The sequence below is a fragment of the Parabacteroides sp. AM17-47 genome, assembly GCF_003434625.1.
Classification (GTDB): domain Bacteria; phylum Bacteroidota; class Bacteroidia; order Bacteroidales; family Tannerellaceae; genus Parabacteroides; species Parabacteroides distasonis.
Genome location: NZ_QTLI01000023.1, coordinates 57672 through 98477, shown reverse-complemented (window position 1 = coordinate 98477; position 40806 = coordinate 57672). Strand labels below are relative to the sequence as shown.

The 40806-nt window shown below is 40.6% G+C and carries 39 protein-coding genes (1 of these 39 cut by a window edge); 23 read left to right on the top strand and 16 right to left on the bottom strand.

The window, feature by feature from the left end; translation table 11 throughout:
- The 4 genes from DW205_RS22610 to DW205_RS17850 all read left to right on the top strand — a co-directional run.
- Positions 1–220 (top strand): hypothetical protein (locus DW205_RS22610; RefSeq protein ID WP_233523157.1); only part of this gene is annotated, 220 nt, incomplete at its 5' end.
- 72 nt (positions 221–292) lie between these two features.
- Complete coding sequence (locus tag DW205_RS17860; RefSeq protein WP_005863742.1) at positions 293–2713, top strand: TonB-dependent receptor; 2421 nt, start codon at positions 293–295, stop codon at positions 2711–2713.
- A 21-nt stretch (positions 2714–2734) separates the two neighbouring features.
- Positions 2735–4177, top strand: a complete 1443-nt coding sequence (locus tag DW205_RS17855) for an MBOAT family protein (protein WP_005863744.1) — start codon at positions 2735–2737, stop codon at positions 4175–4177.
- 35 nt (positions 4178–4212) lie between these two features.
- Complete coding sequence (locus DW205_RS17850; protein ID WP_005863746.1) at positions 4213–5172, top strand: hypothetical protein; 960 nt, start codon at positions 4213–4215, stop codon at positions 5170–5172.
- Here the strand turns inward: DW205_RS17850 and DW205_RS17845 are convergent.
- The 7 genes from DW205_RS17845 to DW205_RS17815 all read right to left on the bottom strand — a co-directional run bounded on the left by DW205_RS17845 (position 5135) and on the right by DW205_RS17815 (position 14164).
- Positions 5135–6208 (bottom strand): acyltransferase, encoded by a 1074-nt coding sequence (locus DW205_RS17845; RefSeq protein ID WP_005863748.1) that lies wholly within the window; start codon positions 6206–6208, stop codon positions 5135–5137. The two genes, DW205_RS17850 and DW205_RS17845, sit on opposite strands and share 38 nt — an antisense overlap.
- Positions 6209–6212: 4 nt before the next feature.
- A complete protein-coding gene (locus DW205_RS17840; RefSeq protein ID WP_005863751.1) occupies positions 6213–8543 on the bottom strand; it encodes a T9SS type A sorting domain-containing protein in 2331 nt (776 codons plus the stop codon).
- Between the two features lies 1 nt (position 8544).
- Positions 8545–9126, bottom strand: coding sequence for a non-canonical purine NTP diphosphatase (locus DW205_RS17835; protein WP_005863752.1), 582 nt, complete (start codon positions 9124–9126; stop codon positions 8545–8547).
- Positions 9127–9213: 87 nt separating this feature from the next.
- On the bottom strand, positions 9214–10092 hold the full coding sequence (locus DW205_RS17830; protein ID WP_005863754.1) for a YitT family protein: 879 nt from the start codon (positions 10090–10092) through the stop codon (positions 9214–9216).
- The gene (leuS, locus tag DW205_RS17825) at positions 10089–12929 is read right to left on the bottom strand and encodes a leucine--tRNA ligase (protein WP_005863756.1); all 2841 of its coding nucleotides are present in this window, start codon (positions 12927–12929) and stop codon (positions 10089–10091) included. Before leuS ends, DW205_RS17830 begins: the two co-directional genes overlap by 4 nt.
- An 89-nt stretch (positions 12930–13018) precedes the next feature.
- Complete coding sequence (locus DW205_RS17820; protein WP_005863758.1) at positions 13019–13576, bottom strand: ORF6N domain-containing protein; 558 nt, start codon at positions 13574–13576, stop codon at positions 13019–13021.
- A 24-nt stretch (positions 13577–13600) separates the two neighbouring features.
- Positions 13601–14164 carry an ORF6N domain-containing protein gene (locus DW205_RS17815; protein ID WP_005863760.1) on the bottom strand — a complete coding sequence of 188 codons (564 nt, stop codon included), beginning with the start codon at positions 14162–14164 and terminating at the stop codon, positions 13601–13603.
- A 406-nt stretch (positions 14165–14570) separates the two neighbouring features.
- Here DW205_RS17815 and DW205_RS17810 point away from each other — a divergent pair, with 406 nt between their 5' ends.
- From DW205_RS17810 to mutS, 8 genes are all read left to right on the top strand, one after another.
- On the top strand, positions 14571–16280 hold the full coding sequence (locus tag DW205_RS17810) for a lipopolysaccharide assembly protein LapB (RefSeq protein ID WP_005860394.1): 1710 nt from the start codon (positions 14571–14573) through the stop codon (positions 16278–16280).
- A gap of 182 nt (positions 16281–16462) precedes the next feature.
- Positions 16463–16825 (top strand): DUF3244 domain-containing protein, encoded by a 363-nt coding sequence (locus DW205_RS17805; RefSeq protein WP_005860396.1) that lies wholly within the window; start codon positions 16463–16465, stop codon positions 16823–16825.
- Between the two features lie 20 nt (positions 16826–16845).
- Positions 16846–17919, top strand: a complete 1074-nt coding sequence (locus DW205_RS17800; RefSeq protein ID WP_005863763.1) for a DUF4848 domain-containing protein — start codon at positions 16846–16848, stop codon at positions 17917–17919.
- 6 nt (positions 17920–17925) lie between these two features.
- Positions 17926–18552, top strand: coding sequence for a hypothetical protein (locus DW205_RS17795; RefSeq protein WP_005860400.1), 627 nt, complete (start codon positions 17926–17928; stop codon positions 18550–18552).
- A 358-nt stretch (positions 18553–18910) separates the two neighbouring features.
- Positions 18911–19999 (top strand): hypothetical protein, encoded by a 1089-nt coding sequence (locus DW205_RS17790; protein WP_005863764.1) that lies wholly within the window; start codon positions 18911–18913, stop codon positions 19997–19999.
- A gap of 79 nt (positions 20000–20078) precedes the next feature.
- Entirely contained in the window at positions 20079–21356 is a 1278-nt protein-coding gene (locus DW205_RS17785; protein WP_005863765.1) for a DNA cytosine methyltransferase, read from the top strand.
- A 195-nt stretch (positions 21357–21551) separates the two neighbouring features.
- A complete protein-coding gene (gene fsa / locus DW205_RS17780) occupies positions 21552–22208 on the top strand; it encodes a fructose-6-phosphate aldolase (RefSeq protein ID WP_005863766.1) in 657 nt (218 codons plus the stop codon).
- Positions 22209–22293: 85 nt separating this feature from the next.
- Positions 22294–24879, top strand: a complete 2586-nt coding sequence (mutS, locus tag DW205_RS17775; protein ID WP_229036878.1) for a DNA mismatch repair protein MutS — start codon at positions 22294–22296, stop codon at positions 24877–24879.
- Between the two features lie 35 nt (positions 24880–24914).
- Here the strand turns inward: mutS and DW205_RS17770 are convergent, their stop codons facing one another.
- The 7 genes from DW205_RS17770 to DW205_RS17735 all read right to left on the bottom strand — a co-directional run bounded on the left by DW205_RS17770 (position 24915) and on the right by DW205_RS17735 (position 30536).
- A complete protein-coding gene (locus DW205_RS17770; protein ID WP_005863768.1) occupies positions 24915–26081 on the bottom strand; it encodes a 6-bladed beta-propeller in 1167 nt (388 codons plus the stop codon).
- 75 nt (positions 26082–26156) lie between these two features.
- Positions 26157–26633 (bottom strand): DUF4252 domain-containing protein, encoded by a 477-nt coding sequence (locus tag DW205_RS17765; protein WP_008773209.1) that lies wholly within the window; start codon positions 26631–26633, stop codon positions 26157–26159.
- On the bottom strand, positions 26626–27018 hold the full coding sequence (locus tag DW205_RS17760; RefSeq protein ID WP_005863770.1) for a hypothetical protein: 393 nt from the start codon (positions 27016–27018) through the stop codon (positions 26626–26628). Before DW205_RS17760 ends, DW205_RS17765 begins: the two co-directional genes overlap by 8 nt.
- Positions 27011–27523, bottom strand: a complete 513-nt coding sequence (locus DW205_RS17755) for an RNA polymerase sigma factor (protein WP_005863772.1) — start codon at positions 27521–27523, stop codon at positions 27011–27013. Before DW205_RS17755 ends, DW205_RS17760 begins: the two co-directional genes overlap by 8 nt.
- Before the next feature lie 11 nt (positions 27524–27534).
- Positions 27535–27990, bottom strand: coding sequence for a DUF4252 domain-containing protein (locus DW205_RS17750; protein WP_005863774.1), 456 nt, complete (start codon positions 27988–27990; stop codon positions 27535–27537).
- A gap of 127 nt (positions 27991–28117) precedes the next feature.
- Positions 28118–29065, bottom strand: coding sequence for a fimbrillin family protein (locus DW205_RS17745; protein ID WP_005863776.1), 948 nt, complete (start codon positions 29063–29065; stop codon positions 28118–28120).
- A 502-nt stretch (positions 29066–29567) separates the two neighbouring features.
- Positions 29568–30536: a fimbrillin family protein gene (locus DW205_RS17735; RefSeq protein WP_005863778.1), complete on the bottom strand. Its 969-nt coding sequence runs from the start codon at positions 30534–30536 to the stop codon at positions 29568–29570.
- A gap of 205 nt (positions 30537–30741) precedes the next feature.
- On the opposite strand from DW205_RS17735, the gene DW205_RS17730 reads away from it, so the two are divergent.
- A complete protein-coding gene (locus DW205_RS17730; RefSeq protein WP_005863780.1) occupies positions 30742–31887 on the top strand; it encodes a helix-turn-helix domain-containing protein in 1146 nt (381 codons plus the stop codon).
- Here the strand turns inward: DW205_RS17730 and DW205_RS17725 are convergent.
- Positions 31879–32793 (bottom strand): TolB family protein, encoded by a 915-nt coding sequence (locus tag DW205_RS17725; protein ID WP_121963135.1) that lies wholly within the window; start codon positions 32791–32793, stop codon positions 31879–31881. The genes DW205_RS17730 and DW205_RS17725 overlap by 9 nt on opposite strands.
- Positions 32794–32888: 95 nt before the next feature.
- Entirely contained in the window at positions 32889–33992 is a 1104-nt protein-coding gene (gene ychF / locus DW205_RS17720; RefSeq protein ID WP_005863784.1) for a redox-regulated ATPase YchF, read from the bottom strand.
- A 265-nt stretch (positions 33993–34257) separates the two neighbouring features.
- Between ychF and DW205_RS17715 the strand changes: the two genes are divergently transcribed.
- The 10 genes from DW205_RS17715 to DW205_RS17675 all read left to right on the top strand — a co-directional run.
- On the top strand, positions 34258–35421 hold the full coding sequence (locus DW205_RS17715) for a hypothetical protein (protein ID WP_147326768.1): 1164 nt from the start codon (positions 34258–34260) through the stop codon (positions 35419–35421).
- 159 nt (positions 35422–35580) lie between these two features.
- A complete protein-coding gene (locus tag DW205_RS17710; RefSeq protein ID WP_121963132.1) occupies positions 35581–35880 on the top strand; it encodes an AlpA family transcriptional regulator in 300 nt (99 codons plus the stop codon).
- A complete protein-coding gene (locus DW205_RS17705; RefSeq protein WP_121963131.1) occupies positions 35877–36893 on the top strand; it encodes a hypothetical protein in 1017 nt (338 codons plus the stop codon). The genes DW205_RS17710 and DW205_RS17705 overlap by 4 nt, the downstream gene beginning before the upstream one ends.
- 260 nt (positions 36894–37153) lie before the next feature.
- The gene (locus tag DW205_RS17700; protein ID WP_005865085.1) at positions 37154–37450 is read left to right on the top strand and encodes a nucleotidyltransferase family protein; all 297 of its coding nucleotides are present in this window, start codon (positions 37154–37156) and stop codon (positions 37448–37450) included.
- The gene (locus DW205_RS17695; protein WP_044548218.1) at positions 37434–37775 is read left to right on the top strand and encodes a DUF86 domain-containing protein; all 342 of its coding nucleotides are present in this window, start codon (positions 37434–37436) and stop codon (positions 37773–37775) included. The genes DW205_RS17700 and DW205_RS17695 overlap by 17 nt, the downstream gene beginning before the upstream one ends.
- Before the next feature lie 608 nt (positions 37776–38383).
- Positions 38384–38776 (top strand): hypothetical protein, encoded by a 393-nt coding sequence (locus tag DW205_RS17690; RefSeq protein WP_121963130.1) that lies wholly within the window; start codon positions 38384–38386, stop codon positions 38774–38776.
- 323 nt (positions 38777–39099) lie between these two features.
- Positions 39100–39552, top strand: a complete 453-nt coding sequence (locus tag DW205_RS17685; protein ID WP_147326767.1) for a hypothetical protein — start codon at positions 39100–39102, stop codon at positions 39550–39552.
- Positions 39546–39941, top strand: coding sequence for a hypothetical protein (locus DW205_RS17680; protein ID WP_121963128.1), 396 nt, complete (start codon positions 39546–39548; stop codon positions 39939–39941). The genes DW205_RS17685 and DW205_RS17680 overlap by 7 nt, the downstream gene beginning before the upstream one ends.
- Positions 39942–40196: 255 nt before the next feature.
- On the top strand, positions 40197–40340 hold the full coding sequence (locus DW205_RS22355; RefSeq protein ID WP_199565865.1) for a hypothetical protein: 144 nt from the start codon (positions 40197–40199) through the stop codon (positions 40338–40340).
- Positions 40341–40360: 20 nt separating this feature from the next.
- On the top strand, positions 40361–40806 hold the beginning of the coding sequence (locus DW205_RS17675) for a hypothetical protein (RefSeq protein WP_121963127.1). It continues 679 nt past the right edge of the window; only the first 446 of its 1125 coding nucleotides appear in the window; the start codon lies at positions 40361–40363; its stop codon lies beyond the right edge, outside the window.

Below are 40806 nucleotides of genomic sequence, written 5' to 3'. Positions count from 1 at the left end.
TAAACAAAAAAAGTGTCTAGATAAATCAGGAAAAGACATTTTATGGTATAAAACAAAAGTTTTACACATAGGAAACATTTGTTTTCATAGAAGAAAACTAAAGTTTTATACTGAAGAAACTTCTGTTTTCCCATATAGAAACTTTTGTTTCCCTAGGAAGAAACCATTTGCTTCGCTACTCGAACTCGGACGATCCCGGGAAAGAATATATCAAGAATGATCGCTATTAATTACCGTAACATTCTGAATTTAGTTACTTTTGCGTAGAAATCTAATTGTAATTCTCAATATCATGAAAAAGATAGGACTAATGTTGGCCTTATTATGGGTGATTTGTGCGCTCTCGTGGGCTTCTTCTCCGAATGCCCGTATTAAGGGGCAGTTAATAGATGCCTCTACGAATCAAGTGATTAATTATGCGGATATCTTTCTGTTTGCGATGGGAAGTGAAAAACCTTTGCAACAGACTTTTCCGGACGATCAAGGACGTTTCTCGTTTACTAAGGTGGCTCCGGGTAATTATGTGGTCATGGTCCGTCTGATGGGATATGATGTGTTTACAAAGAATGATATCATCTTGGATGCCTCGTCTCCGGTGGATTTAGGTAAGTTGATGATGAGTCCCTTGGAGGTAGGTATCGCCGAAGTGGAGGTAGTGGCCGAGAAACGCCAATTGGTTTATAAGTTGGATAAGAAAGTGGTCGAGGCCTCTTCCAATATGATGGGAGGAGGCGGTTCCGCGGTGGATATATTAGAGAATACGCCTTCCATACGGGTAGACGCGGAAGGCGATGTTACTTTTCGTGGAAGCAGCGGCTTTTTGGTTTACATAGATGGTAAGCCGAGTGTCTTCTCGGGTACACAGGCTTTGGAGCAAGTCCCGGCCGGGCATATAGAGAATATAGAGATTATCACGACACCTTCCGCCAAGCATGATACGGAAGGCGACGTAGGTATCATTAATATTATCACGAAGAAGCATTCCCAGCGGGGATTGAGTGGGATGGTGAATCTCTCGGGAAGTACGTGGCTTTCCCGCCATGTCGATTTCTTGTTGGCACAGCAACATCAGCGTTCCCGTTGGTACATCGGTGGACAGTGGACAGACCGGTTGCGCAAGAGTGATTTCGACCAAGAGAAGATGACGGTGGTGGGCGATCAGACCACTACCTCGCATTCCGTCGGGCCTCGTACGGGAAACAGCTATCATTATACGATGAAAGGCGGTTGGAGCCTGAATCTTCCCAAGACAACCATCGCGTTGGATCTGGAGGGCGGCTATGGCGGAAATAAGCGTAAGGGAGAGATGAACTATAAGGAAACCCGTTCGGTAGCGGGCGGCTCTCCGGTGACGGAAGATTATCGAAGCATAGATGATTATGATAATGATGAGAATATAGGTTTGGGAAGTCTGGCGGTACAGCATAAGTTCAACGATAAGGGACACGAGCTTTCCGGTAGTGCCTATTACAAATATGGCGGTCATGCGTTGGAATATTTCTTTAATGACTTGATGTCTTTGGAAGGGCAACGCCAACAAGGGCACCGTGCTTATGAGGCCGAGCACCGGGAAACGATGCGTATCAATCTGGATTACGCCTTGCCTTTCGGGAAAGGAGGTAAGCTAGAGGCGGGTTACCAATATTATTCTTATTTGGAAGACGGCGATTACAATATGGAATGGTGGGACCCCAAGGGACAAACGTTCTTTTGGCGTGACGATATCTACAACACGTTTTATTTTCAAGAAGGGGTGAATTCAATTTATACGATTCTTTCCCATACGTGGAAGAATTTAGAGGCGCAAGCCGGCGTTCGGGGAGAGCATACGCATACGGTCTTGCGAAGTTCCGTGGAGGGAGCGGATCGTACGAAGAATCGTTTTGAGTTTTTCCCATCGGTGCATTTGGGCTATACGTTCCCGAATGAGCATCGCTTGTTGGCTTCCTATTCCCGTCGTACCACACGTCCGCAGCTTTTTTATATGGAGCCTTATATTACGTATCGTGACTTTTATACGGCCGAGATCGGTAATCCGGATATACGTCCGGAGTACATCAACTCCTTTGAATTGAACTACCGGAAGAGTTTCGGGGAAAATACGGTATCCGCTACCGCCTTTCATCGGTATCGAAAAGATAAGATCGAGCGGTTGCGCGTACCTTATTCAGCCGGTGTAACCTTAGACTCGATGTCAAACGTAGGACATGATTATTCAACAGGTATCGAGCTAAGTGTCAGCCTGCATCCGGTACGTTGGTGGAATACCACGGTCAACGGAAACGTTTATCATTATAAGGTGAAGAACGAACAGGCCGCCGGTGGAAATACGACCTCAAGCACCAATTACGATATCCTATGGAATAACCTGTTTAATCTGGGGAAATACACCCGTATCCAATTGGATGGTAGTTTTGTAGGCCCTTCCGTAACGACGCAGGGCCGTACGGACGCTTATTGGTACGCGAACGTAGCCGTCCGCCAGCAACTATGTAACCGAAAACTAACCGCCACCTTAGCTTTCCGGGATATTTTCCGTTCCGCCAAATATATCAGCGATATCCAAACGGCAGATTTACGTTCCCTGACACGTATCAAACCCAAATATCCACAAATCACGTTGACGTTGAGTTGGACATTTAATAGTTTCAAGGCCAAATCCACCCAAGCGAAAGAAGATCGCTCGGAGATGTTCGAGGGTATAAAGCATTAGTATTATATCTTCGCGGTTATTATGCTATTTAATTCGATTGAATATTTGATTTATTTGCCAATCGTATTTTTATTGTATTGGCTTGTCTTCGGAAAGCGACTACGACTACAGAATTTATTTGTAGTCGTAGTTAGTTATCTTTTTTACGGGTGGTGGGATTACCGGTTCTTGGCATTGATAGCCCTTACCTCTTTCTGTAGTTGGCTGAGTGGGATAGGAATAGAGGAAGTACGTGCGAGGGCCGGGAAGATACCTCGCTGGTTCGATAAAGGTATCGTGGTTGCGAATGTCATATTTAACTTACTGATACTCTCTTTCTTCAAGTATTACGACTTTTTTGTGGATAGTTTGGTAGATGCTTTCTCTTATATAGGGATTTCATTGCACATCTCTACGCTTTCTCTCTTATTACCGGTCGGGATTAGTTTTTATACATTCCAAGCCTTAAGTTATACGATTGACGTGTATAGAGGTAAATTGCCGGTGACAAGAGATATCGTTTCCTTTTTCGCGTTTGTTAGTTTTTTCCCACAGTTGGTGGCTGGCCCTATCGAACGGGCTACTAACCTGTTGATACAATTTGAGAGACCTCGCAGCTTCGAGTATAACGACGCTGTAGATGGGATACGACAAATGATGTGGGGGTTTTTCAAAAAAATCCTGATAGCCGATAATTGTGCCTTGGTCGTAGATGACATATTCGGGAACTATGGAAATTACCCGGCTAGTACTTTGCTATTGGGAGCCGTTTTGTTCTCATTCCAGATTTATGGAGATTTTTCCGGATATTCAGATATAGCTATAGGTACAGCCAAGTTGTTTGGGATACAGTTGAGGCAAAATTTCCGGTATCCCTATTTTTCTTTAGATATAGCCGAGTTTTGGAGACGTTGGCATATCTCGTTGAATACTTGGTTTGTAGATTATGTATATATTCCCTTAGGAGGTAGCCATAATGGTTTCTTTAGACATATTCGGAATATCTTGATCATATTTTTCTTGAGCGGTCTTTGGCATGGAGCGAACTGGACATTTGTGGCTTGGGGTGTTTACCATGGTTTGCTATGTATAGCATTGTTGATACTAAAGAAATATGTAAAGATAAGGTTGATACCATCAAACGTTGTGTCTATGTTGGTTACATTTGGCTTCGTGGTGATCGGATGGATTCTATTTAGGGCTGAGAATATATCAATGGCACTCGATTATATATATGATCTGTTCTCCTCTTCTTTATTCCGTGTGCCTAAGGTAAGTGGGGCCAATAATGTTTCTGCTTTATTATCGCTTATTTTCATTACTTGTATGTTAGTGATCGAGTGGATGAATCGGAAACAGCCGTTTGGATTTGATATTAGGAAAATACGAAGTATATATATACGATATACTTTATATGCGATCCTTTTATTTTGTATATATTTCTTCGGAAATAACGCTTCTAGCTTTATTTATTTTCAATTCTAGCAAGTATGAAACCAACGCATAAACAAATAAAGAGTATGATAAGATTCCTGTTGTTTCTGGGGATCTTGTTGTTTTTGTTCAATCAGATCACTCCCTATCTCTATCGATTATTGCCTAACGACTACGTACGAACACGACTTATATGGAGTACATTAAATAATCCGGAAGAGCGTCCGGATCTTGTTATTTTAGGTAATAGCCGCGGTATGAGTGGTGTGAACGGATACAAGTTAGAAGCAGAGTTGCGAGGAAATCCCTGTGTATATAATCTTACCTCTACTGGTCAGAGATTGAGTGAGAGTGCCTTGTATTATTCCTATTTACCATCTTCTGTGCAAGTAGTTGTACAGTGTGTGGATTTAGATCAATTACGTGGCCCGATCGAATTGGATGATCCCAACCGGGTAGCTCTACATATGTATGGATATAAAATGGATGGTTTTACCTGTGAATTACTTCCTGCTTTAGAAAAAACTTTAAGTGAACCGAATTTATACTATAATTATGTGGCTCGAAATTGTTTATTCTCCGGCTTGACTACTTATCTGCGTAATAAGTTGGATGATGATGTTATCCCCGGAATTATAACCTCTGATTTACGTTATCCAAACTCTACGATGTCTGATAGAAATGAATCTGTCTATAAACGGAAAGTAGAAGAACAGAATGAAGAAAATAAATTCGAGGCATATCAGATTACTCCTGAATGGAAAAGGTTGATAGAGCGTTCTTCCGTTTATTTTAGGGATAGGGGTATTATTTATTGTCTGGTTGTCATGCCGTATAACCCGGATATAACAGCTTTTACAGTAGCGGAGAAACAACGAGCTTTGCGAATGTTTACTCAAATGTTTGATTCTATCCTTATCGTCGACTGTATGGAGCTATTGGATACGTCGGATTTTTATGATGCTATCCATCCGAACCGGAAAGGAGCGGAGAAGATAACAGATCAGATCATCCGATCATTGCGTTCATCTGGTTTTTCTTTTTAGGATGATATAAACAAGGTTTCTCTATGTATTTCCAGGATAACATACCCAATCCGGTGCTAAGGATAGTGGTAAGAGCCAATGTCAATATAAAGCTATACCGATCAAGTCCGTAATGAATGAATATTTGGATGATCGGGAAATGAATCAAGAAAATACCATACGAGAAATTTCCCATCCGATTGAATACATGTAACCACTTGAATCCATAAGCTACCGTGATAATGATAGAGGCTAGAGCGATAGGCTCGAAAATACTCAGCAGCAGATACTCTCTACCCAATAAAAGAAATAGGCTGACAGGGAACAAATATCTCATATATTTTCGAAAAACAGGGAAATAGGCAAGTATGATAATACCGGAACAAAAGTACATCATTTGTCCGGGGAATTGTCTTTTCATGAATTCATAAATAGGGTTGTGTGTCATATCATCTAAATAATTACACGTTGTCGAGTAGATGAAAGATAAGATATAAATAAGAAGTAGGCATACCAATTTATTGTATCTTTTCAGTAACCAATAGATAATGGGTATAATGATATATAGCATGAATTCAACCTTGATAGTCCATAAAGACCCATTCATCGCTTGTAAAGGATTGGTATCGAATACGCCGGGTAAATCCGGTGATAAAAAGTTAAATGTAAGTAAATTACAGATAAGATAGGTGTATAAGCTAGAAGAGGTGAGGTATTCCCTGCAGGATAAAGAGGTAAGGAATAATCCGATTAAGGCACATAATAAAATAGTCAAGCTGTAGGCGGGCATAATACGTTGAATACGTTTACGGAAAAAAATCCGGGTATTAGGCGTACGTAAGAAGCTAAACATAACAAGAAATCCACTAATAATAAAGAAACCTTTCACTCGAAATCCTCCGCTAACAAACCAAAAAGGATCTGTCTCTGTCAGTGTGCTGAAATGGTTGAACATGACAGAATACGCAAGAAAGAAGCGAATAAAATCAAAATTATTCGCTTCTTTTACTTGATTTATTAATCTGGAGTTGAGTAAAACTTTCTCTGATTGATTCATTGTTCTATTTGACTACAATGATTTTTGTTACGACGCTCTCTGAGGCTTCCTCCGTGGAAGCTAGTACAAGATATACGCCTGTCGCTACACGTGATCCGTTTGCGTTCCGGCAATTCCAGATAGCTTGCCCCCCCAAGGATTTAGTTTGATAAATAATATTTCCGTTTAAATCCGTGATTTTTACATTCGAATTATCCATTAATCCTACAATCGTTACTTTATCCATATGTTCGGGACGTACCGGATTAGGATATGCGTAGATCTCCGAGTAATCAGATTTACCTTCCGAAGCTTCTCCTTGATAGGAATTTAGTCCTTTATCGGTACCGATAAAAACTTCACCGGTCTTATCGTTTATCTCTATATCGTATATGTTATCGGAAAGGAGCGGGCTATTGGTCGTATTAAATTGATAAACGATTGTCTCATTATCATTATCTAGAACATAGACGCCATTTCCTTTGGTTCCAATCCATTTTCGATTACCTGCGTCTACTTTTAGGGTCGTGACGACAACGTTATCTAAGAAATAAGCGAGATTGCCAGTTTCCTCATTGGTATATTTTACCCTTGTACAACGTGTAGCGGCTTTATCCTCAGCGGAAGAGATCCTAGGTTTAGTGAAATATACGGCTCCCCGATTCGTACCAACCCAGATATATCCATCCTTATCCTCGGCTACGCATGTATAATTACTAGGAGTCAATTCTTTTCCGTCGGTATCAATAAGTGTAGTAAACTCATACGAGGAAACTTCGTCTAAAGACTCGCTATTCGGTATCATTACAAGTTTAGGGGTGTTACGAGGCACATAAATCCATTTGTCGTTAGTGGAGGTTATAAGTATATCGTTTATTGTATAAACTCCTCTAAGTTGTTCGATATCCAAACGATGCCATGCTCCTGCTTTGTCAAGAACAAGTACCGCATGGTTAACCTCTGAGCTTGTCATCCACAAATTTCCATTTTTATCAAAGGCCAGTCCATCTATATAACAATAACCGGACCCATAGCCTCCTGCGGTTTCTTTAAAGGCATTCTTTTCATTGTATGACTGGACGGGAGTTCCATTCTTATATTGGATAACGCCATCACCCATGGAAGAGGCGTATACGATTTCATCATTAGAATCATCGGTCGTTACGGCTATACTTGTATAGTCTCGTGGATTTCTTGGTAAATTGAGTTTCTTTTGGGCTTCTTTAGGATCGATAAAAGACCATTTATCATAATCGTATGTAAGAATATAACCTCCTTTGTCGAAGCGCTTACCATTTAGGAGGTCTTTACCTCCTATGATCATATATACTTTATCATTTTTACAAACAATATCGAATGCGCTATTGCTGTAAGGTCCGTCTAAAATGATAGGTTCATTAAGAGCCTCAAAACTATTTGAGCCTTTCCGTTGGATAGAACGTAGCCCTTTGCTTCCTTCCGCTATCCAATATTTGTCTGCTTGATAGGTACTGATATCATTGATACTTAAGTTTATTTGGTCAAACTTTTGCGTATCGGATACGATGAAAACCCTTGAGTTATCTATACATGCTAATTTTTCGCCTATTACTTTCATGTATTTTAGGGTTGAGCTATTTATTATTCGGGAAAGCTCTCCATTGTTTTCATAGAAGATACCTTGCTGACTGACCAAGTAGAACAAGGTATTCTTGAATGAAGCGATAGCTGAGATCGTATGACTATCGGAAAGGTTTGATAATCCATAGGGCTTCCAGTTTGCCTTATCCAGTAGGTTCTCTTTTAATGAGGCGTATATAATCCCCGAAGATACTTCTGCCTTATTGGTTGTAGAGGCATATATATTGCCATTCTGTATGGCACACGATGTTATATTTAAGGAAAGCTTGTAGGTATCCTTTATTTCCTTTTTGGCCATATTGATCACGACGATACCGAATGCTGTCGATAAATAGGCATATTCATCATGTACCAATACTGAATTGATTTGTTTGTCTCTTATGGACGTACTGGTCGACAGATAAGGTAGATTTGTCGCCACTCCTCCCTCAAGTATATCTATATTTGAATTATCATAGATAATAAGGAGTGATTTTGTTTGTTTATTATAGCGGATCAAAGAAATCGTATTATCATTTAATCCGTTTCCTTTATAATATTGCTTAATACTATTATCTTCTTTTCCATACGTATAAAGAGATCCTTCCGCTACCACAAATACTTGGTCGTTCGATTCCTCTACGCTGTTTGTGTTATTGTAAGAAAGATACGTTTTCCATCCGGTTGTATTAAAATTCGCGGCTAATACAGTGAATGAAAAGAATGAAAATAGAATGATAGTAAGTATATGTCTCATATTAACAATTGTAATCAGATAAAAATAATGTTAATTTCATGACGGCTTTCGCACGATGGCTGATCTGGTTTTTTGTATCGTTACCCATCTCGGCGAAAGTTTGTGTATAGGTATCAGGCATGAATATAGGATCGTATCCAAATCCGCTATCTCCGCGTTTTTCGGTAGTGATAGAGCCATTTACGATACCGTCGAAGGTATATTCTTTTCCGTCAAGGATTAGAGCTATGACCGTGCGGAAACGTGCTTTTCTGTTTTCTTTATGATTCATTTCGGACAACAGCTTGTTCATATTAGCTTCCGAGTCGTGCTCTGTTCCTGCGTAACGAGCCGAATAGACTCCCGGAGCATTATTTAATACCTCGACTTCTAATCCCGTGTCGTCAGCGAAACAATCATATCCGAATTTCTCTTTGATATAGCGGGCTTTTAGCAAAGCATTTCCCTCTAAGGTATCTGCCGTCTCGGGGATATCGTCATGGCAATCGATATCGGATAAACTTATGATTTCCGCGTATCCGGCGGTTATCTTGCGGACCTCGTCCAGTTTGTGTTGATTATTTGTCGCGAATACAAGTTTCATATTTCGTAATCTATTAAATAAGAAAGCATTTCTATACGGTAGATATATAACGTATGGAAATGCTTTAAATTGTTTGTATATTCTTTTTTAAGTCTTTATCTGATCGAACCCCTCACCATATACCCCTCGGACAATGCTTTGGGAGATGAACGCTTGGTGGTCTATCCGTTTCACGATCCGGAAGATGGAGACGGATTCGGATTTCTTGGCGAGTAGTACGACTACCTTGACGGGTTTGCGGGAATAACCGCCCTCGCCGTCCAGTATCGTGCAGCCACGGCCTAAGTCATGGATGATGCGATCCGCTATCTCGTCGTACTTCTGGGAGAAGATGAGGAATTGTACGGATTGGCGGTTACCGTTCAATACCATGTCGAGAACGTAATTGCTTATGACCATCTCCACGAAACCGAAAACGATCTTGTCCACGTTATGGAACAGGAAGAAAGAGGAACTGATGATGAAGAAATCGCAAAACAGAAGGATACGTCCGATCGATATATTCTTATATTTATTGATTACCGCACCGATAATATCCGTACCTCCGGTACTACCGTTGGCCGAGAATACCAGTCCTAGTCCGGCACCACACATAAACGCTCCGATTATGATAGCCATAAACGACTGGTCGTGCAGTATAGGTTGTCCTTTCAGCAGCCACTCGAAGAGAGAGAGAGAAGCCGAGAGTGAGAAAACTCCGAAAATAGTTTTTATCAAGAATTTTAGACCAAGGATCTTTAAGGCTACCACCAACAAGGCTACGTTGATGACAAAATAAGATACGGATACCGGGATCAATCCATTGGAGGCAAAGAAGATCAACGCACAGATACCACTTACCCCACCTGTCACGATTTCGTTGGAAAGGATAAAGGCGTTGAATCCGAATCCGTATAATAGAGTTCCGAACAGGATCATTAGATAATCCTGTACGGAAAAATAGATTTTTGTGAGTTTTAAGTTCATCCCACTACGATATTAACGATTTTGCCGGGAACGACAATTACCTTCTTAACGGTCTTGCCTTCCATCCACTTCGCTGAGTTCTCATGGCTCAAGGCCGCCTTCTCAGCGTCTTCACGGGAGATATCTGCCGGAAGTTCGAGGTTGAAACGGGCTTTACCATTGAATGAGATGACGTAGGTAACTGATTTTTCTACCAGATACTCTTCGTTATGTTCCGGCCACTGGGCATCGCAGATGGTCGTATCATGTCCTAATTGATGCCATAGTTCTTCCGTGATGTGGGGAGCGAACGGAGCCAATAAGGTGATCAGCGGCTCCAAGATGGCGCGCTTGCTGCATTTTAAGCTCGTTAACTCGTTCACGCAAATCATGAAGGCGCTAATGGACGTGTTGTATGAGAAATGCTCGATGTCGAACGTTACTTTCTTGATCAGCTTATGCAAGGATTTCAATTCGTCGGCCGTAGGCTCGGCATCGGTAACTTGCAGGGTATCCGTATTGCCGAAGAACAAGCCCCAAAGCTTCTTTAAGAAACGGTGTACGCCGTCGATACCGTTCGTATCCCAAGGCTTGGATTGCTCCAGCGGGCCTAGGAACATCTCGTACAAACGTAGGGTATCGGCACCATATTTCTCAACGATCATATCCGGGTTCACTACGTTGAACATGGATTTGGACATCTTCTCGACCGCCCATCCGCAGATATATTTACCATCTTCCAATACGAACTCTGCGTCGTTGTATTCCGGACGCCAGTTCTTGAAAGCCTCTATATCCAACAGATCGTTAGATACGATATTTACGTCTACGTGGATAGGGGTGACCTCGTATTGGTCTTTCAAGTTCAAGGAAACGAATTTATTGGTTCCGTTGATGCGGTACACGAAGTTCGACCGTCCTTGGATCATACCTTGGTTGATCAATTTCTTGAACGGCTCTTCCTCGCAAACGATACCCAAGTCGAATAAGAACTTATTCCAGAAACGGCTGTAAATCAAGTGGCCAGTAGCGTGTTCCGTACCACCGATATATAAATCCACGTTTCTCCAATATTCATCCACGTCTTTAGCTACCAAGGCTTTATCATTACGCGGATCCATATAGCGCAAATAATAAGCGGAAGAACCGGCGAAGCCCGGCATCGTACAAAGCTCCAGCGGGAAGATCGTCTGGTTATCGATCTTCGATACCTCGGTGACTTTTTGGTTTACCGTGTCCCAAGCCCATTTAACGGCGTGTCCTAATGGAGGCTCGCCCGTCTCGGTAGGCAAGAATTTATCTACTTCCGGCAGCAACAAGGGCAGACATTCTTCCGGCAACATCTGAGGCATGCCATCGGCGTCGTAATATACCGGGAACGGTTCGCCCCAATAACGCTGGCGGCTGAAAATAGCGTCGCGCAAGCGGTAGTTTATCTTCACACGTCCCAGATCGTGATCTTTTACGTATTTCTTGGTAGCGGCTATCGCTTCCTTGATCGTCAGTCCGTTCAAGGAAAGATCGCAATAAGGAGTAACGCCGGCTCTCGGAGAATTGCATACGATACCTTCCTTGGCATCGAAACTTTCCTCGCTTACGTCGCAACCTTCCACCAAGGGGCGGATTTCCAGTCCGAAATGCTTCGCGAAAGCGTAGTCGCGGCTATCGTGCGCCGGAACCGCCATGATCGCTCCCGTACCGTAGCCGGCCAATACATAGTCGCTGATCCAGATGGGAACCGCCTCGCCCGTAAACGGGTTAATAGCGTAGGAACCACTGAATACACCGGTTACCTGACGGTCGGCGATGCGCTCGCGCTCGGTACGTTTCTTGGTGCGATCTAGGTAAGCGTCTACTTCCGCTTTTTGGTCTGCCGTAGTTAATTGTTGAACCAATTCGCTTTCCGGAGCTAATACCATGAAGGTAACACCAAACATCGTATCGGCACGGGTCGTAAAGATCGTGAATTCCCTGTCGCTGTCTTTTACCTTGAAGCGAACCTCGGCACCTTCGCTGCGTCCGATCCAGTTCTTTTGGGTCTCTTTCAAGGAATCCGTCCAGTCGATCGTATCCAATCCGTCCAACAGGCGTTGTGCGTAAGCGGATACACGTAAGCACCATTGGCGCATGATCTTTTGTTCCACCGGATAGCCTCCACGCTCGGAAACACCGTTCACGACCTCATCGTTCGCTAATACGGTACCCAAGGCGGCGCACCAGTTTACCATGGTCTCGCCACGATAAGCGATCCGGTAGTTGAGTAATATCTCTTGTTTTTCTTTATCGCTCTTGGCTTTCCATTCATCGGCGGTGAAACTAAGTTCCTCTCCGCAAGCTACGTTCAGACCTTCCGTACCACTGGTCTCGAAAGCCTGTATCAACTCGCTGATCGGGCGGGCTTGCTTCTCGTCGTTGCAGTAGTAGCTGTTGAACATCCGGATGAAGGCCCATTGCGTCCATTTGTAATATTCGGGATCGCAGGTACGGATCTCACGGCTCCAATCGTAGCAGAAACCGATCTTTTCCAATTGCTCCCGATAACGGGCTATATTATTCTTTGTCGTGATCTCCGGATGTTGTCCGGTTTGGATGGCGTATTGCTCGGCGGGTAGTCCGTAAGCGTCGTAACCCATCGGGTGCAATACGTTAAAACCTTGCAAACGTTTGAAACGCGAATAAATATCAGAAGCTATATAACCGAGCGGGTGGCCAACGTGCAATCCCGCACCGGAAGGATAGGGGAACATGTCCAATACATAGTATTTAGGCTTATTCGTGTCCTTTTCGACTTTATAAACCTTTTCGGCAATCCAGTAGTCGTGCCACTTCTTCTCAATCTCTCTGAAATTGTACTCCATGATCGTTTATCGTTTTTGTATCGTTTTCTATTTAAGGCCACAAAGTTAGTGAATTTATTTATTTTATATGAGTTATTTACATGAACTGTTTATTTCACGTAACCAATCCGGGGGCGAGATTGATTCTCGGTTCTTTTCGCTTGTAACTCAGCGAGTGACAGATTGATTAGCTCAAGTTGCGTACGGGTATCTTCGTTGATGTCGTTGTAATCGGCAAATGCTTCTTCGATATACGCTTTGAGTTCCTTTACTTCTTGTTGGAGTTCAAGCAAAGGGGAGGAAGAACTTATTATTTGTCGTATGCCGACGAAAGCACGCATGATAGAGATATTGACTTTAATGGCTGTATCGGATCTGAGTACAGAAGAAAGCATTGCTATACCTTGCTCCGTGAAAGCGAATGGAGCATATTGGTTACCTCCTTTCTTTGAGATGCCAATTTGGCATACCATATTGTTTTTCAAGTTGTTAAATTCTTGAATTGTTAATGTGAACATAAAATCATTAGGAAAGCGTTCTATGTTTCGTCTGACCGCACGTTTCAATTGGGCGGTTTCCGTTCCATACATTTCCGCCAGATCAAAATCCAGCATGACTTTTTGCCCTCTGATCTCATAAATATTGTTTTGTATCGCTTGTAATTCCATAGTATAAGAACTTATTAGTTTACTTTATTTGATATAACCAATTTTAGGTCTTTTAGCATTGTTCTTTTTCTTTGTAGCCAGTTCGGAAAGAGCTATGTAAATATCATCCAAAGACTTTTGGGTATCTTCACTGAGATCATTGATAGCGCAAAGCGTTTCTTCATTAGCCATTTCAAGAGATTTGATACGTTCTTGTAGCTCTTTAATTTCGATGGAACTAGTGGTAGCTTGTAAGGTATAATTCCGAATAGCGACAAAGACTCTCATAATGTTTCTGTTGATTTCTATGGCAGTTTTAGAATTTAGCACACTACTAAGCATAGCCACCCCTAATTCCGTGAAAGCAAAAGGCTTATATTTGAAATTACTACCTCTTCCTTTGTTCAAGATACCAAATTGGCATCTTGAAAGTTCCTCCTTGGTTAACTCAAACATGAAATCATCTCCTTCAAAGCGTTCTATATTACGTCTGACCGCACGTTTCAGTTGGGCGGTTTCCGTTCCATACATTTCCGCCAGATCAAAATCCAGCATGACTTTTTGCCCTCTGATCTCATAAATCTTGTTTTGTATCGTTTGTAATTCCATAGTAAAGATTTTAGTTTAATATTATGGTCGCAAAGGTTTGTAAAATAATTGAGATAAGCAATAAGCTAGTTGGATATTAATGATTGGTTGCATTTGTAAGTTGTACAATGAGTTATTGCTGATCCGGCTTATTGTCTATTTTTTATGTGTTCTTATTTTCCTTATAAGATTTCCGGGAAAAACACGTACGTGATTTATGAAAAACACGTACGACTTTTCGGAAAAACATGTACGTGTTTTCCGGAAAACATGATGATGTTTTTATATCACTGATATTCATGTATATATAACTTGATACCTTTGCATGGACTTATTGTGTGTTTTTTCTTCTTGTATTTGTTATTTTGTTGTTCTATCGTTTGTTTATGAATTAAAAATATTTAATTTTGCTTATCTATAATAAAGGATGAAGTCATTTATATATATACTATTAACTTCCTTGACTTTCCTTGTGGTAGGATGCCAAAATGAATCTGAGGAAATCCGTTTGATCAATCAGGCGGAACGCCTGTTTGATGCCTATCCGGATAGCGTAATCACTACATTGGATTCCATTCCGCTCCCGGAAGAGATGAGTCCCCGTCTGATAGCCCGTTGGTGTATGTTGTACGCACGTGCCGCCGATAAAATAGAGGACGAAATGCCTTATACGAACCAGCTTGAGATCGCCTTGAAATACTATCAAAAGAAAAAGATGCGGGAAGAGGAGGCTGAGATCGGCCTTTATCTGGGGCGTTCGTATGTGGAGGATAAGGAGTACGAGAAGGCAATGAGGGCTTACTCCGATGCGCTGGAGGTAGCGTTGGCGATTAAGAACTATAATCGTGCCGGGTATATTTGTAGTTATATGGGGGATTTGTATGAACTGGATGATCGTTATGTGTTAGCTGCAAAAAAATATAAGGAGAGCGGACGGTATTTTCGATTGGCCGGTAATATGAAAAGCTATGTGCGTTCGTTTGTGAATGAGGGAAGGAGTTATATGGATGTTGATTCTAATTATTTAGCTTTAACTATATTGAAGCGAGCAGAAGTGATAATAGATTCCTTGAGAGTAGATGAGGTTAGAAATTATGTATACAATGGTCTAGGTAATATATTTAATGTTTTGGAAAAATATGATTTAGCTGAAAAATATTTATTGAAGAGCATAAAAGAGGATTCGAGTGATACTGCTTCGGATTATTTGACCTTATCAGATCTTGAGCAAAAGCGTGGAAATTTAGAACAAGCGGAAAATTATCTTCAAAAGGCTAATAGTGTATCCATAGATAATGATTTTGTACCGGCTACTATTGCTTATCATTATTATAAAATAAATAAAGAAAGAGATGATTATAAAAGAGCTTTGTCTTTTTATGAAGAATATGTAGCAGCAGAGGATTCCCTTATGAATATAAGTAAATCTGTCGATATATATGATACAGAACAAAAATATGAACATTTGAAATTGCATAATGAAAATATAAGATTACTATTAAAGGGGCAAAGGAATTATACTTTTATATTGATATTGTTATTTTTATGTGCTTTACTCATTATTGTCTATTTAGCTACGATAAGAAGAAAGAATCGTTCACTTTTAAAACAACAAGAAAAAATTAATACTTTGAATCAAAGCATATATCAATTATATGCAGAACTTCGGAGAAAGAGTGATGAACTAATCCAATTGCAAAATACTCAGTATTCTTCGGTGAAAATGCAAGTGGAATATGAAAATGTACAGAAAGAGGTAGATAGCTTGAGATCTCGATTATTCGAATTAAGAGAATCTAAAATTCTCAATAGTAATTTAGCTAAAAAAATAAAGAAAATATCTCAAACTGTGCAGCCTAATCATTCTGAAGCACCCGTTTCCGAAAAAATGTGGATTGATATTGAAGTTTTGATGATGGAAGTTTACCCTAGTGTTATAAAGGTACTGAAGGATGCAGGCTTGTCACCATCGGAGATGCATCTTTGTTTCCTTACATTATTTAAACTTGATTCAACAGCTATATCTATCCTTTTAAATATTATTCCTACTTCCGTCGATCGTACACGTTTGCGAGTACGAAAGAAATTAAATTGGGAAGGTAAACAAGGATTGTATGAATCTCTTGTTAATATTTAGTATGTAATAAACCTTCATTTAAGGGGCTCTACGATTGTTTGTCTATGTATTTGTTTTTATAGTATTTGATTGTCAAGTGTTTACGTTTTTTTCTTTGTCTATGTGGATTACATAATTTAACCCCTTTAGATCATATATAATCTCTAGATTTGCAACCGAAACATAACAAAAAAAGAGAGATTATGAAAAATGTAAAATGGCTACTAACAGTGTTGTTTATTTTTTCAATTTGTATTCCATCTTTTGCAGGTCATGTGCCTTTACATGGTCATCTTAAGAAAAAACAGCGATCTGTAAATTTGGATGTACCTATAAAAGCAGACATAGATGAAACTTCAAAAGTTTTGTCTTTGGAGTTTTTAGAATATATAGGAGAGGTACGAGTATCTGTTGTGGATGCGAATGGAAATATCGTTTATGAGGAGATAGTGGATACACAAGATGTTTCTTCTAGTATTATCTCATTAGATGAATGTACTTCTGGATCTTATGGACTTTATATATCAGATTCAGAAAACTACGCAGAAGGTTTTTTTAATTTATAAATAATTCAAATTTTAGAAGTATGGACAAAAAGACAGTGCTTTTAGCATCTGCATGTACTTTATTGATGATATCATGTAGTAATGATGCGGAATTGATTAATGTTGCTGAAACGACAGGATTACAAACAAAGGCTTTTGTTGGTGAAGCAGATTTCCAAATTGTAGATTATGCGGGAGATAAATGTATTCAGTTCAAGAATGATTCCGTCTTTAATGCGATGCTTTGGGAGATGAATGATATGTCAGAAGAAGAGAGAAATAATATTTTCTCGGGGGCAGGTTTCGTAAGTCAATGGCAACTTATGCAAGAAGCAGATCAAGAACAGGAGCTTATTGTAGACAATTATGAGAAAGATCTTAGCCAACCTTGGCCTGCTCATCAAATCAAAGAATTCAAACAAAAATATGATGATGTTTTCATGTTTGAACCTTATGATTCTACAGATTTTATTGCGCATTATAAATTAAAAGGTTCTACATATAGTTCTTTTGTGAATAGAAGGGGGGTGTTTTTGATAGGAGATAGTGTAGCACATGCTCCTGTATATAAGGCTTTAGAGGAATATTTCGGATCAGGGATATCATTGTATGGTAATAATGAAGCTACAAATGAAAAGAATGATATAAACCTAGCTGAAAGTAAATATCAAATACCAGGTGGTGATTATGTAAAGGTTCGAGCTATTCCAAGATTTATAGAGTTACAAACTATTGAAAATAAAAATTATTTGTCATTGGGCTTTGATTATCTTAGTCAAAAAAAGAAAGTTTTATGGAAAAAACACCGTACAATGATTATACTACGTCTTACAGCTTCAGGGTCAGGAAGTGGTTTTGAAGTATATAATGTTTCAATTAAAAATTATCAGAATAAAAATGGGGTAACAATTCTTTTACATACAGATGTATATAATAAACTTTTAGCTAAGGATCAAGGAGGTATGTTAGGGCATGTTGGTGAAAATCCAAGAAACTCAGTTACAATCGTAACTCCTCCTCGATTTGAGTTTTCTGGACGAATGGAAATTTGGTCAGATGAAATGCCTGAAAGTAATAAAGGGACTGCAAAAATAAGTTTAAAAGAAGACTGGTGATAATTTATGAAAAAAATTTTATTTTTACTGTTATTGGTTTCTACTTCTACTTTCGCCCAAATTGAGCATGGCTTATTAGTAGGTGCCGGTGTTGGATTTCCTTTACAAGATAGTTGGAAACGAACTACTTGGGGTGATGAATCAAATTGGTCTTATCGGCACGATTATAAGTTAAATAGTATGATCGGTTATCGCTTTCGATTCCTTCCGGAACAGAAATTCTTTTATGATTTGGATATTACGATGGGATTTCAGAAGATGGAAACGACGAAGTATTTTCCTTATTATGAAAGTATAGAGGATGGTATATATGTTTCTAAGAAAGCTGATGTTTTCGATGAGTTTGTGATGCCTATCTCCGTAGCCGCTAGTTGGAATTGGCGTTTTACCAAGAAATTCCATTTAGGTGTCGGTATCGCTCCTACGCTTTATGTACAGCCACAAGCCGTGTTTGACCTGTCCGTGATGGCGAAGGTGGGATATCGTTTAAGCAAGCATTGTGAGTTCGGCCTTTCTTATCAGTATGGCTGTTTCAATACCTTGAAGCATTTCAATAACGGACCGGCTAATGGCCGTCGTGGACATCTTTCGGATTTGATGCTCTCTGTATATGTTCCTTTTGTTTTGAAATGATAGAATAATAAAGTATAGAAACACATAATGTTTTATTTGGAACCAAAACAAAGATGAATAACTGCCTATAAGAAAAGAGTACGTGAAAAAGAGCCATGTGTAGAGAGATAATTCTATGCATGGCTTTTGCTTGTATATGATGTATAAATTTTGAATAATTATTGAGGCCTTTTTGCATTTTTTGTTTGCGATATTGTCTCTTTCGTGATTAAGAACTATCTTTGACAAACTATTCAATATAAGGCTAATGCCAAAAAAAATGAAAGCTTTAGGTATTGACTCTGGAATAATTTGGTAAGTCACGGGCCTTGAACCGGGGGAATAGGATTGAAAGTAGAATATTATAATAGTTAGGGATATGCGTATTGTTGCCTTTTTTAGTGCTATTGCCGTAATTATTCTGCTATTGGCAGGATGTGGACATGAGAAATCAAATAATTCTCAAGTTGTTAATTTAGTTCAACTTGGTGGAGTGGAGTATCCGGAAATACCGAAGTCGAATATCATTCAGCTAGAGAAATCTGATTTCCCGAAAGGGGAGATCCGTTCTATTGAGCGGATACCGATTGACTTGGAGATCGAGCTTCGGGAAGTGAATATATTGGCTAAAGGCAACTACCTCATCGTTAAACACCTTGAGTGGCGGGAGGGAGCCTATCTTTTGCATGTACTCTCTTTGCCCGATTATAAAACGGTTGCTCAATTAGCCCCTTTTGGCGAGGGACCGGATGAGTTCAATGATATACGCATGATACCCACGGAAGAGACCGATAAGCTTTGCTACGTCTGGAACATACGTAATAATCGGATCTTTAGCTTGTCCACTACCCTTAAACTAGAGGAGTATGATCAATTGGCTGAAATCCCTGAAAATAAGATAGTCCCTGATAAGCCTTTATATATGGGAGATGGCAAGATGCAGGTTAGTCTAGGTTCAAATGATGGAATGGGAATAGGATTGGTAAGCTTGAATGATACTATAGTGAAGGGAACCGTACCTTTCCTGTTCGCTGAAGGAGCAGGTTGGTTTTTCTATATCGGAAATTTGGCGCATAGCTTTTCAAGAAAACGAGAAGCATTTGCGTTTACCTTTCATGACCGGATCGTTTTCTTTGACTTTGATGGTAACCATGTGAAGATGTGCCGATTTGGAGATAAAACCTTACAAACTACCTCTTCGCCGGATAATCCTCTCTATTATTACAGTTGTTTCGCGAGTGACAAGTATGTCTATGCCGTTTACCGGGAATCAAAGAAAGATACGGATGAAACGAATCCCTTGTATCTGGAGCAATTTGATTGGGATGGGAATCCGGTAGCTCGTTATTCGTTACCCAAAGGAAGAGGCCTATACACTGGATGTGCGACAGAAGATAATTCGATAATCTATATGGTAGATTATTATGAGGACAATTTCCTGCATAAGATTGTTTTGAGCAAAGACTAATAAATTCTAGTGCTTTTCCCGTGATTTTTGTAGATTTGCGATTCTTTTGATAAAAAATAGTATATAGCAAGGATCGGAAATGAAAAGAGGTGGAAAGGATATTGAATCGTTGGATAGCTTACGGGTCTTGTCCCTGTTCTCCGGATGTGGGGGCATGGATTTAGGATTCGAGGGGGATTTTATATGTCATCGTAAGTCTATATCTCCTCAAAATACGTGGGTTCAAGAGGTTATCGATGAACACTGGGTTCGTTTACAGAAGAATCGTTTTCGAACGGTCTTTGCGAATGATATATTGAAAGAGGCACAAACCGCTTGGCTTCAATATATGGATCGATTCGGATATGATAAAAACGTTTATAATACAAAGAGTATCGTAGACTTGGTGAAAGAGCATCGAGCGGGGAAAAAAGTCTTCCCTAAAAATATAGATGTCGTCACGGGAGGTTTTCCTTGCCAGGATTTCAGTGTCTCCGGTAAACGTTTAGGGTTTGAGTCGAATAAGGATCATACCGGGAAATTGCGTGAGGACGATGAGGCCTCGGAAGAGACGAGGGGTAAACTTTACTATTGGATGAAGCAGGTGATCGATATTACGAGACCCAAGATATTTATCGCGGAGAACGTGAAGGGACTGGTGAATCTGGGAGACGTGAAAAGTATTATTCAGAGAGACTTCGCCCATGCGGCTGGGGATGGATATATTGTTTTAGATCCTCAAGTTTTACATGCGGGCAATTATGGGGTTCCGGAGTCTAGAGAGCGTGTGATTTTTATCGGGATACGTAAGTCCGCGTTAAAGGTTAAGGCTTTAAGAGCGCTTCAAGAGGAGAAGATACCCAAAGCTTACGATCCTTATCCGAGTCCGACACATGCTTGCACCGTGGAAGATAAGAAACTATTGCCACCGGTGGTTTGTCGGGATGTATTTGTAGGATTGGAGGAACCGGATAGGACAGAAGATCCATCCCAGCGGTATTATTCACAGGCGAAATATATGGGAGCTCATTGTCAAGGTCAAAAGGAGATCGCGCTGGATAATATTGGCCCGACGATTCGTTCCGAGCATCATGGAAATATAGAATACCGTCGTTTATCCCGGGAGCATGGGGGCGTTATTACGGAAGAATTAGACGCCGGTTTACAAGAACGTCGCTTAACTCCTCGAGAATGTGCTTTGATACAGACGTTTCCGCCGGATTATACGTTTGTCTCCCATAAAAAGAACAGTACACGTTTTGAGTTAAGTGCCTCAGGCGCTTATAAAGTGATCGGTAACGCGGTTCCTCCGGTATTAGCGTATCATATAGCGAATCGCATACAGACTTTATGGCCGTTGTATTTTAAAAAGAGATAATTATATCGGAATTCCGTCCAGAACTTATGTTGCCTAACCGATATGAGGTCTGGCTTAATGATATTTGGAAACTTATATCTCCGCAAACGGCTTAACGACTTGTATATGGAATTAGTTGGGGATTGAGACGGTTGATTTAGAACTAATAGCGAATCAGAAGGGTTATACAAATACGTAACATTAAAGTTTAAAGCTATGAAGTTTTTTATTGACACGGCGAATCTGGACCAGATCCGGGAAGCGAATGAATTGGGAGTATTGGATGGCGTGACGACTAATCCGTCCTTAATGGCGAAAGAGGGAATCCGGGGGGTGGAAAATCAACGGAAACACTATTTGGAAATTTGCGAGATCGTGGGCGGGGATGTTAGCGCCGAGGTAATCGCTATCGACTTAGAAGGCATGATAAAAGAAGGGGAGGAGTTGGCCGCTTTACATCCTAATATAGTCGTTAAAGTACCTTGTATCGAAGCGGGGATTAAAGCGATAAAATATTTCACCAGAAAAGGCATCCGTACGAATTGTACGCTGGTTTTCTCTGTCGGTCAGGCGTTATTGGCGGCTAAGGCCGGGGCTACGTATGTATCGCCGTTCGTCGGGCGTTTGGATGACATCGCCAGCGACGGGATAGAGCTGGTACGTAAGATCGTGGAAATGTATGATTATTACGATTATGATACCCAAGTATTGGCGGCTTCTATCCGTAGCACCCAGCATATCATCCAATGCGTGGAGGCGGGGGCGGATGTGGCTACCTGTCCTTTGTCCGCCATTAAAGGCTTATTGAAACACCCGTTAACGGATAGTGGGCTGGCTACTTTTCTAGCGGATTATAAGAAAGTAAACGGATAGAAAAAAAATAGTACCTTTGTGCGGATTAATTCGTAAACGCATTTAAAAGATTACTATCGTGGCAAAAGTTGTGGAAACCCCTTTGATGAAGCAGTATTTCGATATAAAAGCGAAACATCCGGACGCTATCCTTTTATTCCGGGTTGGAGACTTTTACGAGATGTATGGCGAGGACGCCGTGATTGGCGCGGAAATACTGGGTATCGTACAGACCAAACGTGCGAATGGCGTAGGGCAGCATGTTGAGATGGCGGGATTTCCACATCATGCCTTGGATTCTTATCTGCCGAAATTGGTGCGGGCCGGTAAGCGTGTGGCTATTTGTGATCAGCTGGAAGATCCTAAATTGACTAAGAAATTGGTGAAGCGGGGAATTACGGAATTGGTGACTCCCGGTGTTTCCATCAATGATAATATACTGAATCATAAAGAGAATAATTTCTTGGCCTCTATCCATTTCGCCAAGGAGGTATGTGGTATCTCTTTCTTGGATATCTCTACCGGCGAGTTCATGACGGCGGAGGGTTCTATTGACTATATCGACAAATTACTCAATAATTTTTCCCCGAAGGAAGTGTTGATCGAACGGGGAAACAAGAAACGTTTCGAGGAGGCTTTCGGTCCTCGTTTCTTTATCTTTGAGCTGGATGATTGGATCTTTACGACCTCGGCCGCCGAGGATCGCCTGTTGAAGCATTTCGAGACGAAGAACTTGAAGGGTTTTGGCGTACAACACTTGAAATTAGGTATTATCGCTTCCGGGGCGATTCTGTATTATCTGGACCAGACCCAGCACACGCATATTTCCCATATCACCGCTTTATCTCGTATCGAGGAAGATCGATACGTCCGCTTGGATAAGTTTACGGTACGCAGCTTGGAACTGGTGGGTACGATGAACGATGAGGGAACAAGCTTGTTGGACGTGATCGATAAGACGATCTCGCCGATGGGTTCCCGTATGCTTCGCCGATGGATACTATTCCCGCTAAAGGATGTAAAACCGATCCAAGAACGCCAAGAGGTCGTGGATTATTTCTTCCGTGAACCGGAGACAAAGGAGTTGCTGGATACGCAGTTGGAGCAGATCGGCGACTTGGAGCGTATTATCTCCAAGGTGGCTGTCGGCCGTGTATCTCCTCGTGAGGTGGTTCAGCTAAAGGTCGCGCTTCGTGCGATCGAGCCGATCAAGGAGGCATGTATGGCGAGTGAGGAGCCTAGCTTATGCCGGATCGGGGAGCAGTTGAACGTTTGCGCCTTGATCCGCGACCGGATTGAGAAAGAGATTAATAACGATCCCCCTTCTTTGGTCAATAAGGGGGGAATTATAGCGAAGGGTGTCAACGAGGAATTGGATGACTTGCGTGCCATCGCTTATTCCGGCAAGGATTATTTGTTGAAGGTACAGCAGCGCGAGATCGAATTGACGGGTATCCCAAGCTTGAAGATCGCTTTCAACAACGTCTTCGGCTATTATATAGAGGTACGTAATACCCATAAGGATAAAGTCCCGGCGAATTGGATCCGTAAACAGACCTTGGTGAACGCCGAGCGCTATATTACCGAGGAGTTGAAGGAATACGAGGAGAAGATATTAGGGGCGGAAGAAAAGATCCTTGCTTTGGAGACTCGCCTTTTCAATGAGCTGGTATTGGCCTTGACGGAGTATATTCCGCCTATCCAGATGAACGCGAACTTGATCGGGCGTATCGATTGCCTTTTATCTTTCGCTAAGGCTGCGGAGGCGAATAAGTATATCCGTCCGGTCGTGAGTGATTCCGACAAGATCGACATAAAGGGAGGTCGCCACCCGGTAATCGAGAAACAACTGCCCTTGGGAGAACCTTATATCGCCAATGATGTCTATCTGGATGACGAGAAACAACAGATCATCATTATCACGGGTCCGAATATGGCCGGTAAGTCCGCCTTATTGCGTCAGACAGCCTTGATTACGCTCATGGCGCAAATCGGTTGCTTTGTTCCGGCCGAGAGCGCCCATATCGGTATCGTGGATAAGATATTTACCCGTGTAGGCGCCTCGGATAATATCTCGGTGGGTGAGTCTACTTTTATGGTCGAGATGAATGAGGCTTCCGATATATTAAATAATATGACTTCCCGGAGCTTGGTGCTTTTCGACGAGTTAGGGCGGGGTACCAGTACCTACGATGGCATATCGATCGCTTGGGCGATCGTGGAATATATTCATGAGCACCCGAATGCGAAGGCGAAAACGCTGTTCGCTACCCATTACCACGAGCTGAACGAGATGGAGCGTGCCTTTAAGCGGATCAAGAACTATAACGTATCGGTCAAGGAAGTAGGGAATAAGGTGATATTCTTGCGTAAGTTGATACCGGGAGGAAGCGAGCATAGCTTTGGTATCCACGTGGCGAAAATGGCCGGTATGCCTAAAAGCATCGTGAAGCGTTCGAATGAGATCTTGAAGCAGTTGGAGTCCGAGAATCGTCAGGAAGGCATCGGGGGTAAACCTGTAAAAGCGATCGCCTCTGCCGCCGAGGGATATCAACTGAGTTTCTTCCAGTTGGATGATCCGGTGTTGAGCCAAGTACGGGATGAGATCAAGAACTTGGACGTGAATAATCTTACCCCCTTGGAAGCCTTGAACAAACTGAGTGAGATTAAGCGGATTATTACGGGGAAATAATCCGCTTGATCATATTACCGATGATTGGTAATCGTTTACTTTTTAGGTCTCACCAACACTACCACCCGGTTGTCATCCTCTTCCAATGTCGCGGCCACCTCTTTTAGTTTGCCTTTCAGCTTTCCCCTTTTATAGTCCTGGCAAAGATCGGAAGCATTGATGGTAGAACACAATTCGCCTTTTGAATTGATGGGAGGAAATGTCACCATATAGATTTCTTTCTTATAAGAATAATCATCGTTGTATGTGATATAGTTGAAAAATTTCTTTTCTTGCGTATCGTATGCGAAGTACTTTCTCGGGAAACCTTCTCCTGTGTTAAAATCATATATATTCGTTACGCTTTCCATGAAATAATAACGATCGGAAATCAATCTTAAGACGACGAAAACGCCCGGATCCATGGTGTGGATAGGGGGTGTTCGTGCGATAAGCGGGCGCAAACTGTAATCAGGCATTAAGGTGTATACCGTATCTGAAGAGGCCTCAAATAGAATCCAATTACCCTTAAAAGGAATTATACTGTTATACGGACCTGGTCCAGCTGCTCTTGTTTCTCCTTTATCATAAAGTCTTTCAACGATATGGAATAATTGCTTCTCTTTATATGGAACCGTGATTTCTTTCGTTATACTTCCATCTTGTTTCGACACAAGCAAGAACGGTACCTCAAAATTAAACTTATCATAACAAATCAAGTTGTCCTTGTCATAATCAAGCATTTCCACGTAAAACGAACTTTTCTCGCTTCTTTGATTCAGACTTCGTTTGAAATTTCCTTCCAAATCATAAACCCTTATCTTTTTCGCATGAAAATCATTTACGAAAATCTCTTCGTTTTCTTCATCTAACGAAACCGATCTCATAGACACGTATTCTTCTCCACCTTGTCCCTTGCGATTTATTTTGCGAATAGCTTTTCCGTTCCGCCCATATACGAAAATATTGCCATCATCGTAAAAGTTTGTCACGATTATGTATTTCTCGCCAACCGCCTGCACGCATGCCCGATTGATAAACTCATCGTTTGTTTCCAGCGGAATATACTCCACATCCATGAAGTCTTGAAGGACCAACTCTTTTTTGGTTGAATAACTATCGTTTACATCCACGGTTATAAGACCATCGGTCGATGAATGGCCGCCTCCACATCCAGCCATTACAAACAGGATGATTATCCCTGTAAAAATGAATCTTTTCATACGCGTATGATTTTTGTTTAACTTATGGTGGTGAAGATACTATAAAAAGCCGATGGTTTTCACGAAATTATCCTATTATTTGTTGATCTCACTGGTAATTTCCTGCACATCTTGGAGCGTAAAACGCCCTAACAATTGCATGACGCTGAAGCCCCCGTCATCCATGTCGGCTATCATGATCAACTCCTGTATCAGTTCTCCTTGTTGCTTGACGTAGAAATTGGCTTTGGTCTTTCCGTCTTTTACTCGCATGAGTTCCTCATGGTCCTTTCCGATCAAGGCTTTAAACTCCCCTCGCATTCGTTCCCTCAAATCCGCTTTTTGGGTGGTGAGTATTTGCAGGGATTCTATTTTCCCTTTCAGGTTGGCAAGGTTGAGTCCGGCGGTTTCCATGACCGGCATCATCTGAAACATCTTCTTGGAGATATATACGGAAGTAACATCATCCATATCCGCATATTTGTCGAAAAGCTTGTTCTGGGCAAAACAGATATTCACGCAACAGAGAAGCAGTATTGTATATAGATATTTGAGTCTCATTGTATTAATCATTTAAATGTTTATTTACGATCTTGTTTATTTTTGTGATCTCTTGACCGGCTTCATTGACCTGCCCGAGACCTTTGTTTAAATTCCTAGACATGAACGCCAAGGCATTTTGGGCTACGACAGCTGCCTCTTCAGGATCGGTAAAGGTATCGGCCATAGTGGGAGCCGGACGATTTGTCTCCGTGAAGATGAGGAATAGGGCGCCGAGAATAGCGGCGGCGATTCCGCTTATCCAATAGAAGGAACGTCTTCGTGATACTCGGGGAGATACCTCTTCTTGGGCTAGGAAGTCGATTCGTCGTTCCAGCCTTTCGGAAAGTCCCTCCGGTAAGGCTAAATCCTCTTGGAGTGCCTTGTTTATTAGTTCATCTATCCTTTTATCATCCATGACAACTTGCTTTTTCTAGTTTCTCCCGGATCAATTTGCGTGCCCGGGAAAGTAATGTTCGTATATTAGAGGAGCTAAGCCCCGTAATCTGTTCAATGTCCTCATAGGAGCAATCCTCAATACCACGCAGGCGGATTACCTGCCTCTGGTTCTCGGGAAGCTGCTCGATCAGTTCCTGTATATGCCGGATATCCTCCTTTTCTTCCAGTTCCTTTTCCGGCGAGGAGTCGGTCGTTAATAGAACGGTCTCCAATGCCTCTTCATTGTCTCTTCGGCTTGCTTTAGGCGAGCGCAGGAAATCCAGACAAAGATTCTTGACCAATGTTATGGAAAATGCTTCCGGATTCTGGATATCTCCCAGCTCATCCCTTTTATTCCATAATTTGCAATAGGCATCTTGAAGTATGTCTTCCGCATCCGCTTTATTGTCTAATAAGGCATAAGCGATTCGATAGAGTTTAGGATGAAAGGGTAGGAACCGTTGTTTAAAAACATCAACGTCCATCGGTATCGCCCTTAATGATTTCCAGTTTTGTGCTCATTGATTACCCGGTCTAGATCGGACGGGCTGATCTTTCCTTTGATACGGATTAACGCATTGTCGCTTCCTGTCGTGAATATGACCAGTTCACGGATCATATCCTCTTTTATTTTGACAAGAACTTTCGTGCGACTGTCCCTTTCATTTGCCGTGACCATCGTCTCGTAATCAGGATCTCTCAGGTTCCGTATGGCGGTAGACAGTCGGTCTTTCACCTCTTGGGCACAATTATCAAATTCAAGGATCTCTATACCGTTTACTCCCATTGTCTCGGTGAACAGGCTGGCTAGCTTCATCGTTATGTTTCCGATGTTTACGGAAGTAACATCGCTTTCACCCCGGAAAGCATTGAATAATTGATCCATCTTCTGCTGCCCGTATCCTACTTGGCTGATAAGGAGGATGGCCAGTAACGCTAGTAATCTTTTCATTGTAATTGACTTTTTCGTTAATACTATGTTTTTGGATCGCCCTTCGTCCGTGCGCCTTAGAGTGGGGGCTTTCACAAAGAAGACGGGATAAGGGATTTGTTTGTTACAAAAATAGGCAAAAAAAGAATTATTTTTTATTCAACTTAGGTATCCAAATGCAGGCAACTAAGTCGTGAAACTTAATCTCCTTACCATCGAAGTAGAATTTGTATGAGTATTTATATCCTTTATTCCAACAGGTGCCTTCCGGAATGATGTATTTGTAAGTTCTTCCATTGATAGTAAAGATCGCCTCAACTTCTTTTTCCCGGATAGGAGAGTAGGTAGGGACTATACGGATATTTTGCTCCTCCGCTTTTGCGTGTCGTAAAGTTACGGATGGATCTATTGTAAGTAAAGTGGCCTTGTGTGCCCCGGGAGTTCCTTTGATATTTCCGGTTACGATATCCATTGTGCCGGTATACTGCAAGGTATTACCTCCCGCACGGTTACCGATCTGTATGGAGGTTAGCTTGAATAGCCCGTTAATGTTCGAATCTTGATATATTTCGAATGAGAGAAGTGATAACGCGTAATTCATGGAGAGTTTCGCAAGCGGAGATTTACGGTTAACCTCTTTTTGACCTTGCGAGAGCCTCCCATATTTATAAAAGGGGGTTTCCGCCGCGATTGGGGATATTTTGATCGGTATGGAGGTGGGATCTAACGGTATTTGTACTTTATAAGGAGAGTAAGCGTAGATCATGACTGGTCGATTAGATCTGAGGAATACCTGCGGTGTTTGTTTCCATTTTAAAGAACCTTTTGATGAGCCTACAGCCTTTGATTTTACGTTTTTATAAAGAGATGCGCCTTTATATAAACTGTCTTGATTACCATAGGTTATAAATAATCCTATTTCGGACCCTTCGGGCAGAATTTCGGTGAATACTGAAGAACCTGCTGTATAGGACCGGGTGGTCATTTCAAGAACCGACTTTCGTGCGGTTGATTTCTCTTTGGACATCCACTGTTGATTTTCATGACGTCCGGTAAAGATGATTAACAAGATAGTAATTAATAATAATTTGTTCATTTTGTCTGATGTTTTAATGGAACCTTTCAAACAATAAACATTTGAGCCAATATAGTTTATTATTCTATTACTATTAATTATCATTCCTGTTATAAAATGATATTTTTATATATTATATAGTAACGATTGTTTTATCCTCTTAATACGCAAAGTAACCTGCTTTATTGTATACTATAATAATCAATATATCCAAGAGATATAAAGATATTATTAAACGGGTCTCGTCCTTGTAATAGTCAAATAGAAGAGTGTTTTTGGCGATAAGTTGAGAGGGAATGATAGCCCTTGAATGTAAAAGGGTATTTGGACGAGACCCGTTGTTTCTCTTATTGAGAGAATATATAGAGTCGGCTGAATGAAAAACACATCGTACGGGTAGTGACGCCGATGGTCTAATTCGCCGGAATGATAGAGCCAATTGTTATTTTCAGTGTAGTTGCCGGTGGCAAACGGATCAAAGCTTGCCACGGCATTACACCTTAATAACCACAACATAAAAAACTTACATGATATTGCCAATCAATCCTTCGTCGTTACCCGGTAACCAGTCTGTGATAGAGACGTCTCGCAATTGTAACGACCTTCCGTTAAAGCTTAGCTTATATAAATATTTTTTCCCTTTTTCCCATTGGGTGTTAGCGGGTATGTCAAATTTGTAGGTTTCTCCGTTGATCGTAAATAAGGTCTCCACGTCTCCGGTTCCGATCGTGCCGGAAGGTGGAATTACCATGAGCCGCATAGGATCACAATATTTCTCGTTGATGAGGGTAACCGGATTCGTCAAGGATAATACCGTGGATGCGGACGTGCTACGGGCGGTAGAACCGATGATATCGCCCGTCGTGATATCGAGGGTTCCTTCGCTGACTAAAGTTGTTCCACCGGGCTTATTTCCTATTTGAACGGAACTTATAATAAAGGCACCTGTCTTGCCTTTGCTTAGGTTCAGCTGGAAAGATATAAGCGATAGGGCATGATTCATGCTGAGTAATACAAGTGGCGAGGTACTGTTGACCGCTTTTTGTCCGATCGCATGGGTTCCATACATATAATCATCGGTCTCCAATGCGTTCGGGGCCAGTTTAACAGGTATCTGTCGGGCGTTAAAATTTATATCTTCTTGATATGGATAATATGCGTATATCGTAGCTTCATTAGAGTCGAGGATCACCTCCGGACTCTGTTGCCACCGGATTTTCCCATTCACTCTATAAGCTTTTACGCTTACGTTTTTATAAGTGGATATGCCATTGTATAAATCGTCGACTGTACCGGACGTGATTTGTAGTCCGAGCATAGAGCCTTCTTTAAATTCTTGTATAAAATTGGTGGATTTTGTAGTTAGGATACGAGTCGTTATTTGGAGTGGTTTTTCATTCCAGCCGATATTCTCAAGATCTCCGAAGTCTTTGTCGCTGGAGCAACCCCAAAAGCTTAAAATCATACTGGTAAAGAGTACTAAATTTCTCATTATTTTATCTTATTTTTGTGTGAAACTTCTGGATGCAAATTTCGGGTGGTCAAGGGGAAAGGGAGGTGCATACGGTCTAAAACGTCGGTGAAATCGTATAAAATTAGATCGTTCAAATTGTCTAAGGTGTTCATATTGTTAACTGAGGGGTCAAAAAGAACATTCGGGGGGGCGTATTGTTTAATAGATAGGAGGTAGTGTTATTATGTTGGATAAAATTCAGTTTCTACTAAGCTTACAGATATTAGGCTTTTGTGTTTTTGGTGGTATTACCCTGCTACTACGGGCCCGTGAGAATAGGGCAAAACAGATTTTGGGGTGGAGTATGTTATTATGGGCGTTTTTAGCGGCGGTACGAGTATCGGTTAACCTGTATTTAGAGGATTCAAAAGAGATATTTCATCCGGATGTGCTGATTATGGGATGTATTGTGGTAGCTACATTGGCTTGTTACGTGATAGAAGTGTTACGACCTTGCTATATGACCGTTCGCCGTTTCTTTATTTTTACCAGTCCGATATGGGTATTGGGTATTTCTTTTTTGATTTACCGGTTAGCCGGTGGAAATATTCATCGTTATAACTCTTTTGGCGAGGTATTCGATACCTTGAATCTGGATGTGGTTATAAGGCTTTTGATTTTATTTTTCACGCTTCTGTATATGATCGTTCCTATTTATCTGATCTTGCGCTATAGTGAGGGATTTAAGGTGTATTTAAGGGAAAATGTATCGGACCCGGAAGATTATGATCTGGACTGGTTGAAAAAGACTATGCTGATCCTTTCTTCTATGTATATTTTTTATTTGGTATTGTTGTTTACGGATCGGGTTAGCCTATATGTAATCGACAAAACGTTTTTATTGGTTTTATGGTACTATTTCTTTTATAAGGCCTTGTTCCTAAAGGTTATCCATTTGGATTACACATTCGAGAGCGGATGGGGATTACCCGATTTGGAGGAGGATACGGATGATGATCAAGGTAGTGAGGAACAGAAAGGCATCATACGCCAAAGGTATGTTGAGGAAGTACAGGCATGGTTCGAACGGGAGAAACCCTATTTACGGGAAGACTTGCGCTTGACGGATTTACAGCGGATATTCCCGATGAGCCGGTCTTATCTTTCCCAGCTCTTCAATAAAGAACTGGGTTACTCTTTCTCGGATTACGTGAACCATTTCAGGGTAGAGGAAAGTAAACGTCTATTGGAAGCCGAACCTCTGGCCAGTATACAAGAAATAGCCGAACGTTCGGGCTTCCATTCTATCAGTACGTTCCGTCGTGCGTTTATTAAGCAGACGGGGGTTATTCCTTCCGAATACAGGAGAGACGGGAACGAGTCAATTTAACCGGTAGCTGACGAAAGCGAATCGCTTGCTATCGGGGGCCCAAGAGTTTACGTTTATCGTACCTTGCCCGCCGAATAGTTTGACTAAAGTCTTAGGTTCTCCGCCCTCGGCCGGCATAAGGCGTAACTCTACGTTTTTATTGGCGAGGTGCTGTCCGGGTTCCAGATCACCTTTTGTATAGGTGATGAAAACGATTTGTTTTCCATCCGGAGAGATGTGGGGAAACCAAGAATTTCGGGGCTCATCGAATGTCATCTGGGTTTGTTCGGAACCATCCGCCTTCATGCGCCAGACTTGCATAAGCCCGGTACGTACGGAGTTGAACCAGATATATTGTCCGCAAGGTGAGTATTCGGGGCCATCGTCCAAACCTTCGGCTGTCGTAAGACGTTTTTCTTCTCCGCCTAGGGCAGGAATGACGTAAACATCAAAATTACCGTTTCTTTCAGCGCAATAAGCGAGTTGTTTTCCGTCGGGGCTCCACCCGTGTAGGTAGCTAGGACCGAGTGGGGTAATCAACCGGGGAACACCTCCTTCGAAAGGTAGGGTATAGATACGCGACCGGCCATCTTCTTTCGTTCCGTTACTGATCGCTATTTGCTTCCCATCCGCGGAGATCACATGGTCGTTGTTGCAACGGGTTGCGTAGTCGCTATGGATTAATTGCGGCTCGCCGGGAGATTCCGGAGAGAGCTTATATAATTTTCCCCCGCTATTATATACAAGCCAATTACCATCCGGAGTCCAGTTAGGTGCCTCTATTAAAAAAGGGAATTCCTTGACAACGGAACGTTGCCCGGTCGTAATGTCCATCACTTCCAGCACACTAGTCACATTCTTTTTTTGGGCATGCGTACAAAAAACGGCGATACACATACAAAGTACAGAATTGAGAAAACGTTTCATATACATATAGATTTAAAGGATATAAGAAAACCGGGTAAAATTAGCTCTACGCTATTTTACCCGGTTTCAAAGATATGATTTATTTCGGTTACTCCTTATACATTGAAACGGAAATGCATGATATCTCCATCTTGCACAACATATTCCTTACCTTCGACGCTCATCTTTCCGGCCTCTTTAACAGCAGCCTCGGAGCCATAAGCGATATAATCCTCGTACTTGATCACCTCGGCACGGATAAATCCTTTTTCGAAGTCCGTATGGATAACACCGGCGCATTGAGGAGCTTTCCAGCCTTTATGGAACGTCCACGCACGACATTCGTCCGGTCCGGCGGTCAAGAAGGTTTGCAGGTTCAATAATTTATAAGCCGATTTAATCAAACGACTTACGCCGGACTCTTCCAATCCGATCTCTTGTAGGAACATCTGGCGCTCCTCATAGGTATCAAACTCAGCGATCTCGCTCTCGATCTTAGCGGCGACTACTAAAATCTGGGCATCTTCGTCTTTAACCGCCTCACGTACGGCATCTACATATTTATTGCCATTTACGGCGCTAGCCTCATCCACGTTACAAACATACATGACAGGTTTATCCGTCAGCAAGAATAAATCGTGGGCAATGCGTTCCTCGTCTTTCGTATCAAAAGAAACGGTACGTGCGCTTTTTCCTTGTTCTAAAGCTTCTTTGTATTTACAAAGTACCTCGTAAGCGATCTTGGCTTGCTTATCACCTCCGGTTTGCGCTTGTTTCTGCACCTTGGCGATACGGCTGTCTATCGTTTCCAAATCCTTGATCTGAAGCTCATAGTCAATGATCTCCTTATCACGGACCGGGTCTACACGTCCGTCCACGTGCACGATATTATCGTCGTCGAAGCAACGCAATACGTGCAAGATAGCGTCTGTCTCACGGATATTAGCCAAGAACTTATTGCCTAATCCCTCACCTTTACTCGCCCCTTTCACCAATCCGGCGATATCCACGATCTCTACGGTGGTGGGGATCACTCGCTGCGGATGTTCGATTTCCGCTAGTTTATTCAGTCGCTCGTCGGGTACGGTGATCACGCCTACATTCGGTTCGATCGTACAGAACGGAAAGTTCGCTGATTGTGCCTTCGCGTTGGATAGACAATTGAAAAGGGTAGACTTTCCTACGTTCGGAAGTCCCACAATGCCACATTGTAATGCCATAATATTATGTGTTATTATATTTAATCATTTGATTTTTAATAATATAAAAGAAGGGTTAAAAGTGAGTAAGTAACAAACTGGTAACAAAAGCCTCTGTTTTAACATCTGGCTACCTTCTTTTATAACGCAAAAATACTTATTTTATTGGATAGTAGCAAAGAACGTTCAAATTGAGGTTGATGTTTTTTATGGAATATCGGGAGAAGTAAAATGTAAGTAAGAAAGTTTGTTATATTTGCGATAGATAACTTTAATGAACTATATTATGATAGAGAACACACAAGATATGCGAGCATATCATTTCATGAAAAATATAGATACTGGAGATCATGATTTATTAATAAGGTTGATAAGTCCTTGGCGCTATAAAGACTATTTTGATGAGTTGGCTGAGAAGCGATACCAAGAACAGACAAAAATAGGGCCTTTATTAGATGCAGTAATAGATGAAGTTCCTAAAGCAGAACTTCAAGATATTTTAAAAAAATGTGAAGTAGGAGAGTGGGATTATTTTAGCATGAAGTCTTATATAATGGATGCGCTTCGTTATGCTTATAAAATAATCCCTAAAGTGCCTATTGATGAAGTTGATATAAAGAAAAATAATCCAGAATTAGATTTACAAATACAAAAAGACCGATTACAGGCAGAGTTATACAGGCTAAATTCAGAATGTGATAGGGAATCATATGTATATCAGTTACTTATAGATTTGCAAGAGAGATATGTTTTTGCAGGGCATGAGCTTAAGCGTAAGTCTGATAGTCTTGTTTTAAGAGAGGTTTACACTGATTATATGTCTTTGTTATCTTTGGCTATGCATGAGATAGTGCAATTGTTAGGCTTAGGTTTTAATATGATATTGAGTAAACGATCTATATTAATCCTTCAAGATATCTATAAACAGTATAAAGATATTGATGGGTGGTTTAAAGAGCCAGATGACTTATATCCCGGATTGTATAATGAAATGTTACGGATGAGATGGCTAGTGTGCCGTGAGACTACAGAACAATTTGAAGCTTCTATCCAAAAGAGAATAGATACGTTTAAACCTATTTTTGATATGGATCGGATGAAAGATCTACGGCGTTCTTTGTGTGAAGGTCAATTTATAGATAAGGGTACATTAGAAGAGCATTTTTTGTTTTGGTTTGGCTTGCTTAACGATAAGCCTGGAAATTTATGTTCAATAAACTGGATAGAAACGAAAAACCTATTAGGATACTTCGTTACGCAATATTGTCGTGCGATACAAGGTTCTCCTATACAAAGATGGAAAATAACCCAGTCTGTCTTTACATATAGAGGACAGAGTATAGATGGCAAGTTTACAGATAGCATGAAATCCTATATAAGTAAATTAGAAACAGGGGAAAAGAGATTTACGAAAAGATTCGGTGAAATAGATAAATTATTAAAAAAGTAAAGTAACCCCAACTGTGGCCAAGGTTGTCCTTTGTTGTTTCTTTTTAGTAGGATCTTTGTCTTGTCCTTTAAAAGTGACGAGGTTGGTACGTCATTGGGATGTATAGAAAGCATATAACCAACATATGACTGGATATACGGTTAATTTATTTTATTAATTATGGACAGGAAAATATGGATGATCCTTCAAAGGATTGATAAAAATTTGTTATTAGCAGCAAAACAAGTGTTGAACATGGATGAGGTAATGTTACTTACCGGATTAAGTAAATCTCATCTATATAGATTAACTAGCTCTTGTCAAATACCTCATTATAAACCTTCAGGGAAGCAGATTTATTTTGATCGCTCGGAGGTTGAGGGTTGGCTTAAACGAAATCGTGTTGATTCAGTAGAAGAGATAGAGCAAGCCGCTATAAATCATGTTGTAATGAATAAAAAAGGAAGGGGGAGAATATGAAAGATGAGATAGCTTCTAAAATCTATGTCAATCTATCAAGGTGTGAGAAAGGACATGATTCATGTACTGAATATAGTAGTATGTTGCATGATATGGTACATGGTCATATGTTATATGATACGGTTGACTTTGTTCTTAATCAGAAAGATGTTCCAGAAATAGATTTGTTAGCGGAAGTGTCGCCATACTTGATGAATAGAAGTGATTGTATTGGTAATGATGGCCTCCCTTATGTACGTGGGAAATATAAGGGGTATAATGTGTATGTAAATACTCATATTCTAAAAATCAATGCTTGTAGCTTATGTAAATATTACTACGGTATCAACATGCACGATTTCCCTTTAGAGGACGTACGGAAAGCCATTGAGAGGATAGGAGAGGATTTAAACATCCCTATGGATAAGGTCACTGTGACTAGACTGGATTTAGCAATGGATTTGGAGTTACAGCGGTCTCCAATAGAATATTTCAATCGGATGTTAGATTTACCTTATTTTAGGTGTCATTCATATTCTACAGGAATTACGTTTCAAACAGCAGAGAAAGAACTTTTGTTTTACGATAAAGGAAAGGAACAGGGGAGTAATAATAAGAATATAGCTCGATGCGAGTTTCGGATAAAGAAAGTTAGGAGGTGCTTTGGGAGATCGGTTACTGCGTCAATGTTATATGATCCTAGCTTTTGGAATGATTTGCTGGATCGGTTCTTATCTTGTTATTCCAAAGTCAAGGTGAGTAAAGAGTCTTTACCGCTTGATAAGATAAATGGGATAAAGATTTTGAAAGATTGTGCCTTATGTGATTATGTTAATCGTAATGGATTTGATCCGTTGAGGTCTGGATTTAAGGCTCGTGTACGTGATGGAGAATTGGCGCAAAGAGCCTGCAAGTCTATTATAGAAAAGATCAAGAAGTGTTGTTTCTCTTCTCAAGGAAAAGACGTTGGCCCAGAGATAGAAGAATTTGATGTGAAATTCAGGTCATTTTTGAAGTTAAAGAGATTTGATTAAATATCATTGTTTTGCCCATATTTGAGGCTTACAACGTATCTAGTCTTAATTTTTTCCTAATAAAATGTAGGAAATAATACCCTTGTCGGGGATCTGTCAAATAAATTTAGAGAGGTGGGGGATATTTCCGGGGAGGTGGTATCTCTCGCTTCTTTTGTTTTTAGAGGATATTGTTCTGTAAATGATTTTCCAAAAAAGAATCACGATAAAACGGAATTTAGAAAATGTTCGTTATATTTGCGTGAGGTAATCACTAAAAGATGAAACAACAGATAATTAATAAGCTAAGAGGCTTTTTCTCTTTGCAACCAATAGAGAAAGCATGGGTGTTTGGTTCCTGTTCACGTGGAGAGGAGACGAAGGATAGCGATATTGATATTCTGGTTCGTTTTGACTCCCACGCTCGTATTACATTATTCAAGTATGCTGGTATGGTGGAAGCTCTAAGCCAATTGTTGCATCGTAAGGTTGATTTGGTGGAGGAAGGACAATTGAAGGATTTTGCCGTTTCTTCTGTAGATCGGGATAAAATATTGGTATATGAGAGAGAAGCCTAAAGACAATACACGTCTACGGCATATGCTGGAGGCGATAAATAATGTCATTGAGTTCACGACAGATGTGACTTTTGAGGAGTATTCCAGAAACAAGATATTGCGTTTTGCGGTCATCAAGAATTTGGAGATTGTGGGGGAGGCTGCTTATTTGATTACAAAGGAATTTCGGGAGGAACATCAGGAGATCGCATGGAATGAGGTCATAGGCATGCGCCATGTGTTGGTGCATGGGTATTATCAGATTCGGGATGAGATAGTGTGGGGAACCATTCAAACAGATCTATTTCCGCTTAAGGATAAGATAGAACGGTTGCTCTGTAAATAACTCAATGTATTGTTTTAGAAAATAACCCTTTATTGGGGGGTATATCAAATAAATTTAGAGAGGTGGGGGATATTTCCGAGGAGGTGGTATCTTTCGCCTCTCTCATTTTTAATGCGATCACTATCAACCAAGTTGCCAATCTCGTACTTTTCGGCAAACTGCTATACGATAGTGCATGTTGGCGTATAAGGCGTTTTTAAGCCCGTTTTAGGCTATATAACCCCGCCCCTATATTCCTCTCATGTGTTTTCTTGAAATGTTTTGTGAGTAGCTTTAAATAAGATTCTCTGCGATTTTCTTTGCCCTTTGTTTTATATGTAATACATTTGCGATGTATTGAAAATAACGTAGAAGCGTTAAGATATTATCTCACATTTGGAATCTGGACAATTTCATCGAGCGGGATAATAGCCAAGATGCTCCTGCGCTTATGTCGTTATATATTTCCTTTACGGGAGAACTATATACGCTCATAAAGCGTGGGGCTATTGTATATTATCGTTCGATGGGCAGTCCAGAGCCTCAAATGTGATAATATCAATAGTCCCCACGCTTTTTTATTTAGAAATCACCGAACGAAGGGGGCAGGGAGGGCTAATTTTATATTTATGGAATCTAAAAAGGTTATAGTCTTAAAACGAAAAAATCTGTTGTTCGCTTTGTTCTCTTTTCTTACAGCCTTTCTTATTGTATTTGTGGTTGATTTTGTTGGAGGTACGTTGCAATATATTCCAGTGACATCAGCTGAAGGGCGTTATCAATTTGATAGTAGAGTTAGTTCTATTCATTATTCAACACCTTTTGGCTGTTCTATAAGAACAAGTGGTGTTCAGTATACTGTTGGAGATCTTATAAATGGGAGAGAGAATAAGGTGACTGAGATAAAATTGTATTGTACTTTTGAAAGCTTAAAAGAAGATTACATAGTTATTGTAGTTATATCTTTTATTATGATTATGATAAGATTTATTTTCATAAAAGTGAGTCTTAAATTAGTATAGCAAATATAGCATTCTCTATGCTAATAGCAGTTAAAGAAATTTGGTGTCGATTTATGAGTCAAGTGAAATTCATGGATTATATCCGGTGCATACGTCTATTTCACTAGTAGGGTACAGGCCATAATCATTAGTGCTTAGTATCTACACTTATAGTCTAGGTCTATAGTGGCATTCAGTAATACTGATACTATATATACTGGATATTTCCGTTGATTCGCTTTATTAAGTAGGGATACAAGTCATGATGTATCTTTAGAGAATCTAAATAATGATGATTATCAATTAGTTGAATGTTGTATATTATTAAAAATGATAAAATGTATATGGAACAAATAAAGGTAGATTTAGCAATAAATAAGAATATATATGTAGTAGATAACATACCATTTATCTATTTGTTTAAAAAGAAAGTTTTGATTTTGGTTGTTATGTTTTTTTGTGTTGGGACAACAACAGGAATAGCCCAAAGTTATAATCCTTATAACATGAACTTGTTGTATCAGGGAGCAGCGATATTGCAGGCTAGGATAGATGCGAACAAAGATAAAGTAAATGATAAAGTAAATGATGTGTTTGATACAATAGATGATGTTGAGATAGCTATTGGAGGATTTAATGAAGCTCAGAAGAAAGAATTGAATAAGTTTTATGAGACTGTGGAAAGGACAAAAGTTAATTATTCAGATAATGACGAGATTAGAGAACTCTTGTCCTGGTTGGATAGCTGGAAAAGGCATTTCAGATCATGGGCTAAATCGCAGAGAAGGAGATGGTGATAAGAAAAGCTATATCACTATTAATTGTTATATTGGTAACATTAGCCGCTGCTGCTGAGACGATACACATATCTCCTCAATATTGGTGTAAAAATGCAGATATTGATCCTAGAGCTTATAATAACTGGGAAGCGACATACGGTATTGTAGATATAACAATCAATGCAGAAAGGTCATATGTGGAGTTGAGGATAGGTGATAAATATCATATATTCAATGTGTTATCGGTGGATCAAATAGCTAAATATACCAATGAAACAGTTTGGGCAATAAAAGCCCTAAATGAGAGTGGAGAAAAAATGGTTTTTCAGCTAAGGGTAACTAGTAATAGATTGAAGGTTTTTATGATAAGTAGAAGAGGAACTATGGGCTTTTTAGAAGAGAATTAAGCATGGAACTTTTAGAAATCTGATGTAATGTGTATTTTTAGATGATCGTTATTTGTCTGACAATAATCAAATAGGAGGGGGATGTGACCTTTACTTTTGGTATCGCTCTTGTTTTATTACAAAATGGAGCGATATCAATAAGTAAAATGAATGAAAGAATGAATATATAGATGTGATAATTAATCTATTAGATCCTTTATGGAAAAGTAAGGGGGATGATAAATAAAATGTATAATACAAAAAGTGTATTTACTTATGGCTTTATATGGCGTGGATCGGGGCGGCACCAAAGGAGGAGGCTGCGAGCGGGTGCGGAAGGCGGCGGTGGGGACACCAGCCCCCATTTTCTCTTTGGTACTTTGGGGTGAGAGTTTACATATGTCTTATTTCTTTTATTAACAATCTAAAAACATGGAATAATGTATATCGAATATAAAAGTGAAGATGAAAGAAAAAGAGATTATAGGGAATGGTGGCGTAAGCTAGCAGAAACTCCAGAGGTCGATAATGGTGGAGAGTGGCTGGAAACAATACTGCATGAGCATGAGAAGGAATTGAAGGAACAACCAAGTCTGGAACGTGAAAACCTTATTGTCCGCTTGAAACAAATGGCGGGGGATGACATTGGTTCAATAATAGAGACAAGAAGATCTGAGGGAGCCATGTGCTACAGCCCGGCCGCACCAGATATGCTTTATTCTTTCATATGTCCTAAATGTGGTCGGGAGGTAAAAGTTCAGACCTATGGATATGAATACGAGCATGATATTGAGATTATGCAAGAGATCATTTATGAGATGGTAGATTTAGGGTATGACGTGAAGGTGAGAAGGGTGTGCTCTGTTTGCAGTCAGAGAGAGAAAAA

Bases quoted from the DNA above. Each gene is read 5' to 3' on its own strand.
- DW205_RS17835 (WP_005863752.1), bottom strand. From the start codon at position 9,126: ATGAAACTTGTATTCGCGACAAATAATCAACACAAACTGGACGAGGTC.
- DW205_RS17860 (WP_005863742.1), top strand. From the start codon at position 293: ATGAAAAAGATAGGACTAATGTTGGCCTTATTATGGGTGATTTGTGCG.
- DW205_RS17700 (WP_005865085.1), top strand. From the start codon at position 37,154: ATGAAACAACAGATAATTAATAAGCTAAGAGGCTTTTTCTCTTTGCAA.
- DW205_RS17710 (WP_121963132.1), top strand. From the start codon at position 35,581: ATGGACAGGAAAATATGGATGATCCTTCAAAGGATTGATAAAAATTTG.
- DW205_RS17845 (WP_005863748.1), bottom strand. From the start codon at position 6,208: ATGAATCAATCAGAGAAAGTTTTACTCAACTCCAGATTAATAAATCAA.
- DW205_RS17805 (WP_005860396.1), top strand. From the start codon at position 16,463: ATGAAAAATGTAAAATGGCTACTAACAGTGTTGTTTATTTTTTCAATT.
- DW205_RS17760 (WP_005863770.1), bottom strand. From the start codon at position 27,018: ATGGATGATAAAAGGATAGATGAACTAATAAACAAGGCACTCCAAGAG.
- fsa (WP_005863766.1), top strand. From the start codon at position 21,552: ATGAAGTTTTTTATTGACACGGCGAATCTGGACCAGATCCGGGAAGCG.
- DW205_RS17815 (WP_005863760.1), bottom strand. From the start codon at position 14,164: ATGGAATTACAAACGATACAAAACAAGATTTATGAGATCAGAGGGCAA.
- ychF (WP_005863784.1), bottom strand. From the start codon at position 33,992: ATGGCATTACAATGTGGCATTGTGGGACTTCCGAACGTAGGAAAGTCT.
- DW205_RS17690 (WP_121963130.1), top strand. From the start codon at position 38,384: ATGGAATCTAAAAAGGTTATAGTCTTAAAACGAAAAAATCTGTTGTTC.
- DW205_RS17755 (WP_005863772.1), bottom strand. From the start codon at position 27,523: ATGGACGTTGATGTTTTTAAACAACGGTTCCTACCCTTTCATCCTAAA.
- DW205_RS17830 (WP_005863754.1), bottom strand. From the start codon at position 10,092: ATGAACTTAAAACTCACAAAAATCTATTTTTCCGTACAGGATTATCTA.
- DW205_RS17785 (WP_005863765.1), top strand. From the start codon at position 20,079: ATGAAAAGAGGTGGAAAGGATATTGAATCGTTGGATAGCTTACGGGTC.
- DW205_RS17680 (WP_121963128.1), top strand. From the start codon at position 39,546: ATGGTGATAAGAAAAGCTATATCACTATTAATTGTTATATTGGTAACA.
- DW205_RS17705 (WP_121963131.1), top strand. From the start codon at position 35,877: ATGAAAGATGAGATAGCTTCTAAAATCTATGTCAATCTATCAAGGTGT.
- DW205_RS17765 (WP_008773209.1), bottom strand. From the start codon at position 26,633: ATGATTAATACAATGAGACTCAAATATCTATATACAATACTGCTTCTC.
- DW205_RS17795 (WP_005860400.1), top strand. From the start codon at position 17,926: ATGAAAAAAATTTTATTTTTACTGTTATTGGTTTCTACTTCTACTTTC.
- DW205_RS17800 (WP_005863763.1), top strand. From the start codon at position 16,846: ATGGACAAAAAGACAGTGCTTTTAGCATCTGCATGTACTTTATTGATG.
- DW205_RS17790 (WP_005863764.1), top strand. From the start codon at position 18,911: ATGCGTATTGTTGCCTTTTTTAGTGCTATTGCCGTAATTATTCTGCTA.
- DW205_RS17810 (WP_005860394.1), top strand. From the start codon at position 14,571: ATGAAGTCATTTATATATATACTATTAACTTCCTTGACTTTCCTTGTG.
- DW205_RS17850 (WP_005863746.1), top strand. From the start codon at position 4,213: ATGATAAGATTCCTGTTGTTTCTGGGGATCTTGTTGTTTTTGTTCAAT.
- DW205_RS17745 (WP_005863776.1), bottom strand. From the start codon at position 29,065: ATGAACAAATTATTATTAATTACTATCTTGTTAATCATCTTTACCGGA.
- DW205_RS17855 (WP_005863744.1), top strand. From the start codon at position 2,735: ATGCTATTTAATTCGATTGAATATTTGATTTATTTGCCAATCGTATTT.
- DW205_RS22355 (WP_199565865.1), top strand. From the start codon at position 40,197: ATGGCTTTATATGGCGTGGATCGGGGCGGCACCAAAGGAGGAGGCTGC.
- leuS (WP_005863756.1), bottom strand. From the start codon at position 12,929: ATGGAGTACAATTTCAGAGAGATTGAGAAGAAGTGGCACGACTACTGG.
- mutS (WP_229036878.1), top strand. From the start codon at position 22,294: ATGAAGCAGTATTTCGATATAAAAGCGAAACATCCGGACGCTATCCTT.
- DW205_RS17695 (WP_044548218.1), top strand. From the start codon at position 37,434: ATGAGAGAGAAGCCTAAAGACAATACACGTCTACGGCATATGCTGGAG.
- DW205_RS17730 (WP_005863780.1), top strand. From the start codon at position 30,742: ATGTTGGATAAAATTCAGTTTCTACTAAGCTTACAGATATTAGGCTTT.
- DW205_RS17725 (WP_121963135.1), bottom strand. From the start codon at position 32,793: ATGAAACGTTTTCTCAATTCTGTACTTTGTATGTGTATCGCCGTTTTT.
- DW205_RS17750 (WP_005863774.1), bottom strand. From the start codon at position 27,990: ATGAAAAGATTACTAGCGTTACTGGCCATCCTCCTTATCAGCCAAGTA.
- DW205_RS17685 (WP_147326767.1), top strand. From the start codon at position 39,100: ATGGAACAAATAAAGGTAGATTTAGCAATAAATAAGAATATATATGTA.
- DW205_RS17770 (WP_005863768.1), bottom strand. From the start codon at position 26,081: ATGAAAAGATTCATTTTTACAGGGATAATCATCCTGTTTGTAATGGCT.
- DW205_RS17715 (WP_147326768.1), top strand. From the start codon at position 34,258: ATGATAGAGAACACACAAGATATGCGAGCATATCATTTCATGAAAAAT.
- DW205_RS17840 (WP_005863751.1), bottom strand. From the start codon at position 8,543: ATGAGACATATACTTACTATCATTCTATTTTCATTCTTTTCATTCACT.
- DW205_RS17820 (WP_005863758.1), bottom strand. From the start codon at position 13,576: ATGGAATTACAAGCGATACAAAACAATATTTATGAGATCAGAGGGCAA.
- DW205_RS17735 (WP_005863778.1), bottom strand. From the start codon at position 30,536: ATGAGAAATTTAGTACTCTTTACCAGTATGATTTTAAGCTTTTGGGGT.